General features: G+C 35.8%; 50 protein-coding genes, 1 tRNA gene and 2 pseudogenes (2 of these 53 running past the window's edge). 12 read left to right on the top strand and 41 right to left on the bottom strand.

Translation table 11 applies throughout. From position 1 onward, the window contains the following. The 6 genes from ADM90_RS13555 to ADM90_RS13525 all read right to left on the bottom strand — a co-directional run. A protein-coding gene (locus tag ADM90_RS13555) for a methyl-accepting chemotaxis protein (RefSeq protein ID WP_053995498.1) crosses the window boundary here: on the bottom strand, positions 1-482 show its 5' portion. It extends 1,270 nt beyond the left edge of the window; the window shows 482 of its 1,752 coding nt (coding positions 1-482); the start codon lies at positions 480-482; its stop codon lies beyond the left edge, outside the window. 269 nt (positions 483-751) lie between these two features. After that, positions 752-1,330: a DUF305 domain-containing protein gene (locus tag ADM90_RS13545; RefSeq protein ID WP_053995496.1), complete on the bottom strand. Its 579-nt coding sequence runs from the start codon at positions 1,328-1,330 to the stop codon at positions 752-754. 168 nt (positions 1,331-1,498) lie between these two features. After that, on the bottom strand, positions 1,499-1,675 hold the full coding sequence (locus tag ADM90_RS13540) for a cysteine-rich CWC family protein (RefSeq protein WP_235473537.1): 177 nt from the start codon (positions 1,673-1,675) through the stop codon (positions 1,499-1,501). An 88-nt stretch (positions 1,676-1,763) separates the two neighbouring features. Next, positions 1,764-1,958, bottom strand: coding sequence for a hypothetical protein (locus ADM90_RS13535; protein WP_053995494.1), 195 nt, complete (start codon positions 1,956-1,958; stop codon positions 1,764-1,766). 14 nt (positions 1,959-1,972) lie between these two features. After that, positions 1,973-2,176, bottom strand: a complete 204-nt coding sequence (locus ADM90_RS13530; RefSeq protein ID WP_053995493.1) for a hypothetical protein — start codon at positions 2,174-2,176, stop codon at positions 1,973-1,975. 45 nt (positions 2,177-2,221) lie between these two features. Further along, entirely contained in the window at positions 2,222-2,434 is a 213-nt protein-coding gene (locus ADM90_RS13525; protein WP_053995492.1) for a hypothetical protein, read from the bottom strand. A 134-nt stretch (positions 2,435-2,568) separates the two neighbouring features. Here ADM90_RS13525 and ADM90_RS13520 point away from each other — a divergent pair, with 134 nt between their 5' ends. Both ADM90_RS13520 and ADM90_RS13515 read left to right on the top strand, forming a co-directional pair. Next, on the top strand, positions 2,569-3,063 hold the full coding sequence (locus tag ADM90_RS13520; RefSeq protein ID WP_053995491.1) for a L,D-transpeptidase family protein: 495 nt from the start codon (positions 2,569-2,571) through the stop codon (positions 3,061-3,063). A 99-nt stretch (positions 3,064-3,162) separates the two neighbouring features. Further along, a complete protein-coding gene (locus tag ADM90_RS13515) occupies positions 3,163-4,836 on the top strand; it encodes a ribonuclease J (protein WP_053995490.1) in 1,674 nt (557 codons plus the stop codon). Positions 4,837-5,026: 190 nt separating this feature from the next. On the opposite strand, the gene ADM90_RS13510 is transcribed toward ADM90_RS13515, so the two are convergent. Beyond that, positions 5,027-5,701 carry a restriction endonuclease subunit S gene (locus tag ADM90_RS13510; protein WP_053995489.1) on the bottom strand — a complete coding sequence of 225 codons (675 nt, stop codon included), beginning with the start codon at positions 5,699-5,701 and terminating at the stop codon, positions 5,027-5,029. 194 nt (positions 5,702-5,895) lie between these two features. Here ADM90_RS13510 and ADM90_RS13505 point away from each other — a divergent pair, with 194 nt between their 5' ends. Then, positions 5,896-6,285, top strand: a complete 390-nt coding sequence (locus ADM90_RS13505) for a helix-turn-helix domain-containing protein (protein ID WP_053995488.1) — start codon at positions 5,896-5,898, stop codon at positions 6,283-6,285. A 28-nt stretch (positions 6,286-6,313) separates the two neighbouring features. On the opposite strand, the gene ADM90_RS13500 is transcribed toward ADM90_RS13505, so the two are convergent. The 4 genes from ADM90_RS13500 to ADM90_RS13485 all read right to left on the bottom strand — a co-directional run bounded on the left by ADM90_RS13500 (position 6,314) and on the right by ADM90_RS13485 (position 11,970). Beyond that, entirely contained in the window at positions 6,314-7,189 is an 876-nt protein-coding gene (locus ADM90_RS13500; RefSeq protein ID WP_053995487.1) for a radical SAM/SPASM domain-containing protein, read from the bottom strand. Positions 7,190-7,340: 151 nt separating this feature from the next. Then, positions 7,341-8,744 (bottom strand): SpoVR family protein, encoded by a 1,404-nt coding sequence (locus ADM90_RS13495; protein ID WP_053995486.1) that lies wholly within the window; start codon positions 8,742-8,744, stop codon positions 7,341-7,343. 33 nt (positions 8,745-8,777) lie between these two features. After that, positions 8,778-9,935 carry a sporulation protein YhbH gene (gene yhbH, locus ADM90_RS13490; protein WP_053995485.1) on the bottom strand — a complete coding sequence of 386 codons (1,158 nt, stop codon included), beginning with the start codon at positions 9,933-9,935 and terminating at the stop codon, positions 8,778-8,780. A 139-nt stretch (positions 9,936-10,074) separates the two neighbouring features. After that, positions 10,075-11,970 (bottom strand): PrkA family serine protein kinase, encoded by a 1,896-nt coding sequence (locus tag ADM90_RS13485; RefSeq protein ID WP_053995484.1) that lies wholly within the window; start codon positions 11,968-11,970, stop codon positions 10,075-10,077. 258 nt (positions 11,971-12,228) lie between these two features. On the opposite strand from ADM90_RS13485, the gene ADM90_RS13480 reads away from it, so the two are divergent. Further along, the gene (locus tag ADM90_RS13480; protein ID WP_053995483.1) at positions 12,229-13,224 is read left to right on the top strand and encodes a M23 family metallopeptidase; all 996 of its coding nucleotides are present in this window, start codon (positions 12,229-12,231) and stop codon (positions 13,222-13,224) included. Positions 13,225-13,473: 249 nt separating this feature from the next. Continuing rightward, complete coding sequence (locus ADM90_RS13475) at positions 13,474-15,168, top strand: methyl-accepting chemotaxis protein (RefSeq protein WP_053995482.1); 1,695 nt, start codon at positions 13,474-13,476, stop codon at positions 15,166-15,168. A gap of 99 nt (positions 15,169-15,267) precedes the next feature. Here the strand turns inward: ADM90_RS13475 and ADM90_RS13470 are convergent, their stop codons facing one another. From ADM90_RS13470 to ADM90_RS13460, 3 genes are all read right to left on the bottom strand, one after another. Further along, positions 15,268-15,930, bottom strand: a complete 663-nt coding sequence (locus tag ADM90_RS13470; protein ID WP_053995481.1) for a hypothetical protein — start codon at positions 15,928-15,930, stop codon at positions 15,268-15,270. Between the two features lie 172 nt (positions 15,931-16,102). After that, positions 16,103-16,297, bottom strand: coding sequence for a hypothetical protein (locus tag ADM90_RS13465; protein ID WP_053995480.1), 195 nt, complete (start codon positions 16,295-16,297; stop codon positions 16,103-16,105). A gap of 134 nt (positions 16,298-16,431) precedes the next feature. Next, positions 16,432-16,926 carry a YehS family protein gene (locus ADM90_RS13460; protein ID WP_053995479.1) on the bottom strand — a complete coding sequence of 165 codons (495 nt, stop codon included), beginning with the start codon at positions 16,924-16,926 and terminating at the stop codon, positions 16,432-16,434. A gap of 186 nt (positions 16,927-17,112) precedes the next feature. Between ADM90_RS13460 and ADM90_RS13455 the strand changes: the two genes are divergently transcribed. Then, positions 17,113-17,316 carry an alpha/beta-type small acid-soluble spore protein gene (locus tag ADM90_RS13455; RefSeq protein ID WP_053995478.1) on the top strand — a complete coding sequence of 68 codons (204 nt, stop codon included), beginning with the start codon at positions 17,113-17,115 and terminating at the stop codon, positions 17,314-17,316. Between the two features lie 48 nt (positions 17,317-17,364). Here the strand turns inward: ADM90_RS13455 and ADM90_RS13450 are convergent, their stop codons facing one another. From ADM90_RS13450 to ADM90_RS13440, 3 genes are all read right to left on the bottom strand, one after another. Further along, a complete protein-coding gene (locus ADM90_RS13450) occupies positions 17,365-18,717 on the bottom strand; it encodes a trypsin-like peptidase domain-containing protein (RefSeq protein ID WP_053995477.1) in 1,353 nt (450 codons plus the stop codon). A gap of 65 nt (positions 18,718-18,782) precedes the next feature. After that, entirely contained in the window at positions 18,783-19,643 is an 861-nt protein-coding gene (locus ADM90_RS13445; RefSeq protein ID WP_053995476.1) for a GIY-YIG nuclease family protein, read from the bottom strand. Positions 19,644-19,693: 50 nt separating this feature from the next. Continuing rightward, entirely contained in the window at positions 19,694-20,659 is a 966-nt protein-coding gene (locus ADM90_RS13440; protein WP_053995565.1) for a tRNA dihydrouridine synthase, read from the bottom strand. A gap of 319 nt (positions 20,660-20,978) precedes the next feature. On the opposite strand from ADM90_RS13440, the gene ADM90_RS13435 reads away from it, so the two are divergent. Beyond that, complete coding sequence (locus tag ADM90_RS13435; RefSeq protein ID WP_053995475.1) at positions 20,979-23,780, top strand: toxin Cry1Ac domain D-VI-related protein; 2,802 nt, start codon at positions 20,979-20,981, stop codon at positions 23,778-23,780. Positions 23,781-24,018: 238 nt separating this feature from the next. On the opposite strand, the gene ADM90_RS13430 is transcribed toward ADM90_RS13435, so the two are convergent. The 7 genes from ADM90_RS13430 to ADM90_RS25350 form a co-directional block, all read right to left on the bottom strand. Next, positions 24,019-26,013, bottom strand: coding sequence for a methyl-accepting chemotaxis protein (locus tag ADM90_RS13430; RefSeq protein ID WP_053995474.1), 1,995 nt, complete (start codon positions 26,011-26,013; stop codon positions 24,019-24,021). A gap of 387 nt (positions 26,014-26,400) precedes the next feature. Then, on the bottom strand, positions 26,401-27,249 hold the full coding sequence (locus ADM90_RS13425) for a DegV family protein (protein ID WP_053995473.1): 849 nt from the start codon (positions 27,247-27,249) through the stop codon (positions 26,401-26,403). Between the two features lie 546 nt (positions 27,250-27,795). Continuing rightward, complete coding sequence (locus ADM90_RS13420) at positions 27,796-28,650, bottom strand: hypothetical protein (RefSeq protein ID WP_053995472.1); 855 nt, start codon at positions 28,648-28,650, stop codon at positions 27,796-27,798. A 700-nt stretch (positions 28,651-29,350) separates the two neighbouring features. After that, positions 29,351-29,491 (bottom strand): hypothetical protein, encoded by a 141-nt coding sequence (locus ADM90_RS24515; protein ID WP_161804075.1) that lies wholly within the window; start codon positions 29,489-29,491, stop codon positions 29,351-29,353. A 39-nt stretch (positions 29,492-29,530) separates the two neighbouring features. Next, positions 29,531-29,806: a hypothetical protein gene (locus ADM90_RS13415; RefSeq protein WP_053995471.1), complete on the bottom strand. Its 276-nt coding sequence runs from the start codon at positions 29,804-29,806 to the stop codon at positions 29,531-29,533. Between the two features lie 18 nt (positions 29,807-29,824). Beyond that, positions 29,825-29,947 (bottom strand): hypothetical protein, encoded by a 123-nt coding sequence (locus ADM90_RS25355; RefSeq protein ID WP_268766632.1) that lies wholly within the window; start codon positions 29,945-29,947, stop codon positions 29,825-29,827. 42 nt (positions 29,948-29,989) lie between these two features. Beyond that, complete coding sequence (locus tag ADM90_RS25350; protein WP_161804074.1) at positions 29,990-30,124, bottom strand: IS110 family transposase; 135 nt, start codon at positions 30,122-30,124, stop codon at positions 29,990-29,992. A gap of 543 nt (positions 30,125-30,667) precedes the next feature. Between ADM90_RS25350 and ADM90_RS13410 the strand changes: the two genes are divergently transcribed. Then, positions 30,668-31,564 (top strand): LysR family transcriptional regulator, encoded by an 897-nt coding sequence (locus ADM90_RS13410; protein ID WP_053995470.1) that lies wholly within the window; start codon positions 30,668-30,670, stop codon positions 31,562-31,564. A 29-nt stretch (positions 31,565-31,593) separates the two neighbouring features. On the opposite strand, the gene ADM90_RS13405 is transcribed toward ADM90_RS13410, so the two are convergent. From ADM90_RS13405 to ADM90_RS13360, 10 genes and pseudogenes are all read right to left on the bottom strand, one after another. Further along, positions 31,594-32,745 carry an acetylornithine transaminase gene (locus ADM90_RS13405; protein ID WP_053995564.1) on the bottom strand — a complete coding sequence of 384 codons (1,152 nt, stop codon included), beginning with the start codon at positions 32,743-32,745 and terminating at the stop codon, positions 31,594-31,596. A gap of 201 nt (positions 32,746-32,946) precedes the next feature. After that, entirely contained in the window at positions 32,947-34,032 is a 1,086-nt protein-coding gene (gene serC, locus ADM90_RS13400; protein ID WP_053995469.1) for a 3-phosphoserine/phosphohydroxythreonine transaminase, read from the bottom strand. A 66-nt stretch (positions 34,033-34,098) separates the two neighbouring features. After that, positions 34,099-34,851 (bottom strand): annotated as a pseudogene (thiD, locus tag ADM90_RS13395) (bifunctional hydroxymethylpyrimidine kinase/phosphomethylpyrimidine kinase). A gap of 200 nt (positions 34,852-35,051) precedes the next feature. Next, on the bottom strand, positions 35,052-36,269 hold the full coding sequence (locus ADM90_RS13390; RefSeq protein WP_053995468.1) for a cysteine desulfurase: 1,218 nt from the start codon (positions 36,267-36,269) through the stop codon (positions 35,052-35,054). A gap of 8 nt (positions 36,270-36,277) precedes the next feature. Next, positions 36,278-37,585, bottom strand: a complete 1,308-nt coding sequence (gene hemL / locus ADM90_RS13385; protein WP_053995467.1) for a glutamate-1-semialdehyde 2,1-aminomutase — start codon at positions 37,583-37,585, stop codon at positions 36,278-36,280. Between the two features lie 13 nt (positions 37,586-37,598). After that, positions 37,599-38,846, bottom strand: coding sequence for a serine hydroxymethyltransferase (locus ADM90_RS13380; RefSeq protein WP_053995466.1), 1,248 nt, complete (start codon positions 38,844-38,846; stop codon positions 37,599-37,601). 247 nt (positions 38,847-39,093) lie between these two features. Further along, complete coding sequence (locus ADM90_RS13375; RefSeq protein ID WP_053995465.1) at positions 39,094-39,837, bottom strand: YggS family pyridoxal phosphate-dependent enzyme; 744 nt, start codon at positions 39,835-39,837, stop codon at positions 39,094-39,096. 35 nt (positions 39,838-39,872) lie between these two features. Continuing rightward, a tRNA-Cys gene (locus tag ADM90_RS13370) sits at positions 39,873-39,944 on the bottom strand. Between the two features lie 632 nt (positions 39,945-40,576). Then, complete coding sequence (locus tag ADM90_RS25100; RefSeq protein ID WP_235473532.1) at positions 40,577-40,840, bottom strand: MarR family transcriptional regulator; 264 nt, start codon at positions 40,838-40,840, stop codon at positions 40,577-40,579. Between the two features lie 124 nt (positions 40,841-40,964). Next, positions 40,965-41,201, bottom strand: a complete 237-nt coding sequence (locus tag ADM90_RS13360) for a thioredoxin family protein (RefSeq protein ID WP_053995464.1) — start codon at positions 41,199-41,201, stop codon at positions 40,965-40,967. Between the two features lie 856 nt (positions 41,202-42,057). On the opposite strand from ADM90_RS13360, the pseudogene ADM90_RS23870 reads away from it, so the two are divergent. Further along, positions 42,058-42,829 (top strand): annotated as a pseudogene (locus tag ADM90_RS23870) (IS5 family transposase). A gap of 460 nt (positions 42,830-43,289) precedes the next feature. Here ADM90_RS23870 and ADM90_RS23865 read toward each other — a convergent pair. Next, positions 43,290-44,328, bottom strand: a protein-coding gene (locus ADM90_RS23865; RefSeq protein ID WP_152927960.1) for an IS630 family transposase whose coding sequence is annotated in 2 segments (ribosomal slippage) — positions 43,290-43,829 and positions 43,831-44,328 — 1,038 coding nt in all. Because the reading frame shifts where the segments join, the coding sequence is not laid out codon by codon here. Positions 44,329-44,554: 226 nt separating this feature from the next. Between ADM90_RS23865 and ADM90_RS13335 the strand changes: the two genes are divergently transcribed. Further along, positions 44,555-46,015 (top strand): Abi family protein, encoded by a 1,461-nt coding sequence (locus ADM90_RS13335; RefSeq protein WP_053995462.1) that lies wholly within the window; start codon positions 44,555-44,557, stop codon positions 46,013-46,015. Between the two features lie 432 nt (positions 46,016-46,447). Here the strand turns inward: ADM90_RS13335 and ADM90_RS13330 are convergent, their stop codons facing one another. The 3 genes from ADM90_RS13330 to ADM90_RS13320 form a co-directional block, all read right to left on the bottom strand. Continuing rightward, a complete protein-coding gene (locus ADM90_RS13330) occupies positions 46,448-47,587 on the bottom strand; it encodes a UvrD-helicase domain-containing protein (protein WP_053995461.1) in 1,140 nt (379 codons plus the stop codon). After that, positions 47,571-49,184 (bottom strand): ATP-dependent nuclease, encoded by a 1,614-nt coding sequence (locus ADM90_RS13325; RefSeq protein ID WP_053995460.1) that lies wholly within the window; start codon positions 49,182-49,184, stop codon positions 47,571-47,573. The genes ADM90_RS13330 and ADM90_RS13325 overlap by 17 nt, the downstream gene beginning before the upstream one ends. A 184-nt stretch (positions 49,185-49,368) precedes the next feature. Then, a complete protein-coding gene (locus tag ADM90_RS13320; RefSeq protein WP_053995459.1) occupies positions 49,369-50,796 on the bottom strand; it encodes a reverse transcriptase domain-containing protein in 1,428 nt (475 codons plus the stop codon). A gap of 816 nt (positions 50,797-51,612) precedes the next feature. On the opposite strand from ADM90_RS13320, the gene ADM90_RS13315 reads away from it, so the two are divergent. Further along, the gene (locus tag ADM90_RS13315; RefSeq protein WP_053995458.1) at positions 51,613-52,362 is read left to right on the top strand and encodes a helix-turn-helix domain-containing protein; all 750 of its coding nucleotides are present in this window, start codon (positions 51,613-51,615) and stop codon (positions 52,360-52,362) included. A gap of 205 nt (positions 52,363-52,567) precedes the next feature. Here ADM90_RS13315 and ADM90_RS13310 read toward each other — a convergent pair whose 3' ends face one another. The 3 genes from ADM90_RS13310 to ADM90_RS13300 all read right to left on the bottom strand — a co-directional run bounded on the left by ADM90_RS13310 (position 52,568) and on the right by ADM90_RS13300 (position 55,845). Beyond that, positions 52,568-52,804: a hypothetical protein gene (locus ADM90_RS13310; RefSeq protein WP_053995457.1), complete on the bottom strand. Its 237-nt coding sequence runs from the start codon at positions 52,802-52,804 to the stop codon at positions 52,568-52,570. A 144-nt stretch (positions 52,805-52,948) separates the two neighbouring features. Further along, positions 52,949-53,443, bottom strand: a complete 495-nt coding sequence (locus tag ADM90_RS13305; protein WP_053995456.1) for a DUF2538 family protein — start codon at positions 53,441-53,443, stop codon at positions 52,949-52,951. A gap of 587 nt (positions 53,444-54,030) precedes the next feature. Next, the gene (locus tag ADM90_RS13300; RefSeq protein WP_053995455.1) at positions 54,031-55,845 is read right to left on the bottom strand and encodes a hypothetical protein; all 1,815 of its coding nucleotides are present in this window, start codon (positions 55,843-55,845) and stop codon (positions 54,031-54,033) included. Positions 55,846-56,467: 622 nt separating this feature from the next. Here ADM90_RS13300 and ADM90_RS13295 point away from each other — a divergent pair. After that, positions 56,468-57,671, top strand: partial view of an IS110 family RNA-guided transposase gene (locus tag ADM90_RS13295; protein ID WP_053995080.1) — the 5' portion only. Its footprint extends 35 nt past the window's final position; only the first 1,204 of its 1,239 coding nucleotides appear in the window; its start codon is at positions 56,468-56,470; its stop codon lies beyond the right edge, outside the window.

The following is a 57,671-nucleotide window of genomic DNA, read 5'->3' as shown; positions in this document are numbered from 1 at the left end:
TCATAAGCGAGTAAAACGTCTAGCATTTCTTCTTGGTCACGCGATAGCTCTTTCACAATAAGTGGAATAATTAACTGGTTAATCAATGTGTAAGCGGAAATCATCCAGTTTGGCAGTACACCAATTCGAGCATGCACATAGGCGATTTTACGGCGCTTAAATACATAATCTAAATCTAATTCATCGTCAAACAAACTAATAAAATGCGAATCAAATAACCCTTTTAAACGCTCTACTGTTGAATGGGTATTAATGACATGATTAAACTCTGGTATTTCTAGTAAACGTTTATAAAAATTATCGAGTATATACTGTCGGTTATTCTCATAAATTTTACGTAAAAACCTAACCGATTCCCTTCTAATTCGAGATAACGCTAAGAAGTCCAATTTTTCTTTAAAACGCTCATTGGCTTCAATATCTGAATTTTTTGTAGCTGAGAAATAATCATAGTTGCCATTAATATTCTTCCTCTTGAACATCACACCACTCCCATTTGTTTTAAATTCATGCAAAAATTCCAATATTGTAAATCAAAAGAAAGATCTTCGTCATTGCCTTCAACCAATAAACACTTATATTTTACCAGTAATAGAAAAACAAAAGTAGTTTCACAAAAAACTTTATATTTTTTACATAGCAAAACGCTAAAATCATCTAAGATTTTAGCGTTGATATAGGGGCTTTTATTCGTGAAAGCATGCAATTCTATTGATATAGCCTCTTTACGATCCAGCAGATGCTTTCGCACCTAGCAATCGCAATCCTGTAGGCTATCCAGTAGCTTTTCCATAAGGGCTAGCTGTTCACAAAGTATTTGCATCATACACTTTAAAATAGGAATTAGCTCTTGACAAATACAAAATCTTAGCACATTTTGCGCTAGCCGTATGCCTCCCTGATGATGCACAATCATTTCCCGTAAATAATTGATATTAATACTATTAGATACTGGTGGTGCACACATCGCTTTAAACATTGCTTCGGTAATTTGTTGGTAAGCACACATATATTCATAGAGTTCATATTCTGAATTTTGAACAATACAGCATCGATTTTCTAATGCCTCGAGACTTTCAACCATTTCTTTATGCGTTTTAATAATTTCTAATGCAAGGTTTTGCACAGGAATATTTGTTGTATATCGTAAAACATTTTCTGACATTTTAATTGCTGCAACTTGATGTGGGATAATTTGCTTTATAAAATTTTCTGAAATACTACATGTAATGGTCACATAGGACATACCCTGCATCATTTTATCGAGAATTCGTTGATATTCCTCTAAATATGCCTTTGTAACATTACTCAGCTCAATTGGCTTAGTCATTATTAGACACACTCCTTTCAGAGTAATATATGCCTACTAGGTTGTTGCGTGGTAGACAGTTGTACCAATTGAGACTGTTATTTGGGTTCTACCTCTATTTTAGAAATACTTTTAAATAGTACGCTCATTTTATATAAAACACTGACGGATGCTCGTAGGTCACGATGACTAGTCTTTTTTATATGTATTCAAACAGCCTTGACAAATACAGCTCTTTGGCTCCTGCGCCACCGTAGCTAATAAATGCTGAGGGAATTCCACAGCCATACACCAGCACTGTTGCTCCCCCTTTGTCACACCACAATCATTTTCCTCTCCACATAATGGACAACCTTTTTGTTTCACCAACCCTATCACATCCCCTTCTACATTTTTTAACATTATAAAGGCAAAAGGGAAGAGGACTCAACACCTTCCTCTCCCAAATCGTTTATTACTGGTGCTTTTGTATGTCCTGCCTAACCTCTTCTACAGCTGTATCACTATAAATGGCTGTTCCATGTCCACCACTCTGAGCCAGTAATGCCTTTACTTCATTATAGGATAATCCTGCCTCTGCATTTTTTTGCTTTACTTCCTGAATATTCGTACCTGCCGCAGTAAATTGTCTCTCTTTCTCATTATTCATGGTATGTTCCCCCCCTATAATTCATCTGGCTGCATTTCAATTAGCTCATCGCCTTCTCGTTTTACTCGTTTATTGAGCTCTTCAATTGGAATAGCATCTACCGTTTGCATATCTTCATGCAAATCGAAAAGACTAATGGTATCGGATTCAACCATATCAGGTTTGTCCTTGCTGTTTAAATGCAAAAATTTTTTCTTATCCTCTGGTATTTGTTCCATTATGTCACGCTCCCTTCTCTCTTAATGTGTGCCATGCTTCACAAATCATGTGTCTTTTCGATGGTATTCCGCCAATTGAATAATCCGTACATGCCCTGTATGCAATTCATGATAGATGCCTCTGTTATCTGTAAAGGAGATATATTGATCTCGTTCATCTCTTATAAGCTTCTCTGCCTGTTGCTGTGATGCCATATGGACAAATCGTCTAATATAATGTGTGTCATCAAAAAAATACGTGATTTTAAATTCCTTCATCGATAAGCTCCTTCGCAATACAATGGTACTGCTTATTGTATCCAAAGAGCCAAAAAATCTTACATGCCCAAAGTTATCTAAATCAGGCTTTGCATATAGTAGAACAATCACTTTTTTTACAGGAGGGAATAACGTTGATTCATACAGTCAAAGCTGGAGAAACTTTGTCCCAAATTGCGAGGGACTATCGTACTCCGCTGCAATCCATTATTGTAGCCAATCCAGGAATTCAGCCTGATATTCTTTACATTGGTCAGCAAATTATGATACCGGGCTTTCCTAATCCTGCCACTCTTCCTTATCATATCGAAATTTCGACTACTCATCGTTGGCTGCGTTTGTATAATCATCATGTGCTTCAAAAACAATACCCTATCGCGGTAGGCCGTATGCTACATGAAACACCAGCAGGCAGTTTTATTATTATTAATAAGGCTCCAAATCCAGGTGGTCCATTTGGGACGATGTGGATGAGTTTATCAAAAGAGCATTATGGCATTCACGGAACCAATGACCCTAGTTCTATTGGTCATGCTGTATCACATGGCTGTATTCGTATGCAAAACCGTGACGTTGAAGAGCTTGCTAGCATTGTACCTATTGGGACTGAAGTTATCATTCATCCATAAAAATTCCTTCCCCTCCCACACCTAGTCTTTTTGTATAGGATAAAACATTACAAGCTATACTACATAATGGCGTTAGTTAGATAGTTAGGAGGGAGTACATTGTCCACAAAAAAGCAGCTATTATCCATTTTCGCCCTAGGTGGCATTCATGAAATCGGAAAAAATATGTATGTAGTACAGTATGCAGATAACATAATCATTATTGATTGTGGTGCAAAATTTCCAGATGAAACCTTGCTTGGCATTGATTTAATCATTCCTGATATTAGTTATTTACTTGACAATAAAGAAAAAATTAAAGCCTTAATTGTCACACACGGGCATGAGGACCATATTGGTGGTATTCCATATCTCTTAAAAAAAATCAATGTGCCTGTTTATGCTACTCGCTTCACTTTAGGGCTAATCGAGCTAAAATTAAAGGAGCATAAGCTTTTAAGAGAAACCGATTTAATAGAAATTCATGCAGATGTTACACTACAATTTGATCCAATAGCTATCAATTTCTTCAAAACCAACCATAGCATACCGGATTGTTTGGGGATCGTTTTATCTACGCCAGAAGGAAATGTTGTGCATACAGGTGATTTCAAATTTGATTTAACACCTGTTAATAATCAGTTTGCGGATATTCATAAAATGGCAGAAATCGGATCAAAGGGTGTACTTGTGTTAATCTCGGAAAGCACCAATGCTGAAAGACCAGGCTTAACCCCCTCAGAACAGCTTGTTGGGCAGCATATTGAGGAAGCTTTTTTACATGCAGAACGTAAAATTATTATTTCTACCTTTGCCTCCAATGTTAATCGTATTCAACAAATTGTGAATGCGGCTATACTGACCAATAGGAAACTAGCCTTATTAGGACGTAGTATGGTCAATGTTGTTGAAGTTGCAATTGCGCGGGGTTATTTGAATGTTCCAGAGGATATGCTAGTTGATGCTCGTGAAGTAAAATATCTCCCACCTGAAGAAGTGGTGGTACTCTGCACAGGCAGTCAAGGGGAGCCATTAGCTGCACTTGCTCGTTTGGCAAATGGCAATCATCGAGAGGTGAAAGTTTTACCAGATGATACAGTGATCTTAGCTGCCTCCCCTATTCCAGGCAACGAGAAGAGTGTTTCTAGGATTGTTGACCATTTATTTCAGCTTGGTGCTAAAGTGATCTATGGCTCTTCTAGTTATACAGGAATGCATGTGTCAGGACATGGCTATCAAGAGGATTTAAAGCTCATGCTCACGTTAATGAAGCCTAAGTTTTTCATTCCTATTCATGGTGAATTCCGTATGCTCCACCAACACCGTTTATTAGCAGAAGCTGTTGGTGTTGAAAAAGGGCATACCTTTATATTGAAAAATGGCGATGTCGTTGATATTGAAAATTCAGAGGCTCGACAAACACGTAAAATTCCATCTGGAGACACCTATGTAGATGGTATCGGTATAGGGGAGGTTGAAGGCATTGTGCTACGTGACCGTAAGCAGCTTTCCGAGGATGGCATGCTTGTTATTGTCTTAACGCTGAATAAAGCAGATAGCACGTTTATTTCAGAGCCAGATACCATTTCACGAGGCTTTGTGTATGCCAAGGATTTTGAGGAGCTATTAACGAAGGTTAATATGCTCACAAAAGAAGTGGTCAATGAGCTTCAAACAGACAGTCGACAGCAAATACATGTTTTTCGTAGAGAAATCAAAAAAGCTGTTGGACAATATTTATTTACACAAACCAAGCGAAAGCCTATGATCTTACCCATTATTATTGAAATTTAGCAAAGGAGACCTTTTTAAGACCTTCCCCTACACTGAGTATGGTGACATCTTGACTCGCCCACCATATTATTGCACCGAAAATATAGCGACAGAGAGAGGGTCACCAAATTTTAAAAATATTTAATAAAAAGGCTAGAACTGTCGGAAAAAATCTTTTCTGACAGTTCTACTTTGCACCGACTTTATTTTATTATAGGTTATTTAGCTTTTGAAAGAAATTATGTTCTCGTACATCTCTTAAAAAATGGTCATTAAAAATTTTATGTAGTATTTCCATATATAAATATTGTAGCTGTTCAAACCCCTGATGCAAGCCTTGGGATTGTTGCCTTGCTAGTTTTGAAAAGTTGCTAAAATACAATGGAAGTTCTTCTACTGCTGTTATTAAGGAATCTTTATTCACCAGTAATTGTTGAATAGCATTTAAAAGCTGTACGACTTGATATTGGATAGCAATCGATGGTAAATCAATCATGATACGATTGATATTGCATCTTTTTTTATTGTGTTGATGCCATTTTAAAAAATGAAATAAATAATCACTAACAACCATGGATTCGTCTGGTATGATGGCAATAATACCATGACCAATGCACACCTCTGTTGTACATTGATAGATAGACGTGCCCTTCAAATTTATTTTATTCAACAAGATACTGTTAGCAGGTACCTGTAAAATCGTACAATGCTCATGAACATTCTTATTAATTTTCGGTAATAGATGGACATGATTGTCTGTTAATAATTGTTTAAACGTTTCTTTTGTTATAAAAGGAGTTCCATCCTTAGTAAAATATTTATCATTTCTCATCATTTTACCCATTTTAATTTCTGCTACTTCCCCTAATGAATAGTAGTTCACCATATCTCCATCCTCCAATCTTATATTGTATTTTATTACCATCCTTCTAAAGCTTTCTATTTGTTTCGCTTAGGTCATAAAAAGGTATTACTCTAAAGATTGTACCACTTTAATGTAACATTTTCCGCATTATACTATTATAATAGTATAGTCATTTTAGTTGTTTTTCACTAGCTTTTAACATAGAGGTGAATCATATGTCAGATTTTTTAAAGCTAGTAGGTGAACAACTCCGTATTATTCGATTATCTAAAGGGCTGAGTCAAGAAGAGGTAGCCGAAAGAACAGGGAAATTAGGTTTTAGTAAAGGGCGTATTTCCAATATTGAACATGGACAATCCAATATAACCTTAAGTACATTAGAAACACTTATGAAGGCATTAGATATTTCTCCTGAGGAGCTTTTTAATTTTCACAAATTATCTGGCGCTACTGATATTGAGGAAAAGAACCTCATGCTAGACATTCATCGCTCATTACTGAGAGAACGTAATTTAGACGAGGTAAAATATGTAGTACGCATTACAAAGGATTTTTTAGATACGATTGATCTACAAACAAAGAAAAACAGCTCCGATAGGTCATAGCCTTGGAGCTGTTTCTTTTTAGTAATTGTTACATACCAAATTTTTGACGATAGCCGCATTTTCTGCATAGCTCTTCCACAGCCTCTCTTCGTGAAAAGCCATCTACAATACGGTTAGCGCGTTTCCCCTCTATAATTTCTGCAAAGTTTTTCTCATGGACATTTCCTAAATTAATTACACCTTCTCCATCGAGACAGCACGGCACAACCGTGCCATCCACCAAAATAGCTGCTTGACTACGCAGTGCATGACAAAAACCTTTCCCCTCATCCTCAGGCGCTAATAGGCTTGGCCATCTAAATTCATGATCTTGATTCAAATAAATATGAGGACCAATCTTAATGCCTTTACCAGGCTCTACCTTTTCTTCAATATGGTAATCTAAACCATACTCGTTTTCCAAAATTTCCAATGTTCTCCGATTGCGACGTGCTGCAAGGCCAGAAACATGATCCTTTTGTAAATTCCATAAACGATAAGAAATAATCGTGTTATATTCCCTAGAATCACGTACAAAATCCAAAATATCTCCTAAATATTTCTCACGGTTTTCTGAGCCTTCATGACCGTCAAAGCTATGTAATGAAAAGTTAATTTGACGTAATGCTGGCTTACCTAATAATTTTTTTCGATTCTTTTTAATAAGTGTACCATTTGTTGTAATGTTGACTTTAAAGCCTTTTTCATGAGCAGCGTCTAGCAGTTGGTCAATGCGTGGGTGTAAAAGCGGCTCCCCTTTTACATGCAAATAAATATATTTAGTATATGGGCGAATTTCATCTAATATGTTATTAAATTGCTCTACTTTGATAAGTCCTTTCGTGCGAGCTGTTGGCGGACAGAAGCTACATGCTAAATTACAAACACTTGTTATTTCTATATACACTTTTTTAAATGTTCTCAACGTTTTTTCACCGTTCCAGTTCCGTAGATATTCAAATCTTATTTATTTTAACAAATTCATAGGATGGATAGCAAAAAACATACAGCTCCTCATTTTGTCATTAAAAAACTTCTATCTGTTCAAACATCCTTTCAACAGATAGAAGCTTTTGCTATACATGACGCTTATAATTTTTTGTCCCATCATATGAATACAGCATTGGCTTATTATCCACAGAGGTTTCCAAATGGACAGGGCGCCCCCAGAGTCGATAAATATAAGGCAATACATTTTCTAAATAATGGGGATCTAGCTCCATACCCTCATAGCCATGTACTAAATATAGCTCACCATTGCGTAAATAATCACCATTCTTCACAACAATATATGGGAAACCGCCATTAACACGCATAGATATAAGCTGATCTCGTACCATTTCATGATCTTTATCAGTCACACGGTATTCATTGCCCTTCTTTTGAAATAAATATAAATCTTCGCGTTTTGCCAAGTCTTTTGTTAAATAATTGCGTATAAAGGAAATATCAGATTCGATTTCTCTTACCTCAAATATTTTATCTCGCCCAGAGTTTGGTTTTATCCCTAGCTCCTTCATCTCCTCAGTAGGTTGATTATAGCGATGTTCAATATCCTCAAAAATCTTAATACCCAGATAATAGGGATTAATAGACGTTTTGGATGGCTGCACAACCCCTGCATTCAATTTAGCATATTCGATGGTCTCTGCAGTTGTTAGCTGTAACTCACGCATAATACGCTGATGCCAGAAGGAAGCCCATCCCTCATTCATTATTTTTGTTTCTAGCTGAGGCCAAAAATAAAGCATTTCCTCACGCATCATCGTTAGGATATCTCGTTGCCATTCCTCCAGCTCACGGCTATACTCCTCTAAAAATAACAATAAATCCTTCTCTGGCTTTGGTGGAAAATGCTTTATACGTCGTCTTACTGGCTTATAGACCTTCTCTTTTTCCTCTATACTCCATAAATCATCATAGGGTGATTTGGCTACAGGTTTTTCCTCTTCTAGCTCATCCTCCTCATTCCAAGAGAGCTTTGGCCGCATAAGTGATGGGTCAATATGCTCCTGAATAGCTAATACAGCATCCAAAAACTGCTCGACCTCATCCTTGCCATATTCCCTTTCGTAGCTAGCAATGCGCTCAGCTGTTGCAGTCATACTCTCTACCATATCTCTTCTTGTATTGGAAAAACGAACATTATTTTTAAAAAAGTCACAATGTGCTAACACATGGGCAATAATCAATTTATTTTGAGTTAAGGTATTGGTATCAAGCAAAAATGCATAGCAGGGATTAGAGTTAATGACAAGCTCATAAATCTGACTAAGCCCTAAATCATATTGAAGCTTCATTTTATGAAATTGTTTACCAAAGCTCCAATGCGAAAAACGTGTAGGCATACCATAGGCTCCAAATGTATAAATAATATCTGCTGGACAAATTTCATAACGCATTGGATAGAAATCTAAGCCAAACCCTGAGGCAATTTCAGTAATTTCATCAATGGCTCGTTGAAGCGCTTTTGTATCCATTGTACGCCCCCTCCTTTGAACGTGATACTGATCTTACTCTTCCTCTTTTTTGAAGAAGCTCTTTAACGCATCATACACATCACCTTTTTTACGCAAAATATGATACCTAAACTTGGGATCATCTATTTTTTTATACGTATACATTAATGTTGAAAAACGATTATGCTGATTGACCTCCCCATAGCCAAACATACTGGAGACATCCATTAACTCTCCGACCAGCTTCAGACACTTTTCGTTATCCATTGAAATATTTTCACCATCTGAAAAATGTACAGGATAAATATTGTAACGAGAAGGATGATATTTTTCCTGAATTAACTCTAATGCCTTTTTATAAGCAGAGGAGCAAATGGTTCCTCCGCTTTCACCCTTTGTGAAAAACTCCTCCTCTGTCACAACCTTTGCCTCTGTATGGTGCGCAATAAATTCTATTTCAACTGTTTCATATTTCGATCGTAAAAACTTAGTCATCCAAAAGAAAAAGCTACGGGCACAATATTTCTCAAAAGCACCCATCGAGCCACTTGTATCCATCATCGCAAGCACAACTGCTTTAGACTCTGGCTTTTCGACTTCATCCCATGTTTTAAAACGCAAATCATCATGATGAATTGGCGTTATTTGTGCTTTGCCCTTCATTGCATTACGCTTTAATGCATTTAAAATTGTGCGCTTTTTATCGACATTGCCCATTAACCCTTTTTTACGAATATCATTAAATTCTATTTTTTCTGTTTTAATATCTGCCTTTTCCTTCTGTTGTAAATTAGGTAACTCTAATTCGTGAAATAGAACTTTTTGAATTTCCTCAATGCTTACTTCCGCTTCATAGTAATCTTGGCCAGGCTTGTCACCTGCCTCTTTTCCTTTGCCTTGCGCCTGCTTTCCTTGACTGCCATCACGTGCCACTACATCACCGACATTACTATCGCCTTGTCCCTGCCCTACATGTTTAGAATTATCATAGTTATAACGAATTTTATATTCATCGAGGGAACGTATTGGAATTTTAATGACCTCGCGACCATTGGACATCACAATACTTTCTTCACTTACTAAATCAGGTAAATTGTTTTTAATCGCATCTTTTACTTTTTCCATATGCCGTTGTTGGTCTTGGTGCCCTTTACGATGGAGGGACCAATTTTCCTGAGAGATAACAAATCCTTTATTTTCGTGTTCAGTCATTTTTATCCTCACCCATCTATTAAATTCACTTTTTCTATACTATGCTTGGAAACCACGTTCTTGAACTTTTTTCATAAAATCCTTTTTGATGATAAAAGGAGTGCCCTAAAAATCGGACACTCCTATCTAGCTTAGGCCGTTAGCGGTTAAGCAAGCTTCCTACATATTGCAATAATTCATTAGCGGATGTTGTATTATAGCCATGCTCATCCACAAGTCTTGCTACAACCTCATTAATTTTCTTGAGCTGCGATTCATCAGGCATTTTTGAGGAGGTTGTAATTTTCACAACATCTTTTAAATCGGCAAACAATTTCTTTTGAATCGCTTCTCGTAATCTTTCATGAGAATTATAGTCAAAGCGTTTCCCTTTTCGTGCATAGGCAGAAATACGAATAAGTATTTCCTCACGAAATGCTTTTTTAGCATTTTCTGAGATGCCAATTTGCTCCTCAATCGAACGCATTAATTTTTCATCAGGATTCATTTCCTCCCCAGTCAGTGGATCATGAATTTTATTTTTATTACAAAACGCCTCTACATTATCGAGGTAGTTATTCATCAATGTTTTTGCTGATTCTTCATACGAGTAGACAAATGCCTTTTGCACTTCATTTTTAGCAATTTCATCATACTCTTTACGCGCAACTGCTATATAATTCATATATTTTTCGCGATCCTCTTGAGAAATGGACGCATGCTGATCCAACCCATCCTTTAGTGCCCGTAAGACATCTAATGCATTAATAGATGGTATCTCTTTGCGAATAATTGCAGAAGAAATACGGTTAATAATATAGCGTGGATCAATGCCGTTCATGCCTTCGTTCGGAAACTCTTTTTTCAGCTCCTCCAAGTCAACGGAATTAAATCCCTCCACATTTTCTCCGTCGTACAAGCGCATTTTCTTAATCAGATCCACACCTTGTTTTTTCGGCACTTCTAATCTTGTCAGCACCGAAAAGATCGCTGCGGCCTTTAATGCATGTGGCGCAATATGCACATGGGCCATATCACTCTCTTTAATCATCTTTTCATAAATATGCTCTTCCTGACTAACCTTTAAGTTATACGGAATTGGCATCACAATAATACGAGAATGTAATGCCTCATTCTTTTTATTAGAAATAAAGGAGCGATATTCAGTTTCATTTGTATGGGCAACAATCAACTCATCTGCACTAATTAAGGCGAATCTTCCTGCTTTAAAATTACCCTCTTGTGTTAAGGATAATAAATTCCACAAGAACTTTTCATCAAGCTTCAGCATTTCTTGGAATTCCATCATTCCTCGATTCGCCTTATTAAGTTCTCCATCAAAGCGATATGCACGAGGGTCAGACTCTGAGCCAAATTCACCAATCGTTGAAAAATCAATACTTCCTGTTAAATCTGCAATATCCTGTGATTTCGGGTCTGATGGTGTAAATGTTCCTATACCTACACGTTTATCTTCTGAAAAGGTAATACGTTCAATGATCACATTTTCAATGCGTCCCTCATATTCCTTTTCGAGACGCATCGTATTCAAAGGTGATAAGCTTCCTTCAATGCGTATACCATACTCCTCAAAAAAGTCATTACGCAAATGATGCGGAATTAAATGCAATGGGTCCTCATGCATTGGACATCCCTTAATAGCATAAACTGCGCCCTCATCTGTGCGTGAATATTGCTCTAATCCACGCTTTAGCAGGGTAACGATTGTTGATTTACCACCGCTAACGGGACCCATTAATAATAAAATACGCTTTCTAACATCTAACCTGCGTGCTGCTGGATGGAAGTATTCCTCCACCAGTCTTTCAATTGCTGATTCAAGCCCAAAAATTTCATGTCCGAAAAATTTGTACATTTTTTGCCCATCGCGTTCCTCTACACCAGAACTTTTTATCATATTGTAGACGCGTGAATGGGCTGTTTGAGCAACTTCAGGTCTTTCCCTAATGATGTTTAAATAATCAGCAAATGTCCCTTCCCACTTCAGCCTGTTTTCTTCTTCGCGATAGTTTTTCACTTTATCTAAAATGTTAATAGCCTTCCCTCCATTCAGGGCTTGATTTATAACATACTATGAAGGAAATGACATGATGATACCCATTACTTTTTCTTTCCTAAAGTTTCTTCTTATTTATCTTGGCTTAGCAAATATCTCAAACACCTGTTGAATCAAGGCAAAACCTTGGATTGAAAGGTAGCCGAAACATCATTGATTGGTATTTTTTCTACCAATAATCTTGCTGAATGAAGATAAAAATTTCGGTTATTCTAACGTTAGAAAGGAGGTCCATCATTGCAGCGCCATTTTCAGTTTCTTTTAGGCATTACACTGTTAGGCATTATATTGTACCCAACTAGCTCTTTTGCGAAGGAGGAGCTAACAGAAGCAGAAATTTTACAGCAGCGTATGTCCTATTATGTACAATTTGATGAATTACTCATTCCTTGGCATTTTTTAGCGGCTATTGATCAGTACGAAAGAAATCTACAGTCCGTTCGTAAAGATATTCCAACACGAGAAGGCTATTTGGCCATCCAATTTTCTGATGAATATTGGTCAGGTGCATTAAATCCTGTAAAGGAAGATACGCATCCTGAAACCATTAGCTATTTTGGTGGAATGGGCCTAGATGGTAATAATGATGGTATCGCAAGCCCTCAGGACGATGAAGATGTTATCTTCTCAACGGCTAGCTATTTGGGCAAATTTGGCATCACTGATGAAGATTTCAAATTAGCTTTATGGGAATATTATGGAAGTGAAGAAGCTGTTAATCAAATTTTCACCATTTCAACATTATACAGACATTTCAAAACGATTGAGCTGGATGCACATACCTTCCCCGTCAGCATTCAATATAATTACAGCTATAAGGGCACTTGGGGAGCTAACAGAGGCTGGGGCGGACGCCGTATCCATGAAGGAACGGATATTTTTGCAAACTATGGAACCCCTGTCTTATCTACCTCATATGGCGTTGTTGAAGTAAAAGGCTGGAATCAATTTGGTGGCTGGCGTATTGGTATCCGTGACAATCATAACTCCTATCACTATTATGCCCACCTCGGGAGCTATCATAAGGACATTGAAGTAGGTACAATCGTAGAACCAGGCACTGTGCTTGGCTATGTGGGAAGCTCTGGCTATGGGAAAGAAGGAACATCTGGTAAATTTCCTCCACATCTTCACTATGGGATATACAAATTTAATGGTAGAACCGAATGGGCTTTTGATCCGTACCCTTCTTTACTTCAATGGGAGCGACAAGCAAAAAATCAAAAACAATAGAGTTTTTTGTCAAGGGCACTTCAAGCATTTTGCTGAGAGTGCCTTTTTCAATAAATATATCTCGAAGGGGCATCAAATAATTGTTGGATCACTATATATTTTTGATCATTTATAGAATAGCACAATCGAAACTATTGTACTAAAAAACTATTTTTCAATAAAGTTCTTATGTATTTATACAAATAGGTATAAAATAATAATCATTATTGATTAATATACTCTATGCAGAGTTAGTAATGGGGTGGGAAAATGAAGGGTATTTTTCAGTTTAAAACGCTGAAAGCGCGCATTTTAAGTGCATTTATTCTATTATTATTATTCGTAGTTAGCTTTACAATCTATACGTATAGTTCCAATACAACTATGGAAAGGCAGGCGGAGAGTTTAGTAAAGGAGGATTTACTTGTTTTAAATGCTAGTAAAAACTTAGCTTTATCCATGAGTGTCCGTTTATCAGCAGCCCTTAACTATGTCATGACAGGTGATATAGCTCATAAAGAAACATTTAATGATTATCGTGCAATGGCTGAGGAAAATAATGCTATTCTGGAAAAATACGATGACTCTGATGAACGCCAAAAGCTTGTTGAATTGGCACGTAATTGGAGTAATCTTATAAACACTGAAGTATTTGATGTCTATCAAAAGGGGAATAAGGATTTAGCTCTAGCTAATTTGATGGAGGCCCAGAACCTTGTTACCCAAGTTCGCTATGGCTACGAGGAGCTTGCCAATAATCGTGCGGAAGCCATTACAACGATTGGCAATGAGGTGGTAGCAACTAGCTCAAAAAACCGAACAATTGGCATTATTTTTAGCTCACTCTTAACAGTCGCTGGTATCTTCATTGCAGTTGTTACAGCAAGCGTCATTGCTAAACCAGTAACTATTGTCGCTCATCGTATGCAGGAATTAGCCAGTGGTAATTTACGACTTGAACCCTTACCAGTAAAATCACAGGATGAAATTGGTACGCTTATCGTATCCGCTAATGAACTGAGTGACAAATTAAATCAGATGATTCACTCCATCCGTACGGTTTCAGAAACAGTTGCAGCAAGTAGTGAAGAGCTTGCTCAATCGGCAAATGAAGTACAAGCAGGTACTGAGCAAATTACAGTAACAATGCAAGAGCTTGCTTCTGGCACTGAGACACAAGCATCCACAACAGGTGACCTAGCCGAAACAATGACTACATTTAAGCATAGGATCCATGAAACAACACAGGAAGGTAATGAGCTAAAGGACCACTCCACGCATGTCCAAGATTTAACCGTTACAGGGAAAGGCTTCATGGTACAATCTACAGAGCAAATGGCTACTATTAATGGCATTATGTTAGATTCCGTTAAAAAAATTGAGCATCTGAATGAGCAATCCGCTGAAATTTCAAAGCTTGTCTCGGTTATCGATGATATTTCCAATCAAACAAATTTACTCGCTTTAAATGCAGCCATTGAAGCAGCGCGAGCAGGTGAGCATGGAAAGGGCTTTGCAGTCGTAGCAGATGAGGTTCGCCAACTTGCTGAACAAGTACAATTTTCTGTTACAGATATTTCCACAATTGTCCACCGTATTCAAGGCGAAACAGGGAATGTAACCAATGCCCTGCAAACAAGCTATGAGGAAGTCAAAAAAGGCTCCACACAGCTTACTCAAACAAACGAAACATTTGACCATATTTCACATGCAGTAGAGGATATGATGCATAATATTACTGCCATTTCAGCTAATTTGAATCAGCTTGCCGAAAATTCCGAGGCTATTCATGCCTCCATTAATAATATGGCCTCTATTTCCCAGGAATCAGCGGCAGGTGTTGAACAAACTACGGCTACTGTAGAGGAAACTGCTGCAACAATGGAGGAAATAACAAGAAACTCCGATCAACTAGCAGGCATGGCAGAGGAGCTAAATAACCAGCTACAGCAATTTAAAATTTAATAGTTTATTGTATCGAAAGCAAGGCAACAAGCACAGATACAATATTTACTACAAAAGTTAGGACTGTCGAAAAAATCTTTTATTTTCCGACAGTTCATTTTATTGCCAATGTTGAATTGGAACTCTTTCCAATTCATGACGTTTAATAATCACACTTATTTTTTGAAACCATTGCTCACATAGCTCTAATGCCTCCACGTAGTCATCTTCATCTCTTGCCATAGGATGGTCACTATTTTCCATAAATATATATTCGATAATAGGGTCTGCTAAATGATCAACTACTAGCTTTAATGATAGTTGCGAAACCGTATCTTCCTCATCTGGCTCCTCAGCTTCTCCTAATAATGAGCTACTGATTAAGTAGTTTTTCGCTTTTCGTACCATCGCTTCATCTTCCACAATTGCTACTTCATAGATTTTTTTAAATGGAATCTCTGTTATTTTTAACGCTTCATCCAATGCTTCTCGCTGTGCCAGAATAAGTCGATTTGTGTGCTCATTTAACAACAGAGCATTTAAAAAATCATTTGATATCGTGCACTGTGTATGAGGGATAGCTGTTATCTCTGCCTCAATTGCCTCCCTCCTATCAGCTAAACGCTGTAGGGTGATGGAACGAGCTTTTAGATAACGTACGCTGCCTATTCCGACTAATGCGACACCAATAATGAAAAAAAGCTGCTGAACAATGATAATGTCGATAGCATTTGCTAATAAAAGATAGATAATTCCTAATAAAATGAAAAAAATAGTTTTCATTTATCCCCCACCCTTGGCTAGAAAAATCGTTTCATCTACTAGCAATCATATTCCCAATTCTATCTTTTCATGCTTCTTTCCTATAGGCTGCTCACGAAAAAAGGCATCGAGCTGTTGCTTCTCGATACCTTTTACTCTGTTTATATTACTTACCCCTAAGTGTTTGAGTATATTATATGTTTTGTGTAACAAGTAGCACTGATGGTATAAAGGATAGCGCAAACATTGCAACATACCATAGTGATGTACGGCGTAATGAAAAACGAACCTTTTTGCGTTCTGCATAAAAAATATCTAACATAATTGCAACAATAAAAGGCATTGTAATACATGCAATAGCAACTAATAAGATGTCAAAATAAATCATACAAGCACCCCTCTTTGTGAACACTTTTCATCATTTTTGTGAACATTTTGTGATAAATAAATTGTACATAATTTCGTCACAAAATGTCAACAATTTTTAATGAAGATAACGGGATTTTTAGGTTGACAAATGTATTAGCCTCTATATTTATAAGTTAAGCCTCTTAAAAAATTTCGTACGAATGAATCACCACACTCTTTATAATTACGATGACTTGGATTTCTTAAAATAGCACCTAATTCACCTTTTGTCACCTTAATTCCACCATCGTATAAAATCTCAAGCATCTCCTCAGTTGTTAAAGCTAAGGCAATTTTTACTTTTTTTAATAGCATATTATTTGGGCTTTCTTTGCCAGATACAGGGAGCGGTCCTTTTGGCTGTCCTTCCTTTGGTTTCTGTGGCCCACGTTTAAAAGTAATTAATCCGTTTAAAAATGCTTCTAACGTTTTGTTATTACATTTGATGTATTCTTCTGGTGCTTCTTCCTCATCATTAATCTTAATTAGCATATTTAATACTTCTTCCTTTGTATAATTCATGCCACCTAGTTTAAAAATTTCTACCATATCTACATTTTTTATATCGAACGCATAGCGTAAACGAATTAAGATATCGTTATTTGTCATTATGTTGTTCCTCCTTTAATTAACCTTATATAGTAAAGAGCCAGGCTTAATTATAACAGAGAGTTTGCTGATTATTGCTAGCTTTCCACAAGTTGTTGTTGTTAGCAATTAGCGTGTGCATTTCCTACTTTTTAAATGTATGAAAAGTTTAATCGCAACCATTCTAAGCTCAAGGAGGTGAGAACAATGGCTAACAATAATCGCAATTCAAATAAACTTCTAGTACCTGGTGTACATGAAGCTGTCAATCAAATGAAATATGAAATTGCACAAGAGTTTGGCGTTCAACTAGGGCCAGAAGCATCTTCTCGCGCAAATGGTTCTGTTGGAGGAGAAATTACAAAACGCCTTGTAGAAATCGCGGAAAAACGTTCAAAAGGTTTATTATAGAAAATAAAAAGAACGAATCTCCATTAAATGGATTTCGTTCTTTTATTATTACCCTGATTGTTCAATAAAATTTTGAGCGAATTGATAAATGACATGTGCAGGTACAGCTAAATTAAGATTTTGACCATCATTAAAACCTGCTGTAATTAAACCTACTAATCGCCCTTGCATATCCAATAAAGCACCACCAGAGCTACCGTTTGAAATGGCAGCCGTAAACTGAATCATCGACATTTGACGAATATCTCGAAAGCCTGACACAATACCATCCGAAACAGAATTAAATAACCCTAGAGGACTGCCAATCGCAACAATTTTCTGCCCTCGCACTAATTGACCATCCATTTTAACAGGTAACGCTTTGCTTGTTCTGTTGACCTTCAATATAGCCAAATCATGAATATCATGATATTTCACAAATTGGGCTGTTATATACTCATTCGTATCGTTTTCGTAGAGCACCGAATAATATTCCCCACCACTCACAACGTGCAAGTTCGTTAAAATATAGCCATCTCGATGTAAAACAACACCAGAGCCAAAGCATAAAACTTTTTGGTCCGGTCCAAATGTTTTAATCATCACAACAGATGTAGCAAAGGAGGCTAGTTGCTCATAGCTACATTCCTCTATAGGTATCGTCCTAGAGCTTGGAGTCGGAATCATAGTTGATTGCGGTGATACTATACTTAGCTTTGGAATCGTTAGCTCTTTGTCATAGATAGCCTGACACATATGTAAAGTGGATGAAGCCGCTATTATAGGATACACATTTGCCATATCTTGTTTAGGGTTCATATAGCAAATATCACAGCCGAGTGTTGATAAGAAATATAAGAATAATATTTCATGCTGTGTACTATCACCAATAAAAACAATTTTTTGTGACGCTTGCTGATCAGCAAAAATTTGAGGCATATAATAATCTATCCAATATAAAAATTTTACTGCAAAATTCTTAAGCAAGGTGTCATTAGCATCAGGATGATTTTCTTTATAAATATGAATGATTTGTTTAAAGCTAAGCTTTTTTGTCCATTCAATGCGTTCATCCTTTAATTTACTGCCTAAAGATATCTTATTAAGTAGCTGCGGTTGAGCCATAGCGGTCTGCCAATTTTCCCAAACGTCCGTAAATTTCTGAATAGCTGCTTTATTTGTAAGCACCTCAAGCTTATGCAATCGTAAATAACATACATCTTGCTTGTTGGCATAAAAATACGCGTCCATTTTTTGAATATCTTCTATATAATGCTCTATAGAATCAGAGATGCCGATATATCGTAAAAATAGTACTTCCTTTGTAAGAGCATGTGGATTATCATTGGTTTGCATAAACGCTTGAAAAGGGTTTTTCACCTTTTTATATTTGATTTTTAACGGTTTAGTGGTTACAACCATATTCATCCAACTCCTCTAAGCATGTTATCTATTATTTGTAAAAATACGCTTATCGAATATTGCTTTTAGTTCTCATTTAATCCATTAGCTAATCTTGTACCCAATTTTTCTTTATACAAGTTCTCTAATTCAATGACTTCCTTTTGCAAAATAGTTTTTGGTATGACTTGTAGAATTGAAAATTGAAATTGACGATAATAATCAGGATGCTCTGTTAAGTACTTGATTAACCTTTTATTATTTCCATGTTTTGTTTCCACGTACATTTTCCATCTTTGAAATAAACTATCAGCCCCATATGCAGAGCCAACATATTGTCTGCCTTCTGTTAAATCGGTAATCAAATAAATAGCATGAACAGATTTTAAAGCATCATGCCAATTTTCATAAGTTACTTGATTGTCGATGATTTGCTTTAATTGATCGTACATAAGCACAATTTTTTCATACCCTTTAAATTCAAGGCTTGGCACACTTTTAATTGCGATAATAGGTTTATCATTGATTGCTCGCTGGCTCCAGTTAACCGTCCCTTTCCCCCAATCAATATATAATCGGTTTATTAAATCACTATAGTCATTTGTTTCTATTAGCTCATGGTAAATATTTTGGGGATGCGCTAATAATGCTTGTGGTACTTTGTCAGAAAAAAGATGCGCCTCTATTGGCTGTGAAACGAGTGTCGGCTTATAGCAGCCCACTAATCTCGCTGTTGTTCCTTGATCCCCTACAAAATTTAAAACTAAGTCCACATCATTATAAAAACCTGGTACTTGCATTTTTGTATATTCCAAAACACAGTTTGCATCATAGGCTACTTTAAATCGCTTATGATTCATTGAATGACGTAATAATTTAACGCGTTGTAAATCGAAATTTTCCTTTTTCAATAGATCAGAAAGCATGAATGAATAGCTAGTAGTCATGTAAAAATGTCCCCCAGTGTTTTAAAGGTTATCTGAATACCCCTATCAGCTTACGGGTTGCTTGCTTCAAAGTTATCCAGCAATGCACGCACTTCATCTGTTGATTTCGTCTGCATCAATTGATTTCTTAGCTCACCTGCTCCACGGAATCCTTTAACATAAATTTTGAAAAAGCGATGAAGCCCTGTGATGGGACGTGGTAAAACTTCTGCATATTGCTCTTGAAGATCGAGTTGCAATCTTAAAAGATCCAGGTATTCTTTTCTGCTATGCTCTTTTGGCTCTTTTTCAAAAGCAAACGGATTTTTAAAAATACCTCGCCCGATCATCACGCCATCAATACCATATTGTTCAGCAAGCTGTAGCCCTGTTTGACGGTCAGGAATATCTCCATTAATGGTTAGTAACGTATTCGGGGCGATACGATCACGTAATTTTTTAATTTCAGGAATAAGCTCCCAATGGGCATCGACTTGACTCATTTCCTTTCTTGTTCGTAAATGAATCGAAAGGTTGGCAACATCCTGCTTGAAAATATGTGTTAGCCATTCCTCCCACTCGTCTACATCTGTGTAACCAAGTCGTGTTTTTACGCTAACAGGTAGCCCACCCGCTTTTGCTGCTTGAATAAGCTCTGCCGCAATATCTGGACGTAGAATAAGGCCACTGCCTTTTCCCCTCGATGCCACATTTGGTACAGGGCAGCCCATATTAATATCAATGCCCTTAAACCCTAGCTCTGCCATGCCCATACTCATTTGACGGAAATAGTCGGGGTTATCTCCCCAAATATGTGCCACCATCGGCTGCTCGTCTTCTGTAAAAATCAAACGTCCGCGCACACTTTTCATCCCCTCTGGATGACAATAGCTATCCGAGTTTGTAAACTCTGTAAAAAATACATCTGGTCGCCCAGCCGCACTGACTACGTGACGAAAAACAACATCTGTCACATCTTCCATTGGTGCTAATACAAAAAATGGTCGCGGTAAATCACGCCAAAAATTATCGATCATTTTTAATTTCAATCCTTTCGCGATGAAATACATTAATCTTAATTACCCCTACTTTTAAACTGTCAATAGGTTTAAGCCATTATTATAGTATAACCTAGCTATTGTGATTTTTCTTCATATACATAATGCCTTTTTTGAATCCGCTCAGAAGATTCCTAAGGCAATTCAAAGGCGCAATTCACAAAATCAATAGAATAATGGAAGTGACAGTTGAGAGACTTACATGTTAGATTATAGGTATTCACTGTCGAATGTATCAGGGGGGATTGCTTGAAATTTGAGGAACAAAATAGTTTATCTAAAGGAGGGTGTTTAATCTGTGAACATACAAGAAAGATTGAGGACAAAGGAAACTACATGGACATTTATAATTCTATTAATTTTCTTAGTTTCATTCGCTGGAATCGGTACTAACCAACCTGCCAAAGCAAGCGAAATCAGTACTATTTTCACCGACCTAGAGCTAGGTAGTGAGGTTGAAAAAGCTTTGGTAAACTTGGTACAACAACAAATTATTTTTGGCTATTCAGATGGCACATACCGTCCGTCAGAAAAATTGAATCGTGGACAATCTGCAGCTATTCTCGCCAGAGCTCTACAACTCGACTTGGATGTAGTAGATAACAACATCGCTTTTTCTGATGTGGATGAAAGCTCTTGGTATTATAAGTCGATTGCTGCTGTTGTAAATGCTGGAATATTTCAAGGGTATTCAGATGGAACATTTAAACCTGATCAATCACTTACACGTGCAGAGATGGCGAAAATTCTCATAGTTGCTTACCAATTACCAGAAGAAGAATTAGTGATCAACCCTTTTAAAGATGTATCTTCAATCAGTTGGTATGCTCCTTACTTGACTTCATTGATACAAAATAAAATTACAACTGGAACTTCACCGACAACTTACTCTCCTAATGATACAGTTAATCGTGGAGAAATGGCATTATTTATCTACCGTTGTCAACAATTGGTACAACAACCGATTGAGAGGATAATTGATGCTGAAGTGACGACAATCACTTCAGATTCAGTTCAACTAGGTAATGAAAGCTTTACACTAGCTGATGATCAAAAAAATTGGATTACTCCTGAAAACCTTCCAATCTTAAAAAATTCACGAATAAAAGCTCAAGTTATTGGAGAAAAAATAAGCCATATTGAATCTATTACTCTTCATACAAATAGGCAAATAGATGATGAAAATGAAAAAGCAAATACAATGTTAACAGGTAATGGGTCCGTTATTGATGCGACTGTAATTATAAATGGTGACAATTTATCCATTAAAGACATTACGATAACAAAGGATTTAATTTTAGAGAGCGGTGTTCAAAATAGTTTTTATGCTGAAAATGTCTTAGTAAAAGGTTCAACAATCCTATCAAATTCACGAAAATTAATGGCATCAAAAACAGATGATCCATTTATGTTATCAGATATCCACAATAGTCATAAACCTAAATTGCATTTTCAATATTCAACTTTGCAATCCATTGAAGTCACATCAGCGTTTTTCATCATTGAATTAACAGATGAAACGAAAGTGAATGAAATAAATCTTTTAGCTGATGCTAGTATCGAATCAGAAGAAAATATAGCCATCCCTATCGTCAAAGTTAATAGTTCTATAAATGTACTGCTAAATGCAAGGATAGATTCCTTATTCATTGAAAATAGAAATAGTAGAGTTAGCCTTAGAAATAACGCTAGAATTGAAAATTTATATTTAGAACCAGTAAGTGATGTAAAATTAATTTTCCCTGACTATGAATTAATAAAACACAAAATTATTAGAATTAATGGCGTTCCGAATATAGATTTGCAACCTTCGACTGGTAGCTCACCTAATAGCGGTTCGTCTAACTCAGAAGAAAATTCCTATTTAATTGCAGCTAAAAATGCTGTTGCTTGGTTATTTTCGGACAGTTCAAAAACTGCTTTGAAAGCAAGTGTAGACCAAGCTACTATCGACGAGGCGACTGCTAAAGTAGCTCTTGTTGCTGATGGAACCGCAAAATCTGCATTAGTCGCTGATCTTCAAGTAGCTCAACAACTTTTAAATGGAGCCCTTGCTAATTTACAAGCAGCTACTGATGCTGTAAGTCATTTATTCACGGACAATTCAAAAACTGCTTTGATGGCTGATGTAGATCAAGCTGCTATTGACGAGGCGACTGCTAAAGTAGCTCTTGTTGCTGATGGAACCGCAAAATCCGCATTAGTCGCTGATCTTCAAGTAGCTCAACAACTTTTAAATGGAGCCCTTGCTAATTTACAAGCGGCTACTGATGCTGTAAGTCATTTGTTCACGGACAGTTCAAAAACTGCTTTGATGGCTGATGTAGACCAAGCTGCTATCGACGAGGCGACTGCTAAAGTAGCTCTTGTTGCTGATGGAACCGCAAAATCCGCATTAGTCGCTGATCTTCAAGTAGCTCAACAACTTTTAAATGGAGCCCTTGCTAATTTACAAGCGGCTACTGATGCTGTAAGTCATTTGTTCACGGACAGTTCAAAAACTGCTTTGATGGCTGATGTAGACCAAGCTGCTATCGACGAGGCGACTGCTAAAGTAGCTCTTGTTGCTGATGGAACCGCAAAATCCGCATTAGTCGCTGATCTTCAAGTAGCTCAACAACTTTTAAATGGAGCCCTTGCTAATTTACAAGCGGCTACTGATGCTGTAAGTCATTTGTTCACGGACAGTTCAAAAACTGCTTTGATGGCTGATGTAGACCAAGCTGCTATCGACGAGGCGACTGCTAAAGTAGCTCTTGTTGCTGATGGAACCGCAAAATCCGCATTAGTCGCTGATCTTAAAGTAGCTCAAGATTTACTTGACAAAATCTTAACAGCGCCAATCATAACTGCTACTGCTCCAAATAATAACACCGTGCAATTTACCTTTTCCGATGATGTTACATGGAGAAGCAGCATTACTGGGATTTATCTAAATGGCAACTCAGTTCCTATCCACAGCGCTCGCATCAATACATCTACTTCTGGTCTTATTGTTATTGATCTTTCTGGTGCTTCTCTATCTCCAGGAACACATCGATTTCTTATTAAAGCCCAAGGCTATAAAAATGTTGAGGTAATAATTATTATAAATAGTTAAATATGGAGGATACAAAAAATTTATTAAATTGCATCCTATAAGGTAGGCATTTTGAAAAAGTCTACCCTATAGGGTGTTTTTTTATAGTGAGAACAGAAATACTAGAAGAAAAGTTAACACGATTAGAGATAAAATCGTTTATTATAGTCGGAAAATTCCGTTATATAATCCCATTCATCAAAAAATCATCCATAAAAATAACTCTTTGACCAATTCCTCGATCAAAGAGCTATTTCCTCTATAACACCTTAAATTGATTAACAGCATCACTTAATTTATCACTTAGCTCCACCAGTGTTCCTGCTGCATCTGTGACAGATTGGATGGCACGAAGCTGTTCATCTGTTGAAGCACTCACCTCTTCACAGGCTGCTGCTGTTTCCTGTGAAGTTGCTGCCATTGCTTGAATTGTTTCGGTAACATCATCTTTGTGTACCGCTACTTTTTGAATTTCTTCATATACTACGTCAATAGAATCCTGCATTTCTGACATAAGCATCGAGATTTCACTAAATGTTGTTTCAGTGGCGTTGACAACATTGCTCTGTCGTAGGAAGTTTTCACGAGTTTCACTCATTTGCTGCGTAACAAGCTGAGATTCTACTTGTAGCTCTTGAACCGTCATTTTTACTTCTTCTGTCGAGCGTGCTGATTGCTCAGCAAGCTTACGTACTTCTTCGGCAACAACTGCAAAGCCTTTTCCATGCTCCCCTGCACGTGCTGCTTCAATACTTGCATTTAGGGCAAGCAAATTCGTTTGTGAGGAAATTTCCGTAATGGTTTCCATAACCCCGCCAATTGCCTTCACTTTATTTTCTAATGTGCTGATCACTTCAAACATCGATCGCAAGCTTTGCTCCCAATCATTGAAGGACAATTTCAGCTCTTGCATTCTACCTTGTCCATCCTTGTTCATGTCACCTGTTTTTGTGGCAATATCCGACATAGTTCTAGCCTTCACCGTAATTTCGTTAATTTGCTGACTAAGTAAGTCAACACGTTCCGTAGCAGTTTCAGCGTCTTCTGCCGATTTAGCAGCACCCTGTGCAATTTCACCGACTGCGTGAGAAACTTCGATGCTTGAAGCGCTTGTTTCTTCGGCGACTGCACTTAGACTTTCTGAGTTCGCACGGACATTTTCCGCAGAACCATTTACAACAGCAATAATGGTGTTCATATTATCAATCATTCCATTAAAATTATCGCCAAGTTCACCAATCTCATCTTTCGTTTTGATATCAGAACGAACTGTTAAATCCCCTTGAGATACAGAATTCATCAGTGCTTTTAGTGTTTCAATCGGTTTAATTGTTCGACTAATTACGAAATAAAGCACGATAAATAGGATGACTAAAGTGGCTAAGGATACAAATAATATCGTATTTCGCAGTTCTATTGCCGCTGCATTTATATTTTTACTATCATAAAATGTTGCCACTTTCCAATTAAGCTCCGGCAGAGTTGTAAAGAGCAATAATTTATCGGTACCTTCATCGTTATAATAGAGGTGCCCACTCTCCTTGCCATCTTTATACATGTTCTCGATAAAAGGCTGTTCCATCATATTTTCACCACTTAATGTTGGATGAACAATGGCACTTCCCTCTGGGTCTAATAGGGCGGGATAGCCATCATAGCCAAGTTCAATTTCAAGAATGGTATCCGTAAGCGCAGATAGCTCAATGCTAATTCCAACAACTCCTAAAAGTTGCCCATTGCGTTGTACGGCCTTAGCTGCGGTAATTGCATAATCTCCAGTTGCAGCATCAATGTATGGATTCGTCCAATACACAGCATCAGGATTACTAGCGGCTTCTTTGTACCACTCACGGCTTGTTGGATCAAAATCGGAACCTAAATCTACATGGGGAATATGAATCATTTCCCTAGTTGGAAAAGCAAAATAAATAAAAGCAGCATCATCGTATGTATCCAAAAATTGAGAAAGCTCATTCTCAAGAGTCGGAAAAGTATGACTGCCTGGATTTTCTACTTCCATGAGATTCTCAAAATTACGAGAATTTGATAACTGATCAAGCCCTTTTTCATATTGCTGTAGATAATTGTTGATGGAGTCAGACATTTGATTAACAAAGATAGTGCTCTGCGCAATCACGTTTTCCTCCGTTTTATTTTTCATTTCAGTGATACTGATGATGCTCAGCGTTAAAATACCGACAATGAACAACGTCATCACAATGAAAATAATTTTTGTTTTAATGGACTTATACAAACTGAATCATCTCTCTTTACTTTCATTTTAATCAACAGGATATAATTTTATTTAGTCTAATTTACTAGTTTCCTCCTCAAATTCGATATCAAATGATTCATTTTACACACACTTTTTAGAATACCATATTTTCAAAAAATTCAAATATAAAATATTTCGAGAAGCGATTTATTTTTACAAATTAAAAAAGCACCAAATTCAGTACCTCAATCTGAATTTAGTGCTTTAAAGCTCTATTTTGCTATTAAAATAAAACTGTGCGACGCATTGTATATGTGACAACATATGCAATGCTAGTAGGTTGCCCGTTTCTATTTAGGTACCCTTTGAGCCCCTTACGCAACCATTAATTATATAGCAAGGATGTTTTTTCAAAAGGATTTCTAACTATTCTAGTCCTGCAATCCCAAAGCCTCCAGGTCCAGCATGAGTAGAAATCATTGCACCAGCTTGCATCCATGTTATAGTTTTGAAGCCTGTTTCCTTTGCAATTTCATCCATTCGTCTTTTAATATTTTCATCAAGTCCGATTGAGTAGATCAAATACAGCTGTTTTCTATCAATGTCGTATTGGTTTAAGTAATCTCGCATAAGTTTTTCCGCAACGATGCTCATATTCCCACGATATTTTCTAGTTGAAACAAGTTTTCCTTCTTTTAATTCGATGCAGGGCTTTATTTTTAATAATGCCCCTCCAATATAAGCAATGTTACTTACCCGTCCACCTGCTCTTAGAAAATCTAAACTGCCAGGAATGAAAGCCAGCCTTGCTTTAGGAACTACGGATTCTATTTTTTCTATTAGGTGAACATGATTAATGGAAGGTTCTTCCTCAAGCAGAGTGGCTGCATACATCACGATTGCGGCTAATCCACCTGTCACGTTTAGCGCATCAATAAGAAAAATGTCTTCGAAATCTTCTGCTGCAATTAATGCACTTTGAAAGGAAGCAGATGCTTTTGATGTATAGCCAATATGAATAATAATGCTATTAGGAAAATCTATTCTAATTTTCGTAAATAAATCATGATACTCATGTACATTCGTTGCTGCTGTAGAAGGTATTCTTTTTGTACGACTATGATACTCAAAAACTTCCTCTACAGATAGCTTGCCATCTAAATAATCCTTCCCATCCACGATCACGTGCATCGGTACCACTTGAATTTGATGTTTTTCAACCAGATCTTTCGATAAATCTGCTCCACTCTCTGTCGATAAAATAATCCTTCTCATTTTACCTTCCTTCCAACTAACGCAACTATTCCTGCGTATTTATTATAATTCACTTTAAATATACACTAAACTAGGAGATTATTTACTAAAATATTCAGAGAATTCAATCACAAAGCAGAATGTCAGCTCTCGTGCTGTTCTCACTCCAATCTAATTTCAGAAGAATTTTCATATATTATGCACAATACCAGTTTAATAGTAAACGGGTATAATATCTTTGTTTTCCTAGTATATATCAAGTATTTTTGCAAAAATTCCTTTCAATAAACAAACTTTAATCGTTATAAATCTTCCCATAATTCGTTTATATCACTTTATTCTCCTCTTTTGTAGCCCACTTCATTAGCTCAATAAGTTCAACAAAATATCTTTATTCATTTTTTAATAAAAAAAGAACGAATTTCTTTAATAAGAATTCGTTCCTGATAAATGATTATATTAACTACACACGTTTATTAGTAAACAGAGCCAGGCGTTATTCGGTATTAGTGACAGATGGTAAAATATGTCAATTCCCGGTCATTCTTATTATCTTTAAACTAATGTCTAAATACGCATTAATGCGCCATTAGGCTTTGTTATCTCTTCAACTGTTATCTGGTTCATTTTACAAAAATGTTTAAAAAATTGTTGAGCCAGCTCTTGTTCATTTGGATCACTCTTCAACGAAATGATATCAAGTAAAATTTGAGCCATCCATAAATTTTCAAAATAACGATATTTACCTGTCTTCCATGTCATTTTTTCAGGGAATTTTTCATTTATATAATATTGCCAGAAAAGTAGCTGATCTGATTCTTGTTCTGTCAGTTGAATTCTGTATTTTGAATGAGCAGGTATCTGTCCATCTTCACAAAGCTTACCAACAAAATCTTCTTTCACCATATAGACACCTAAGATACGTCTGTCTTTTTCAGACATGCTGGAATCTATTGCTGTTAATAGAACAGCGCTATTTTGGTGCAAGCGGCTCGGTTTGTTTGGCTTTCCTTTGTTATTACCGCTTTTTAATACACCTGAGAAAACTTGCCACTCTGAAAAAGCATTATTCTGTTCTTCTGTGTCACACCAAAAAACCATTTGTGAGGCGGGATGCAGTTTATGGTTTTTCATAAGTTTTTCGTGTTCCAAGCGAAGCACCAGTTTTTCCCGCTGTCGTTTTTGTTCCTCTTCCTTCTTCCTTTCTTCCTCTTTTCGTTCAATCTCCTTTTTTTGTATAATTTCTTCAAGTACCTTAGCATCACTTTTATCATGTAGTTTTAGGTGCTGTCCAAATACATCAGGGAAAACAAACATTTTATTTTCCGATGCGAAATGTATTTCAATACTAGAATCATTATGTTTAACTATACTACCTATACCAAAACGCTTGTGTGTAACTTTCTTATTAATTAGATTCATTATTTTAAGTCCTCCTTATGGAATAAAAATTCGGTTACTATTAGATAGTAAATTAATCATTTTATTCAACTTACTTCCCTTAAAGCTCACACAACTGTTTTGATTTTTCTTCGGCTTCAAAAAGATATAAAAAAAACGTATCCAAATTCTATCTGCAAAAAAGGACAGCGGAATTCGAAATACGATTTCAAAAAAACAATTGTAATACTATTATAACATTTTTTATTAATTTTACAAATTTATTATTGACAATTTATTTTAATGTAAGGTAAAATGATCATTTATTCTCCGTATTTCCTTGAAATAACTATAAAATAAAAGCCGCGAAACTTCTGAAAATCCCTATAAATTAACCACTTGATTACCCATGATAAGTATAAAAGGGCCTCATAATATAAAATCAAGCCAAGCAATCCCTTTCCTAAAAAAGAAACGGACTGTACTAATCATATATGCTGAATATAAGTCATTTTCCAATTAAATTCCATATAAAAACCCCAATTTCGCAAAGGTTATTTGCAAAAAAAATCAGGGTCGAGATTGAAAATGTTTACTTTTTCAAATTATATAGCATAGCTTTTAAATTTATGGAATCGTTTGCGAATTACATGTGTACCAGATACATCATAAAAATTTTAACCAAGCAACCGCTTCACAATGTGTCGTGGTTATTATTGGGTTACCATTCATTGACCTTGTTTTATAGTATTGGAACACAATTCATTAGAAGTTTTTTTTTATTTTTTTGCATTTCTTCTTGGTGTTTTGAAATAATTTCCATCCATTGCACCTGCATCCATTTGACCTCTGTCAGTAGCGTGGCGTTTTCAAGTTTGGCCATCCCTAAACCTTCCGTCAGTCCTATTGAATGAGCGGCCACTTAGACTAATTGTTTAGCCTTTGGTAGCTGTGGACTTTTCATTCCATCTACTTGTCGGTATAAAAAGAGTAATTCTTCTGGTGTTTTCCCTCGAATATCCATTGGTAGTGGCGTTTTTTCCAACACTGCATACGCCATTTTCCTGAAGCTTTTAAATACTTTTGTAAACTCAGGGAAAAAGCAATCTAGCCAACGAATGAAGCGGCTTTGAAGGGCATTTAAATCTACTTGAAACTTGGCGCGTAATGTTGACCCATTGCGGAGTTCTGCTTCCACAACCTCTAAGATGCGTGGCTAACTAAAGCGTCCATCTCGCATTAGACGGGAGATGACAAGCACGTCCTTTTGGTCATTTTTCATTTGTAGGTTGTCATCCAACTCTTTTGAACGGTTGACGTGCATGAGATCGACCATCACAAATGGAATCCCTTAGTTTGTTAAAAACGCCACTAAGTTCATTCAGTAGTGCCCTGTTGGCTCGAAACCAACGAGGATTTCCTGTTTTTCATGCGCTGCTTTTAAGGCAAGCAGATGCTCATAAAAGGCTTCAAATCCTGCGTATGATTGCAGAATCACATATGACTTTTGAAGCACACGTCCTCAATCATCAATGGTACAAGTGAAATGTTTGTGCTTCACGAAATCGATGCCAATAACAAGTATATTTTCAGAAACTTGATTAATTTTTTGATTCTTATTAGAAATTATAAGATAGTCCTCTTTCATAGATGGTTTGAGTCAATTTTCTGGTTGAGACTCATGCATCATACTGAAGGCACTGAAAAAGCCGATTTGCCACAAAAAATGTGATACAAATCGACTTTTTTAAGTTTTCAAATCTAATAAAAGACAGATTACTAATATAAAAGAATGAATTTTTTTAGTTTTTCAGTGCCCTCCATCATACTAGAGGGCTTTTTTTATTTCAAGTCCCTAAAAATCCTTCTAACAGCAATGCTCCTTTTTAAAATTAATTTTGGTTCATATTTCCGCTTCTCATCATTTTGAGATGGTAATGCACAAACTTAAATATTTAAACCAATTTCCACCATAAATTTTATCTATTAGAAATACATAATAAATTATTATATAATGATAGTTAAAACCTATCATTATAAATACTTGGGAGGAATTTTGATGGAACTAAAACAATTGGAATACTTTATCGTATTATGTCAAGAGCTGCATTTTACACGTGCGGCGGAGAAACTAGGTATTGCCCAACCTTCTCTTAGTCAACAAATTGGCTTGTTAGAACATGAAGTAGGGATGCCTTTATTTGATCGTATTGGCAAAAAAAATATACTTACTGATGCAGGTAAAACATTGCTCCATCACAGCTACAATGTTTTTCATGAAATTTCTCAGGCACGTGCTGCAATTAGCGAGCTTCAGGGATTAGAGAGGGGCACGCTCAAAATAGGCTCCCTACTCACAGTTGTTAATTACTTGCTTCCCCCAACAGTTATCGGGTTTCACAATGCTTATCCCAATGTAGAACTTTCTGTACAAGGGTTACGAACTGGAGATATTTACAAAGGACTATTACAAAATGATTTGGATTTAGGTATCGTTTTTTTACCGTTGGAACATGAAGACCTAGAAGCTATTCCGCTCTATAAAGAAGATCTTGCTTTTGCTGCACCTATAGATCACATCATTGCTAAAGAGGCGTGTGTATCACTTCAAGTTTTAAAAGAGACACCATCTATTTTATTACCTGAAACCTATTTTTTACGACAAGTTATTAACGAACAGTGTCGCTTAATGAATTTCGCACCCAAACCAGTACTTGAAATGACGACGATGGAATCTATCATTCAAATGGTGAGTAAAGGCGTTGGTGTCACGATACTACCAAAAGCTTACTTAGACTATATTGATCATATTCATATTAAAACGATTCCTATTCAAGATCCGGTAATCACCACACAGATTGGCATTGCCTATCGAAAGAACAAACATTTATGTGCTGCTAGTCGTGTTTTTATGGACCAATTGATTAAAACAATTAAAGATGAACGCTTTCACTAGAATTTTATCAGGAATAATCTTTATGCTTTTCAATACTTTTTCAGTACAACTTCAATAAGGTCAACGGCTTGGTCAATTTCTTCTTTAGTAATTAATAAACTTGGTGCCAGACGGATTACATGGGTTCCCGCAGTAAGTACGAGCAGTCCTTGTTGCAGCAGCTCTTGAATTATTGGGGCAATTGGTTCGCGACATTCAATACCAATTAAGAGACCAAGCCCTCTTATATTTTGTATACTAGGATAGTGCTGAAGTTGATCTGTCAAGCGCTGCAATGCGTATATCCCAAGTTTTGTAACATGTTCCATTAAGCATCCATCAAGTAGCGTTTCAAGAGTTGCAAGACCTGCGGTTACTGCAAGAGGACCTCCCCCAAAAGTCGAACCATGACTCCCTGCTGAGAAAGCCTCTCGAAGTTCTTTCTTACCCATCATTGCACCGATTGGAAACCCGCTAGCTAGTCCTTTGGCAAGCGTGATGATATCTGGTTCGATACCATAATGCTCATAAGCGAACAAACTCCCTGTACGCCCCATGCCAGTCTGTACTTCATCGATAATGAGTAGCATCCCCTGATCTTTACATAAAGCAGAGAGTTCATCTACGAATTCTTGCTCTGCTGGATAAACTCCACTCTCTCCTTGCACTAACTCCATCATTATCGCTGCAGTTTGATCGGTTATTTGTTCTTTTACAGATTGAAGATCATTTAAACATGCATATTTAAATCCTTGTGGTAAAGGATGAAAACCGTCCTTAACTTTGTCTTGTCCTGTTGCAGTCAATGTTGCTATGGTACGCCCATGAAATGATTTTTCAAATGTAATAATTTCATATTTCCCATTTTTCAGTACACCTTGATGATACCTTCTCGCACATTTGATGGCTGCTTCGTTAGCTTCAGCACCACTGTTGCAAAAGAAAACGAGATCCATACAACTATGATTGACTAGCATTTGTGCAAGTTTCTCTTGATTCGGTATATGAAAGAAATTAGAAACATGCCATACACGATCTAGTTGTTCCTTAATTTTTTCTTTAACTTTCATAGGTACATGACCTAAATTACATACCGCAACACCAGACATAAAATCCAAATACTCTTTTCCCTGTTCATCCCATAACCGACTCCCTTCTCCTCTGACTAGTGAAATAGGGTATTTAGCATATGTCGGGAACATAACATCATTCTCCAAATGACCCACAATACATCACTCCCTAAAATATTCTTTTATCTTATATAGAAACAAAATGCATTGACCGACTTCTTATTCATGATTATAGAAATAAAAAGATGACTATTATCGTTTTATTAGCCTCAAAATGTATTTTGGTAATTCCTAATTATATTTTTATTACAATATAAGTGTCTAATTCCTCTACTACCCAAAACGTTTTTGAAAATCAATCATAAAATCCGTCAACGCTTGACATTGTTCGTATGTAACTGCGTTATAAATAGAAACGCGAAGGTGTCCTGCATCCCGATGACCCCTCACCCCAACAAAACCATTTTCCTCTGCTTCTTGTATAAAAAGCTTTTCTATTTTATTATTAAGGATACTAAATGTCACATTCATCATTGAGCGGCTCTCTAAATGAACTAATCCATTATAAAATCCAGCACTATTATCAATTGTGCTATATATTAAATCCGCTTTCTGATGATTACGCTTTTCAATAGCTTTTACTCCTCCATTATTTCGGATCCATTTCAACATAAGATTTACTATATAAACAGCGAACACTGGAGGGGTATGGTATAAGGATCGACTATTCGCGTGAATTCGGTAATTCATAATATCGGGAATATTTTTTGGAATATTTTCCATTAGATCACGCTTTACAATCACAGTTGTAACACCTGAAGGTCCTAAGTTTTTTTGTGCACCTGCATATATGAGAGAAAAATTTGAAACATCAATATGTCGAGACAAAATATCACTGGACATATCTACAATAAGTGGTACTTTGCCAGTATCTATAAAACTCTGATATTGGGTACCTAGTATTGTTTCATTAGAAGTAAGATGAATATACGCAGTTTCTGGGTCAATCTTCACCCTAGAAAGGTCAGGAACCTTTTTAAAATGAGCGTGCCCCGAACTTCCTCCAATAGTAACCTTGCCAAATTTCCTCGCTTCTGCTATCGCTTTTTCTGACCATGTTCCGCTTTGCAAGTAACTTGCTTTACGTCCTTCGGTTAAAAAGTTCATAGGTACCATGGCAAACTGCATACTTGCACCGCCTTGAAGAAACAACACCTCATAATCAGAAGGAATGTTAAGAAGATCCTTCAACAATTGTTGTGTTTCCTCGTTAATATTCTCATACTCCTTACTTCTATGGGATATCTCTAAGATAGACAAATTAGTTCCCTGTAAATCGAGGAGTTCATCTTGTATTTGTAGCATTACTTCCAAAGGTAAAGTTGCTAGCCCCGCATTAAAGTTATAAACTTGTTTCATACTTCAATCCTCCTATTTTGTTGGAGATATTTTAAACACCTTCATAGTTCACCTTTTCTAATATTCTTATTTCTGAAATTCTATAAATTTCTCTTGGACTCCTACTTCACAATGCCTATGATAAGCGGCAAAGTCAGGAGAACCTACGCCTCGCTTAAATGTAATGGAATGGCGAATGGCGGCTGTAATAAACTTTTTCGCTTCTTTAACAGCTGCTTGGACAGACTTACCTTTTGCTAACTGAGCTGTAATTGCTGCAGAGTAGTTACATCCTGCTCCGTTTGTATGAATTGTATCAATACGCTACACTTCAAATATTTGTAATTTATCTCCATCATATAGCACATCACTATCTGGACCTTTGAGGCGTCCTCCTTTGACAAGGACATATTTTGAACCTAATTTCTTCAATTCTATTGCTGCTAGTTGTAAATCATCAACAATTGTAAGTTGTTGATACAATTTTAACAATAGTTCCATTTCTATCATATTTTGTGTAATGATTGTCGCTAAAGGTATTAATTTTGTTTTAAGGGTATTGATAGCATCGTCTTTTAACAAAGGCGTGTCCATTTTACCAACCATGACTGGATCCACAACAACATTTGTCATGTCGGCTTCTTCAATCCACTTGGCTACATGGGAAATACTCTCCTTTGTATAGAGCATTCCCGTTTTTATCGCATCTACCCCGATGTCACGAAGCACTGTATATGCCTGTACTTCAATAGCACTCAATTCTATAGAAAATACATTTTGATTGGTATATGAATGGTATGTAACAATACCAGTGACAGAACTTAGACCAAACTCACCCATCTCCTAGAAAGTTTTTAAATTAACTTGAATCCCAGCATCTCCCCTTGCAGCAGAATCCGCTATTGATAAAGCTCTAGGTACCCACATATGATCCAATCCTCTCGTGTTTATAAATCTAAATTTTCTTTGTCTTTCATTTGTGGCCTAGCGTTTACCCATCCACCGAAATAGAATATATTTGAGCGGCTATTCAAATACAATTACTTTTTAAAAAACTCTTTCGTTTTCTCTAGTGCTAAAATGAATCGATCGACATCTTCTTCCGTATTGTATAAGTAAAAGCTGGCACGTGCCGTAGCACTAGCTTCAAAGTGTAGCATTAATGGTTGGCAGCAATGATGCCCAGCGCGTATTGCTATACCATAAGTATCGAGAACCGTAGCTAGATCATGCGGATGCACTTTGCCTAAATTAAACGTAACCAACCCGAAACGTCCATCATCAGGTCCATACATTCTCACATCTTCAATTTGTTTCATTCGTTCCACCGCATAGCTAGTTAATTGTTTATCGTGCTTTTCTATCGTATCTAATCCTATTGCTTTTAGAAAATCAATGGCTGTACCTAAACCAATTGCACCTGCGATAATTGGAGTTCCTCCTTCAAACTTCCACGGTAATTCTTTCCAAGATGCATCATATAAATCAACATGATTGATCATTTCTCCTCCAAATTCAATCGGTTCCATCTGCTCAAGCAATTGCTTTTTTCCGTACAATACTCCAATACCGGTTGGTCCACACATCTTATGACCTGAAAAGGCATAGAAATCGCAGTTCAAATCCTGAACATCTACCTTCATATGAGGGACACTTTGTGCACCATCCACTATGATGATAGCACCATGTTTATGAGCAATTGCAGCTATTTGTTTCACTGGGTTTGCAATTCCCAATACATTAGAAACATGCGAAATGGCTACAATTTTCGTGTGGTCAGTAATTGTTTTCTCGACATCTCCAATAGAAAATGTCCCATCATTTTGGAGTGGGATATATTTTAATTTTGCTTTCGTTGCTTTTGCCACTTGTTGCCAAGGAAGCAGATTACTATGATGTTCCATTGCGGAGATCACAATTTCATCACCTTCATTGCAGACAGCCCGTGCATAGCTACTAGCTACTAGATTTATAGAAGATGTCGTACCACGAGTGAAGGTAACTTCTTTTTCCGTCTTTGCATTAAGGAAATTAGCTACTTTCTTCCGTGCTCCTTCATAAGCATCTGTAGCACGTGAACTTAACGTATGTACTCCTCTGTGTACATTAGCATTATCTTGTTCATAGTATTGTTGCAATGATTCAATGACTTGGAGCGGTTTCTGTGTTGATGCTGCGTTATCCAAGTAAACCAATGGATGCCCATAAATCTCTTGATTCAGTATCGGAAATTGTTTTCGTATATTGATTAATTTCATTACTATTCTCATCCTATATTTTTGACATTACTAAGTGCTTGATAATGGGCCTTGATTGTATCTTCAATATCTTCTTCGGAGTGTGCTGCCGATATAAACATCACCTCATAAGGTGTAGGGGCTGTCAAAATCCCCAAATTCAGCATACTCATATAATATTTTTTAAAAACTTGCATATCCGAACTCTTAGCTGTTTCATAATCAACAACCTCTTGTTCTGTAAAAAAGGTAGAAAGCATGGAGCCTACCCTGTTGATTTTTAGTGGCACACTTGTCAATTCAGCGTTTTGTCTGAAACCTTCTTCTAATCTTGCAGCTTTTCTTTCCAACTCATCATAGATTTCAATCTTCTCCAATAACTGAAGGGTTTTATATCCAGCTGACATGGCAAGTGGATTCCCCGATAATGTGCCTGCTTGGTAAATAGGTCCCGCAGGTGCAATTTGCTCCATGATTTCACGTTTACCTCCATAAGCGCCTACAGGTAATCCTCCTCCGATGATCTTTCCCAAACAAGTAATATCAGGATTAACTCCGTACAGACTCTGTGCTCCATGATAGTCTACGCGAAATCCAGTCATTACTTCGTCAAAGATAAGTAAGCTTCTATACTGTTCGGTAATCTCACGTAACCCTTGGAGAAAGCCAGGATTTGGAGGAACAACTCCCATATTTCCTGCAACTGGCTCAACAATAACGGCTGCAATTCGTTCCCCAAATTGTTCAAAAGTATGACGAATACTCTCCATACCGTTATAAGGTAATGTAATAGTATCACTAGCGACGTTATTGGGTATCCCTGGACTATCAGGCAATCCTAATGTGGCGACACCCGAACCTGCTTTGATTAACAAAGCATCGGCATGTCCATGATAACCACCTTGAAATTTAACAATTTTTTGTCTCTTCGTATATCCCCTTGCCAAACGTAATGCACTCATTACAGCTTCTGTTCCAGAGTTAACCATACGTACCATTTCAATAGATGGAACAATTTCACATATTAATTTAGCCATTTTCACTTCAATTTCAGTAGACAATCCAAAGCTTGATCCATCGCTTACTGCTTTCTGTATCTCTTTCTCCACTGCTGGATGGGCATGACCAAGTATCAAAGGTCCCCATGAACATATATAATCAATATACTCATTTCCATCAACATCAAAGATGTGAGATCCTTGACCTTTTGTAATAAAAACAGGAGGAGAGTCAACCAACGAAAACGCACGTACCGGGCTGTTCACTCCTCCAGGAATCACACTTTTTGCTTGTTCGAATAATGCTTTGGAATAAAAATCCACTCTTTTTGTATTCATTTATTTTCTCCTCTCAGTGAATCTTCCCCTCATATAAGGTGAACCTCGAAGTTATTTTATTGACCTCATCACTAAGCTGTTTAATTAATCTTGAATCTTGTGGGTTTTTCAATGCTTGTGAAATAATATGTGCTATCTCTATCATCTCATCTGGTCCCATTCCTCTTGTAGTTATGGCTGGTGTACCAAGGCGGATTCCGCTTGTTATTTGTGGACTTGTCGGATCAAATGGAATTGCGTTTTTGTTTACCGTGATGCCAATCTCATCAAGGAGAAGTTGTGCATCTATTCCAGTGATCTCAATATTGCGAAGATCTAAGAGGATAAGATGATTGTCAGTACCTCCCGATACAACATTTAACCCCTCTTCCATCAATGCTTCAGCTAATACTTTTGCATTCTGAAGTACATATTTCATATATTGTTTAAATTCAGAGGAGAAATTTTCTTTAAATGCTATCGCTTTGGCAGCAATCATATGCATAAGGGGTCCACCCTGAATAGCTGGAAAGACTGCTTTATCAATTGCTTGTGCCCAGGATTTCTTACATAAAATGACTCCTCCTCTTGGTCCTCGCAGTGTTTTATGGGTTGTCGTTGTTACAAAATCAGCATGTGGCACAGGGTTTGGATGTAAACCAGCTGCAACAATACCAGCAATATGAGCCATATCTACAAGAAATAACGCATCTACCTCTTTAGCAATTTCAGAAAAAGCTTCGAAATCAATGGTACGTGGATAAGCACTTGCTCCCACTACAATCATTCGAGGTTTATGTTCATGGGCAAGTTTCCTCACTTCTTCATAGTCTATTAGGTGGGTTTGTTCGTCGACACCATAAGAAACAAAATGATATAGCTGACCAGAAAAATTAACGGGACTTCCATGTGTTAAATGACCACCATGTGATAAATTCATGCCTAAAATCGTATCTCCTGGATTTACAGCTGCAAAATAAACTGCTGCATTAGCCTGCGATCCTGAGTGTGGCTGTACATTGGCATGTTCTGCATCAAATAGATCTTTAACTCTTTCTCTAGCCAATTCTTCTACTATGTCAACATACTCACAACCTCCATAATATCTTTGTCCTGGATAGCCTTCCGCATATTTATTTGTTAGGACTGTACCCATTGCTTCCATAACAGCTTCACTAACAAAGTTTTCTGAGGCAATCAATTCAATTTTATCGCGCTGTCGATATAGCTCCTGCTGAATTGCTTTTGCTATAGCAGGATCTTCTTTAAATAAATTCTCCATTTACATTTCCCCCCTGATGTACAACTTTATTACATAGTGATTTTTTACTTATCAATTTAGAATTCAATTTTATAAATTATTTCACTAGTTACTCTTTTCATTACAATCTTAATATGCAAGTTTAACATTTATGATCTAATATTTAAGGTGGATTAAAAAACTCATTCTTATTCTTAAACAACAAGAATGACATCTTAAAAGTTCTATTTGTTGGATATTAAATAATGTTACTTAACTACTTATTAAATTAATCTCTCATTCTTAATTGTTCATTCCAATAATAACTGTCAGGGTACTCTCTTTCTCCAAATATTGCAGTTCCTACTCGAACAAGCGTTGCCCCTTCTTCTATGGCTATCTCGAAATCACCGGACATACCCATTGACAGTATATCCATTTCAACTCCAGGATAATTTTGATCAATAACCTGTTGCTGAATTGACTTTAGGAGACGAAAACATTCTCTAGTCTCTTTATCATCAGTAGTCAATTTTCCAATTGTCATTAGACCTTTAATATTTAAGGTATCTAATTCAGAAAGTTGTTCTATCAAATTTAAAGTTTCCTCAGGTGCAACTCCAAATTTGCTTTCTTCATATGATGTGTTAACCTGTACAAGAATATCTAACTTTCTATTTTCCTTTGTAAGTTCCCTATGTAATACCCTCCCCAACTTCAAACGGTCAACTGAATGAATGCAAGTTACATATTTTAATACCTGCTTCACTTTATTTGTTTGCAAATGACCTATGAAGTGCCATTCTATATTTTCATTTGGAAATAAAGAATACTTTTCCTGTAATTCTTGAACTTTATTTTCTCCAATCAAAGTCTCACCAGTATCAAGAGCCTGCTTAATTCTATCTGCTGAGACCGTTTTTGTTGCTAATAGTAACTTTACGTTTTTGGGGTTTCTCCGTGCTGATTGACATGTCAAATTTATTTTTTCTCTCACAAATTTCAAGTTGTCCTCAATCCACAAAAAATTCATTTTACTCCTCATTTCTTTAAAAGGAATTTGTTAGGAGGGAGTATCTGGACTCGAACCAGAATATAAGGTTTTGCAGACCTTCGCCTTTCCACTTTGGCTATACTCCCAAAAATAAGTTTGTTACGTTATATTCGATATTACCCACTCTAAATCATAAGTACAATCTCTATTTTTTACTAATAACGATTGGTTTTACCTATCATTATTAGGAAGTCTTTTATTTTAAATAAAGATTTAGAATTAAAACATAAATATTCGTACCTCAAAAAAATAAATTATTTTAGAATATCATCATAAATTATTTCTATGATTATTTTATTATGATAGTTATTGACCATGTCGATAGAATAGTTACAAAATTTTCTAAGTAAAACTCTCATTACTATTTTTTCCTTTTCACTTTTAAAAAGGGGTATGCTCAGGACACTCTTTAAGTGCAGTTTCATGGATTAAATATTTTTGTATTAACTGACAATAATGAGGCGCATTTTCATCGCCATTATCTAGGCGAAAATAAATACAACCTAAACAAAATTCTGATACAACTAGATGCCCTTTTTTCTGTAAAGTAGAAACAACAGTTCCAAGTCCAAGTTCTAATTGAGACAAAATATTTTCAGGTAAAGACTGTAGTGCATCCTCTAATGATCACTCCCTGTCATCAAGATTAGAAATGACCTTTTGTCCTTTTTCAGTTAAAGAAATTAGAGTCACACGCCTATCATCAACCTTTTGAGTTTTATAAATTAGTTTTTTCTACCAATCTATTTAGTATTTTAACTGCTGTTACATGTGTTGTACCGATTGTACTAGCAAAATTCCCTACTGTAGCCATATCATTTCTAGTGTGAGCAGCAAATAATAGTGCTTGCGTTTGTACAGGTGATAACCCGAGTGCATCGCTTTCCTCTTGTGTCATTTTTTTGATTGCCTGCGATATTCGGAATAAAGCCATGCTCATTCTTGCAGATTGATTATCTTTTCGATATTGAGGAGCAAACATTATGATATTTCATACCTTTCCACATTTAATTTATCATATGTGGTAAAAATATAAATTAAAGTCATATTTTAGACAAAATATTAAAAAAAGGGGAAGGTGCCCATACAACACCTTCTTTTAGAAGTTATCCCTTAACATCATCTAAACTTGCACCATAATTGATATGGTATACATTTTCGCCGATTACCAAGGCTGGGACTGATTTTACTCCAACTTTTTCTGCTTCTTCAATACGATTTTGGTCAGTGCCAAGATGTACCACTTCTGTAGTAGTCTTTGATTTGTCAAGATAATCAAGAATCATTTGCTCTGCATCTACACAAATTGGACAACCGGCATGATAAAAAACTGCTTTTGACATTTCCCCATCATCTCCTTCATTTTTTTGTAGCATTGCTACTTAATTTTTATTATAGGAAATGCCAAAAAAGTAAACAATACCAAATCACCTATAGTTATCATAGGTAAATACAATAGATTCATGAATCGATACAATTTACTTTTATTGTTTCAGCCAAGCTCAAACAGACTGCTTTGACTTTCACTCTGGCTATGTAGAGCAAAATAGAGTACTTCCATGTATTACTTATTGAGCAATCCATATTTTAGTAAAAAATTATCTAGGAGTGAATCAAATGCTAAAAGTTATCCGGGGTGATAAAAGTCCTCTATGGCAGCAGCTTCTCGATCAAGCAATTCATACAAATATTACGGCAAGAAAATGACCACCCGGTGAATTACTGTGAGCTAGCCGTATTAGTCGGTGTCTCACACTCAAACATACAAATTGTTTATGAGGAATCATTCAGTCATGGATATACTGTGACAAATCGGTGAGGTGGATCAAGAGGAAATGAGTGGGGTTATAAAACCAAATCCTCACAAGAAGTTATATCTCAGGGGCCAACTACGCCAGAATTCCCCTTATTAATTTCATCAGTCAACCATTTAAGAAGCAAGTTAAGAGGTAAAGAAAATAAAAACTTAGAAATCGATTTTTCTCCCTATGAACCATATGTGGACGATAATTTTCGGAAAATACACCAACAATCCAATCTTGTCTTTGTTACTCCCTCGTATCCGTGTGCCGTTGGGGTTAGTTTCTCCATCGGGTTCAAAATTTCTTTCTATTTCTTCAACATTTTTAACTAGGGTGTGTCTAAAAATTATATGCTAGTTTTGGTAGAATGGATAAAATAAGAAAATGAGGTGCATAAATGGCACTAAGTCGCTACGAATTATCCGATGAACAATGGGATCAAATTCAACATCTATTTTCAGCTTATACCACAGGTCGCCCTTCTAAACGAAGTAACCGCGAAATGTTCAATGCAATGTTATAGATTGCCAGCAGTGGTGCCCCTTGGCATGATTTACCTGAACACTATGGATTTTGGAAAACAGCTTATGCTCGCTTTTGCAAATGGCGAAATGATGGAACCTTAGTACGCATTTTTCAATCCCTTCAACTGGAAGCTGACTTTGAACACCTCAGTATTGATTCGACAAGTATTCAAGCACATCAACACAGCACTGGTGCAAAAAAAGGCACTAAATCACGAATTTGCCCAACATATTGGTGTGAGTCGTGGCGGAAATACGACGAAAATCCATACGGTTGTCAATGCACTCGGTAATCCATTGTTGTTCCAATTAACAGGTGGCCCCGTCTATGATAGTCAACCTGCCCTTGGGCTATTAGCAAACATTTCATTAGAGGGAAGCCATGTCCTTGGTGATAAAGCTTACGGGTCATAAGAAATTCGTGATTACCTAACAAGCCAAGGGGCAAGCTACGTCATTCCGCCACGTGTGAATGCTAAAAAAACGTGGTCTGTTGACTGGTATCTTTATAAAGAATGCCACTTAGTTGAGTGTTTTTTCAATAAAATAAAGCATTTCCGTCGAGTAGCAACCCGTTATGATAAACTTGCGACTTCTTTTTTAGTATTCATTTATATGGCAGCAATCTTCAAGTTAACTCAATGAATCTGAATTTTTAGACATATCCTAGTATATTCTTTAACTAAAAATAAAAAAATCACTTACTTTTTCAGTTAGAAAAATAAGTGATTTTAAACTTTTCACTGCTTATTAGCATCATTAATATTTCTCACAATATCTCTTTTTTAGTTCTATTCTCTTGTATTTCCACACCCCAGATCAATTACCACTGAAACGGTAATGTGGTTTTTTAGTACTTTATTCCTCATTTTTTCACCTTTCCTACAAATACGAAATGCTTGTGAAAGTGTTTAAAACTAAGGATTTCTATATAGTTTCTCTTTGTAGAAACGAGACACACTCCACATGTGTAGAGTGCTGACGGTAGTATAAATCACAAAAATAAAATGAGATGTAGTGGTGTGGTTACGGTTCACCGTAGGTATTTAAGAGGCAAAAATTGGCCCATATTAAGAAAAATATATCTAGCTATATAGATTGAACTTTAGAACCTAACACAAAGTCGGTCGATTATACCTTGTGTATCTTCACTTTGACAACGGATAAATTCACGAACAGCGAGTTTGATTTGCGATGTACTTGAAAAAAAGACATTATGAATGACGCTGTCTTTCAACCATTTCCATAGCCCCTCAATTAAATTCAATTGCGGGCTGTAAGGTGGTAAAAACACCAGTTGTAATCGATTTTGATGCAGCTTTAAAAAAGGCTGAATGAGCTTCGCATGATGAATGCGAGCGTTATCGAGGATCATGACAATTTTTCCATTTGGGTAATGAGCAATGACTTTTTCTAAGAAACGCAGGAAGACTTCTGCATCGTATTTCTCTTCTTCGACGCAGAAGATTTCACCTGTTTCATAATTTAACGTACCGATTAATTTCACGCCTTGATGCTTACCGTATGTGGGGATTTGACGCTGTTTCCCTTTTGGAAACCATGACTTTTGAATGGCTTGGTAGTCACGAATCATGGACTCATCTTGAAAGAGAAGGTGATCGATTTCCTCATACAATAGCTTTTTTTAAAGCAGGAAATGTTTCTTCTTTAAATGTTTTTTGCTTTTCTGGGTCCGCATTCGCCAACGTATAGGTAGGGCGCGTATGACTAAATTGCATGCGTTCTAATAATTTAGACATGCCACGTAAAGAATAGGACACAGCCCATTCACGTTTCACGAGTGAAACGAGTAACGCGAGCGTCCAATTCGTATACGGTGCAAATCCCACATCAGCAGGCGTTTTCGTTGTGACAATCTCAGCCAACTCAGCACGTTGTTCGATGGTCAAACGATGTGGTTTACCTGTAGAAATCCCCATGCGTAAACCTGTTATGCCTTCTTTTTTATAGGCTTTAATATATTCACCAACAGTTGCTCGATTGCGTTGAATGATCATCGCAATTTCAACGTTATTTTTTCCTTCAAGGTGTAGAAATACAGTCTGATACCGCTCAAATAGTCGCTTATCCTTTGTTTGTCGCATCGCCGTTTGAAGTTCTTCTCGTTGTTCATTGCGTAACATGTGGGATCATCCTTTCGACAATAAGTTTGTATACTTTACCCATTTTGAAGGAGATAGAAGCTTTAGTTCAATTTATATATATAAAAGGTACAAATTGCAGCTCAATTTGCACCTCTTTTTTTTGCGGATACATTAAGTTTATCTTACTCGAGTATTAACAATAAAAAACATAGATGATTCATGTATAATAAAAAGTAAAATATTCGTATGGAGCGGGAGAAATTTTATGCAGAAAACTTTTTCAAAGAAGTTTAAAACTTTTGAAGAGCAAATTAACTTATTAAAAGATAGAGGATTAAGCATTAAAGATGAAAAGAAAGCTGTAGATCTATTATCAAAGAAAAATTATTTCGATGTAATTAACGGTTTCGAAACACTGCTACTAAAAGATCCAAAAGCAGCAAACAAAGAATACAACAGTGAAACACACTTTGATCAATTTATGGAATTATATAATTTCGATAAGATGTTTTCAGCCATCGTATTTAAAGCAATCGATTCATTTGAAAACCGTTTGAAAACTTCAATAGCATATCGTTTTTGCGAATCTGTTTTCAATTCAAATCCTAATGCCAACCCAGCATGTTATATGGACATTCTAATGTATGAAAACCCATTTAGCATTCATAACCGTCTGAATACTCTGCAACCGGGCAGGATTACTCAGAAATTCGTTAATGATATTAATTATGAAATTAACAGATTTATTAACAGAGAAATTGTGAATATTGAAAGCAAAATAACAACTATAAATAGCTCAGCTGTTCAGTATATCACCTCCAAAGCTAGAAAAAGATTACTAAAAGCTATGAATAATGTCAATAATTCAATTTCAAAGACCAATAGTGTTATTACTGCAATAAACAATGATATTAGTTTAACACCATCAGTCAGGGGTTCTGGAGATCGTGTTACTAACATAACATACTTTACCAATCCCTTATCAGTATCCTTGTTAAAAGTTTCTTCCAGTGTGGTGAATCCAAACACAATAGAAAACACAATTCAGAGTTTTATTAAGGACTTACAGGAGTTGAATATAAGACTTGATAAAATATATAGTCAAGTGGCTATGAATAGCAATACAGCTATTCATACTGTACCTCATTTTGAATTAAAAAACTTTGTAGGACATAACTTATTTAAGACCAACCATGATAACAAAGATAATAATTACATAGATTCTTCAAAAGCGAAATACAACTATCTACAAAAGTTTGAAGTACCACCTTTTTGGGTTATTATTAAAACTTTAGAGTTAGGTAGTGTTCTTAAATTAATGTATGGTTTAAAAACGAGCATATTAGATATGGTGGTGCAAGATATGGGATTAAACCCAACAGAAAAGCACATTTTATTTAATTCAACTAAAATTATTACAGATTTGCGTAATCATTGTGCGCATTTCGGATTAGTTAACCGCTTCCGCACAAAACATCATATTAAGATCAATACAGATTTAATAAATAAACTCAACCTAAAAACTAAATCTGATGGGAATTCACATTATGAAATACGACTATATGATACCCTTCATGTTCTTGCACAATTTACGAGTCTCAATGAAATAAGTTCATTATTCAAAGAGTTTTTTATGTCTCCAGATTGCTTAATTGATTCAAAATTACTCATGAAGCTACTTGATAGGATGGGAAATGACAACTTTTTAAATTGGTGCAGTTTTTAATATTGACATCTGAATAGTTTCATGATAAATTGAAGATACTTAAATTACGTTAGCGTGACGGCGAGGGAGCCTATATTGGGTTCAACCTAAATAGTCCAAAGTCCCCTGTTTTACTCTCTGGAGTAACAGGGGATACTTTGTTTTATATTGTATTTGTTTGTACCTAATACATACTTACTCTTACCCAAAAAAAACTTTATAACTATTTTTAAAAATAATTTGATTGTTTCTTGAATATACTTGAAATACGTTAGCGTGACGGCGAGGGAACCTATATTGGGTTCAACCTAAACAGTCCAAAGTCCCCTGTTTCACTCTTAGGAGTAACAGGGGATACTTTGCTATTCATAAAAAATACTGAATTCAATAGTCATTATCAATACACAAAATCCCTTACGATATACTCAATAAGTATTGAAGAGTGGTAAATATTCAATTTGTAGTATTAAGCGATATCTTATCACTACTTTGTTCCCACTGGTTTAAAAAGTCAAAGTAAGGAGTTTTATCCGATAAAATTGCAACATTTTTTTTACTTCTTGTAATTGCTACATAGAACTGTGCTATTACTGAATCCGACATTTTGTGTCTACCTTTTATTATATGGTTTTCCATTTCTTTAGTAGGAAGTATTAAAACATTATCAAAGCTTAATCCTTTTGATTTGCCAAAAGTTATTGATTCAAAGTCGATATCTTCTTCTAGTTTAGACATAAATTTGTTAAGAGAACTTATATTATAATAAAGTACTGTTGGCTTATAACGTTCTATGAACAAAGTTACATTGTCCATACTAACCAAGTATGTACCTACATCTTCATTGTCAACTCTCTTTGCTGATTGCATGTTAAGGTCACTATATAATGTATTTGCTAAATCGCAAACTACCTGTGGACAGCGGTGGCAAACATCTAAGCTCTCAAGATCATCGTGCTTTAGTACCTCAGTAAAGAAATTAAATATATTTATCCCTCTGTATCTGCTGAGAAAAGGACCTGAATTTGTTGAATATGTTGCCTGTCGATGGTCTCCAACAACTACAAGATTAAGGTTAGATCGGTAAATAGCCTCAATTATTTTTAAGTCGTATCCTCCCATGTCTTGTATCTCATCTATAAGAATTGTGGTATAAATTTTTTGGAGTCTATCAATGATTACACCACCAGAAGCTTCTAATATTACATGACAAAATTGAGCCAGCCTTTCATAATAGAGCCTTCCTTGAAAATCGTAATAATATCGCCAATTAGCTGCTGTTATACCCTTTAAGCGCGGGATTTCTCCTAACGAACAAAAATTAACCCCTTCAATTTCGGGTCCTTCCATAACCTTTCTATATGGCCTAGCACATTCATTAAGCAAAAAATCCGTCCATGTCTTACATTTTATGTTCGTAGGTATTATTCCTACTGAATCCATAAGATCAGACTTCATAGAGTTTAAATTTGCATTCGTATATGTGAGGTATAATACCTTACCTTCTAGATAGGTTTTTACTGCTTCTCCTATTAATAATGTAGTCTTTCCTGTTCCTGCTGCAGCCTTAATAATTCTTTTATTGGATGGCATCATTTATATACTCCGGAAAATTTAATTGTGTTTCGCTGTTTAAAAATACTTTTAGCGCCCAATCAGTTTTGTTTTTCAGCATAAATTCTAACAACTCTTCTTCAGACTTATCTTGTTTTCCTAGTATAGTTTTTAATTTATCATAATTACCAGCATCACATTTTAACACCTGTGGTTCTAACGTATTTAGCTCATTATTTGTACTAAAACACAATTTAATTGTACCACCCGTATAGTCTCTATATTTGTTGTTAATATTCTTTTCATAATCATGATCGTTATCTGTAACTACTACAGTATTTATATTTAGTAACTTTGCTATATCCAAAAATCTTTTGAATGATAGCCCATTTACTGATATGACATCTATCCCGTCATCTAACGGAAGTTTATTATATCTTTGATGGTAGGCTTTTTGGATGATTAAGTCATCTGCAGGCCCCTCGACCAATATTACCCTCTTAGATAAAATAAATCTTAAAGTGTCATAGTTCGGTAGTTTTTGAAAATAGTCTCTTGTATCCTTTGGCAATTGATTTAGCTTCCCACTTCTATTTTCACCAAGAAGAATAACATTTTCCATTGCCATTTTATTTAATACATATGAACTATGAGTAGTAATAAGTAATTGTTGATCAGAACACTCTGATATTATTTTTTCTAATAAGATTCTCATGTTTGAAAATGACAGATGACTCTCAGGTTCCTCTATTAGTATTAAATTTCTTTTAGGCTTCCTGTTTCCAATAGATAGTGTAGTCTTTATAACATTTTGCTCCCCTTTACCGATATAATCGAAAGGGATATTGTCTAAGAAGGCAGCTATTGCAGATTCCCAAGTAGCCTTTTGAGTAACATCCAACGATATTGATAAATTCCTAGTGTCGTCTAACATAAGATTTTTCTTCTCGTTTAACACTTCATTTATAGAGGCTATATTAGGATCTTCACCAAACTTTTCCTTATAGCTTCGGTAGAGAACTGCTAAATTAGCTTTTTGTTTTTCATCTAATACATCTGAGATAATCTTCATAATATACTTTTGTGAACTAGTAGCTAGACTTGTAGTAGTGGAGTCAATAAGGTGTGATTTTATAGGAATCGATCTTGTAGTTATTGTTAATCCTGCGAAACTTTTCCATTCAACTGTATAGTACTCAGTAGGAATATGTATAAAATTTTCATTCTCAATATACTGCTGATATTCCCCTCGATAATGCTCATTAAATTTAATAGAGAATACAAATCCCGGCACATTCATATTTTCGCTATTCTCCATACCCAATAATTCATTGAGGTCAGAGTCTTCTGACTCTCCGAAGTATAACTCGATTATTGTTTCAGGTGGAGTTTTTTTATTATCATTTTTTACTTCCTCGATAAACTTGTTAACAATTTTTCTATTAAATATATAGGGAGATAACTCATAAAAGATTGGTTTCCCATTGATTGTCCCTGTCAACGCTAAGTGAATTGCTTCTAAAAATGTTGATTTACCAGCCCCATTATTCCCTATCATTATTGAATAGTTACTATCAAAATCTAAAGAAAAGTCCTCGAACTTCTTATAATTATAAATTTTAACCTTTTTCAATAACATTTACTTTCTTCCCCCAATCCATTTCAATAGATGTATTTGCAATTAAATGATTTATAAAACAGAAGGCACATTTCTTCTCCTGAAATGTGCCTAGATCATTGTGTTTAAGGGATCCTTATAAAAAGAAGTTATTTTAGATAATGTTAATTCACCCAAAGGAGGAGTTTATATCAAAAAAGTCTAACTATGTATAAATATTGAATAACTCATTATAAGGATTTTTAGTGGCATAAAGATTTTTATCTATAGCATTACATTGGCAATACTCATTTTCATAGCTTAACTGTTTTCGATAGTTATAATAAAGTAATTCTAAAGAAGGGAAATCCAATTGCTTTAACGCATTTTTAGGAAGCCTTTCCCCTGTTTTCTTATAATAATAATAGTTTATGGATTTATAGACCCATTTATCTAAATTCTTTAACTGATTTGTATCTGTAATCACTAAAAAAAATCTCATCCAATTTCTCGATTTTTCAAAATTTCCGCAGGTTTTACACTTGAAACTCTTATATTCATTACCGAAGTACTTATAACTCATCCTTAATTTTAAAAGCTCTAGTGACTTCTTCTTTTTAAAGTCTGTAGTTTTTAAAATTTCTTCTATTCTTATTTTAAATTTCTTTATATTACTATCTTTGACACCAATATACTTTTGTGAAATTTTGAATCCAACAAAATCTAAACTTCTACTATTAGTTAGTGTACATATTTTTGTTTTTTGGGGGTCTGGGTGTAGTACTAGCCCAATATTTTCAAGGAATTCCTTACATTCCTCTTGAATATTTGTAATACTGTCATTATTTTTTGCTAATATGATAAAATCATCAGCATACCTTGTATACCTTATATCATATTTAGCTTTTAAAACTGTCATTATCCAGAAATCAAATTGATGAAGATATATATTTGCTAGCATTCCGGAAATTATCCCACCTTGTGGAATACCTTCTTTACGCTTTTCTCTAATTACCTTATTTTTATTCTTACTTTTGTATCCGATATCAATATGAATAAAACGATAAAGAAGCTTGTGAGTTTCAGGCATATCTTTAAAAAAAGTCAGAACTTGTTTAAAAAGCTTATCATGAGGAATAGTATCAAAAAATCCTTTTAAATCAGCATCAAGAGCATAAATATACTGATCATTTAGATCATTGAATACTTTCTGTGCTGCCTTCTGAGCATTTACATTTTTACGATACGCAAAACTAACATATGGTAATTCAGTAAATTTCTCTTCAGTAAATGGACTTAGATAGTCATATAACATTTTTTGAATTATAACATCTCTAATAGTAGCAATTGACAATTTTCTTATTTTCCCTTGCTTTTCAGCATCCTTAATATTCAATAATGGATCTTTTGAAATCTTTACTTCTCTCAGCGGATAAAAGTAGTAATTTCCTCGTTGTATCCTTTTGAAGATTGTATCAACTTGATGAGCAAGAGTTTTTTGAAATAACTTGTAATCTATACCATCAAGACCTTCTGGGACTTTAACTTGGTGTTCATCAGTTAAAGTGTCAGTCTTTTGAGCAACATACAGTTCAAAAGTCTCTTTAATTTTATTTCTAGTTACAAATTTTTTAAAAGAATCATCTGTACTCATTACTGTAATTCCTCCATTATATTGCGGCGGTGGACAAGGAGGAATTGGTTTTCAACCGCCTCCCTAACAAAAATGATAGGTTAAAGTTTAACAGTCCTATATTGCATAAGACTGCTGGATAAACTGATAAGTCAATTAATAGTTGCATTAATAGATTCATTAGCGTTATCCTCCATTCAGTTTCAACGTCTATAATTATATTATAAATCATCGAAACGAATGCCCTATACCGATTATCGGGACGCATGTGTATCTAGATACACACGCTTTAGGCTAATACCTACATATAAAATGTTACCATAACAATAGGATTTAAAAAATGCATTTATCTACTTTTTATTGATAGTTGGTCATTAGTGATAAACCCTTACCTCAAAATTAAGATTAGAACTTTGGGCATTAGATAAGCAAAATTCGATGTTTTCCCTGCTCTTGTCTATGCCAAGAAGCTAAGAACACTTAAATTAATATCGTTATTAAAGTATCTTGAAAACCATCTCCTACCACAACCAATATCTAAAGCATTAACGCCATTAAGTAATGTGGGGAGTTCCTTCTTCAATGATTCTTCCAATTCGTCATAAAAAGGGTCTAGATTCTTCTCATCAGCTCCTTATTAATATTTAAATTTGCTTTATAAATACTTTTATGAACTGGGTTCTGAATCCCAAGTAGAATTTATTTTACCTAGTTAAAATTTACCATATAATCTATTTATATTATACAGCACATATCAAACTAACCACACACCGAGAACTAATGCTCTATAATTTGATTTATAATTTATACATAATATTCTAAATTAAGAGGTGAACTATGGAAAATAAGGAGAATAGCTACTCTTTTGAATCCTTAATAATCAAAATCATTCATGAAGAAATGCTCATGCTTAGAAACCATTTGTCCCAAATGAAAAAAACTACTTCAAAAAGGTTTATAACAATGAAAGAAGCTGTAAGTTCCACTGGAATCGGTTCCTCTGTATTGCGGCAATTAACATACTCAAGGGCAATGCCGCATTTAAAAATAAAAGGAAGAATAGTCTTCGATGAAAATGCGATTAAGGATACAGTTTCTGAATACAAAGAATTGGGCTGGTCGGATCCAGAAGACAAATGGGCTGTTGCGAAAGTACAATCTGAAATTCTAGCTTTTGAAAAGAACAAGGAGGATTCAAAAATGATTGAAGATATACTAAGGGAAATAATAAGAGAGGAACTTGATAAATTTTCTAAGGATTTATATGCGGAAGCAAAAAAAGAAAAAACACGTTACTATGGAAGAACAGTGTTAACAGTAAAAGAAGCTGCCGAGTATTTCAGATCAAGTCCTGCCACGATATACAATTTAATAAAAGAAGAGGGTATGCCCCATTTCAAAATTCAAAGCAGATCATTTATCGTTTTAGAAGAGGCAGAAGCTTTTTTATGGCGGGAGACAGCAAAGTCTTACGCCGATAAAGGGAATATTTATTGGCAACGTATACTTCAAAATCTTGATTGGGAAGAAAAGGAGCGAAATGCAGCCTATGCTAGAGCTTTAAAAAGACTTGAAGAGGACTGCTAAAGCTCTAAGGGCCATCTAGATACATTAAGTAATTTTGAAATAGAATCGCTGGTGACAATTTATACCCAGAAAAAAGAAGCCCATACATATGTGCTTCTCTTTTTGCTAAGGAGCATTATCAATGATTTAAGCGCTTATGAAGATTACATTTCAGCTTTTCGATTATTGATTTCTTCTTCTACCCATAGTAATAAAATCACTCTTCTCATAAATAATAAGAGGATCGTTTCACTATCTCAGCGAAACTCATTTCATTGACCTTTAATGGCTGATACTGTTTTTCAATAAGACCACCTTCATGAAGTTTTTTTGATACAATTTCAATCCTACTTTCATATTTCTCAACTTGTATCTTAGGATTTAAACCACGAAAATACTGTTCTAAGCCATATCGAGCATAAGAAATGGCTTTTACTATGGAAGCTGCCAAATCTGTAGTCATATCCATCACACCTTTTTATCTTATAAAATATTTTTAGGCTACATACTTTATCCTTATACATTATTATAGTTGGTTCCCGTTAAAAGAAAGATCAAAAATTGGGATAATGAACTTATTTACAGATCCAAAATTAGTATTAATTTATTATAGATTTGGGAACAACTCAGCGTCTTTTTCCCTCCGTATTTTTAATGCTTGAATCAATACTTCAAAAAGGCTATCATCAAAGTCTGTAATAGCATCCATGATTCGAAATGCCCTATGTCTATAAGTAACTAGCTCTTCTACGATATTAACTAATAACTTGTACGACGAAGGCAAGGAATAATATGCATCGCTGTAATCAGGGGAACCATCCTTTTCCCGTAATATGTTAAAATAGTACTCTAGATATTCTTCATCAGTTTCTTCATCATACATTTCTATATATTCCCCTTTCACAGCATAAACCCATTCATGAGGTTGTTCACCACCTGCGATCCCTTCAATTCTGCTATAAATTTCCGGTAGAGAAACAATATAAATCGCACAACGATAATCGCTCAATTGTTCTGCTGACCGAAAATCTTTTAACATTTTTTCGTAGTTTCCTTCATGACACTCATCAATAAAATATAAAGAGTATTTTTCACTAAACACCCTGATTTCCACCTTTCAAAATTAATTGTTTAATAGAAAAACCCCATCAAATAAATACGCACATTTTGAAATCGTACATTTATTTGATGGGGCTTTCCCTTTTTTTATTAATATAAAATCAGTTTAGATCAAATAAAACTGTATTTTAATACCATATAAAAAATTATTTACGTTAGTTTCTAATTTCCGAAGGTTCATAAGAGATGACTTGTAAACACATTCACGTTATCCCATTACTTTGAAAAACCGAACGATCATGCATCAACTTCGGCAGATCCAATCGAAACACTAAATGTTCCAATTATGTTCCGAATTTTAATCGTATTTAGAACATAATAAATAACCGTAAACCCACGTGTTATTAGGGTTTTATTACTTTTTATTAATTTTGTTCCAAACTTCCAATAGTTTATTTAATATTAAGCAAAAATTTAACTATTTGCCTTTTAAATAAAGCTAATATATACGGAAGCACTAAACAAAAATTTTGGGAGCAATAGAACAATGCCTTCGGAAACCTTGATATTGCTGAAATTCTTTTGTTCCAATTGTTCTTGAATTTTTGGAACAAGACTAAGCTACACGGATTAATTATAAAAATAAACCATTGTATCCGGTAGATCGGGATGTATTATCCCCTCCTTAATTAACTCTGGGTTATTAGGGTGAGTAAGCTGTATAATCCATGCAGTAGGCTGACTTTGTCCAATACGAAGTTTTCGAGTCCCCCAAAAAAATGATTGATTTTGAAGGTCTTTAATTGCTTTATGGCTCGTTGTATAAAACGGAGTTTTTTCATTACTCTTGTATGCTTCTATGACGTTAGAAGGAGCTAAATACAAATAAACATGGCCATCCTTCTGCTTGATACACTTATAATCAATGTCTTTACTTAAAACACCTTTATTCGCAAGTAATCCAATTTTCATTAAGAATTGCATTGACGGATGATCACTTTCCGTCATTCTTTTTGTTTCCTTCATTTCTTCATATATAAAAAGATATATAGTTTTCAACTCATCTTCCGAAATTAGCTCCATTTCAAAATAATTATTCAAATGTTTAATGGCAGCTAAAGCACCAGCTAAGAATATAGCATAGTTGCAGCGTATACGGACATCGATATTTGTCCACCCCTGTTTAATAAAATAAGCTGTAATTTCATCATATAAGTCTAAAAAATATGATTGCCATACATGAGAAGTTCGCATAAGAAATTGACCTATCCAAAAAGGCATTTGACTGTCCTTAACTTTCTTATATACATCTTCATTCTTAGTAATTTTGGAAGAATCAATAAGAATGGAACGTTGTATGATTGATGCAACACTAGTCAACACCTCTCCACCTAAAAATAACGTACCTCTTATCGGATAATAAACCAATCTTTCTTCATCTTTATGTCCTCTTTTTAATATAGAACGCATGTAAATAACCTTTATAGTATCGGACAAATATTTAAAGAAATCTCTCCCACGCGACCTATCATTTTTATCTTCTGCTTCATCGATAATAAACGGAAGACTTGCTTTTCCACTAATACCTTTTCTTAATCCATCTAAAGATGGAGGATTTGTTAGTGATACCTTCATCCCCGAAAATTTAGAGATAATATTAATAAATGCGCTTTTTCCATGTCCAGCTTTCCCGTGAGTATATAAAAATGGGAAAAAGTCCGTTTTTTCAGTAATAGCGTCAACATGAAATGAACTTGCTATATATCCAAAACCTAGATATGAATAATCCTTATACAGCATTTTCAAATCTCTAAAGTATTCAACAATTTCCTTCTTAGATGGTTCAGTTGAAATATGCGGTTGGATAAAATATTCATCATCCTTATCTACCTCTAGCTTGAAATAACTGTTGTCAATTTCAAAAACCCCATCATTATTAGGAAAGTAAACATTTCCTTGAGAGTATGCATGGGTAGGGAAAATCCAAATTTTCTCTTTTGAATTCCAGCCTATATATGGTATCATAGTGATTTCTTTTGAGGCCCCAACCATAATAAAATCGATTAAATCGTCTAAATGATGCTGCTTACCTTTCCAATTAAATTTGCCTTGATTTATACAAAATTTCTTAAAGGAATGATTAATCGCTAAGGTTTCACCATCTAGCTCAACTACTTTTGAATGATTGTTAGAGATAAACTTTAATATAAACTTAGTTATGCCCTTCTTACTTTTGGTAAAATAAAGCGGTTCGATAATGAAGTTTGATAACGGATCTTCCCTAGAATCACCATTATTCCCTTTACCCTCCAAGTAGTAATAGTTTTCTTTATTATTTATTAGTATATTCGAATCAGTATTAAGGGCCATCAGCAGCTCGCAATACAACCCAATACTATTTTCTATACTTGTCTTTTTTCTTTCTATAGAGTTTGATTTCTCCATTAATATTCCTCCTCGTATATTAGTAGTAAGAGCTCTTTCCGATAGAATTTCCAGTTGATCCGGACAGCTGGAGGATCTGTTGGATTTCCTATAGGAAGTGGTCGCCAATTGGCTCCCTCACTCCTGTTTTATGTTTTACCTGTTTGCCCCTGGTTTGACCGAGGGAGCCAAAAGGAAATCACTATTTTCATTATTTATCATCTTTTCTTAAAGTATTGCTCACAGGTGCTTGCCTGTTTATTTGTCATACACTTTTTTAACCCAATTTTATAGCACAAGGGCGAAGGATGGAGGAGGCTCCATTTCAGTACTTCGTCCTTTTTTATGACAACTTTTATTTCACTCAGACTGTGCCCATGAGACAATGGAACGGACAAGGTATTCGCAGGAAATAGCTTTTCCTCCTTGCGGACACGCATGTGTACTGCTTCATAAGCCTGCTACCCATCGTTCATTATGGAAGGTCTAACCACTGGCTGCGACGCAATGATTGAAGAGAGTGTAGCGCTCAATTATGGTCTTCTCCATGCGATTGCTCATCACGAGGCAGACATCGATGATTCGACTGGGCACCCAGGTCTGCGTGTATCTTGATTAATTCCCCCTTTAGGAGGTGATTGGCATGTCACAAATGCTAGTCGGTATTGACGTGAGTTTGCGCTCCCATCATGTCCATTTCATGCATGGAGAGGGTCACACACTCGCTGATTTTTCTGTTCGAAATGATGTAGAAGGTGCGGACACCTTGATTCAAAAAATTATACGAACAGCGGAAAAAAATCAAACAGATCAATTAAAAATTGGGATGGAAGCCACGGATCAATATAGTTGGCACCTTGCCCATTACTTAAAAGCACAATGTAAGAAAGTAGTACCACATCTTCAAACAGCGATTTATATGCTCAACGCACGTAAAGTTTCCCGTTTTAAGAAGGGCTATGATATGTTACCGAAAAACGACAAAATAGACGCCTGGGTTATTGCGGATCATCTACGCTTTGGACGATTGCCACATGAAATGCAAGAAACCTTAATTTACGATGCACTTCGTCGATTAACACGCACGCGCTTCCATTTAGTCCATGAAATTGCCCGTAATAAAACATACATGTTAAATCAACTGTACTTAAAATTTAGTGGCTTACGCCAAGATAATCCGTTCTCCGATACATTCGGTGCGACAAGTGTCGCGGTGATAGAAGAACTAGATCCAGGTATCATTGCCGATATGCCTTTAGAGGAGCTCGTAGAGTTCCTACAAGAGAAAGGCAAAAATCGTTTTGTGGCGCCAGAGGAGATGGCGAAATATCTCAAGCAGCTCGCTCGCAATTCCTATCGTTTAGATAAAGTGATGGCGGATCCCGTCAATCTTTCTTTATCAGTCATTCTGAGCACGATTCAGCACATGGAAACCCAAGTAAAGCGTTTAGATAAAGAAATCGAACGCATGATGAAAGGTATTCCGCAAACATTAACATCAGTAAAAGGCATCGGTCCCGTGTACGCAGCGGGCTTAATCGCAGAGATTGGCGATATCCATCGTTTTGATGATCACCACGCTTTAGCGAAATACGCAGGTTTCGTATGGACACAGCATCAATCAGGTGAATATGAGTCTGAAAACACCAGTCGGATGCGAACCGGCAATAAGTATTTACGCTATTATCTTGTACAAGCTTCAGACGCCATACGAAAACATGACACCGAATATAAAGCCTTTTATCAAAAGAAATATCAAGAAGTAACCAAGCATCAACACAAACGCGCTCTCGTCTTAACCGCTAGAAAACTTGTACGGCTCGTGCATTCGCTACTACGCACGAAAC

Source organism: Lysinibacillus macroides (assembly GCF_001281525.1).
Taxonomy (GTDB): domain Bacteria; phylum Bacillota; class Bacilli; order Bacillales_A; family Planococcaceae; genus Lysinibacillus; species Lysinibacillus macroides.
Note: the sequence above shows the minus strand (reverse complement) of the source record. Positions and strands in the feature narration are given on the sequence as shown.

Coding starts and splice junctions, on each gene's coding strand:
- ADM90_RS13425 (WP_053995473.1), bottom strand. CDS start 27,249: ATGAGAAGGATTATTTTATCGACAGAGAGTGGAGCAGATTTATCGAAA.
- ADM90_RS13325 (WP_053995460.1), bottom strand. CDS start 49,184: ATGTTATTGAAAAAGGTTAAAATTTATAATTATAAGAAGTTCGAGGAC.
- yhbH (WP_053995485.1), bottom strand. CDS start 9,935: ATGACTGAACACGAAAATAAAGGATTTGTTATCTCTCAGGAAAATTGG.
- ADM90_RS13320 (WP_053995459.1), bottom strand. CDS start 50,796: ATGAGTACAGATGATTCTTTTAAAAAATTTGTAACTAGAAATAAAATT.
- ADM90_RS13375 (WP_053995465.1), bottom strand. CDS start 39,837: ATGAATTTTTTGTGGATTGAGGACAACTTGAAATTTGTGAGAGAAAAA.
- ADM90_RS24515 (WP_161804075.1), bottom strand. CDS start 29,491: ATGGCCAAACTTGAAAACGCCACGCTACTGACAGAGGTCAAATGGATG.
- ADM90_RS13495 (WP_053995486.1), bottom strand. CDS start 8,744: ATGGATACAAAAGCGCTTCAACGAGCCATTGATGAAATTACTGAAATT.
- ADM90_RS25100 (WP_235473532.1), bottom strand. CDS start 40,840: ATGTTTGCTCCTCAATATCGAAAAGATAATCAATCTGCAAGAATGAGC.
- ADM90_RS13310 (WP_053995457.1), bottom strand. CDS start 52,804: ATGACTACAGATTTGGCAGCTTCCATAGTAAAAGCCATTTCTTATGCT.
- ADM90_RS13315 (WP_053995458.1), top strand. CDS start 51,613: ATGGAAAATAAGGAGAATAGCTACTCTTTTGAATCCTTAATAATCAAA.
- ADM90_RS13445 (WP_053995476.1), bottom strand. CDS start 19,643: ATGACTACTAGCTATTCATTCATGCTTTCTGATCTATTGAAAAAGGAA.
- ADM90_RS13535 (WP_053995494.1), bottom strand. CDS start 1,958: ATGAATAATGAGAAAGAGAGACAATTTACTGCGGCAGGTACGAATATT.
- ADM90_RS13505 (WP_053995488.1), top strand. CDS start 5,896: ATGTCAGATTTTTTAAAGCTAGTAGGTGAACAACTCCGTATTATTCGA.
- ADM90_RS13300 (WP_053995455.1), bottom strand. CDS start 55,845: ATGGAGAAATCAAACTCTATAGAAAGAAAAAAGACAAGTATAGAAAAT.
- ADM90_RS13455 (WP_053995478.1), top strand. CDS start 17,113: ATGGCTAACAATAATCGCAATTCAAATAAACTTCTAGTACCTGGTGTA.
- ADM90_RS13545 (WP_053995496.1), bottom strand. CDS start 1,330: ATGACTAAGCCAATTGAGCTGAGTAATGTTACAAAGGCATATTTAGAG.
- ADM90_RS13380 (WP_053995466.1), bottom strand. CDS start 38,846: ATGGAGAATTTATTTAAAGAAGATCCTGCTATAGCAAAAGCAATTCAG.
- ADM90_RS13510 (WP_053995489.1), bottom strand. CDS start 5,701: ATGGTGAACTACTATTCATTAGGGGAAGTAGCAGAAATTAAAATGGGT.
- ADM90_RS13465 (WP_053995480.1), bottom strand. CDS start 16,297: ATGATTTATTTTGACATCTTATTAGTTGCTATTGCATGTATTACAATG.
- ADM90_RS13330 (WP_053995461.1), bottom strand. CDS start 47,587: ATGATGCCATCCAATAAAAGAATTATTAAGGCTGCAGCAGGAACAGGA.
- ADM90_RS13525 (WP_053995492.1), bottom strand. CDS start 2,434: ATGAAGGAATTTAAAATCACGTATTTTTTTGATGACACACATTATATT.
- ADM90_RS13390 (WP_053995468.1), bottom strand. CDS start 36,269: ATGAAATTAATCAATATACGAAAACAATTTCCGATACTGAATCAAGAG.
- ADM90_RS13410 (WP_053995470.1), top strand. CDS start 30,668: ATGGAACTAAAACAATTGGAATACTTTATCGTATTATGTCAAGAGCTG.
- ADM90_RS13470 (WP_053995481.1), bottom strand. CDS start 15,930: ATGAAAACTATTTTTTTCATTTTATTAGGAATTATCTATCTTTTATTA.
- ADM90_RS13360 (WP_053995464.1), bottom strand. CDS start 41,201: ATGTCAAAAGCAGTTTTTTATCATGCCGGTTGTCCAATTTGTGTAGAT.
- hemL (WP_053995467.1), bottom strand. CDS start 37,585: ATGAATACAAAAAGAGTGGATTTTTATTCCAAAGCATTATTCGAACAA.
- ADM90_RS13440 (WP_053995565.1), bottom strand. CDS start 20,659: ATGATCGATAATTTTTGGCGTGATTTACCGCGACCATTTTTTGTATTA.
- ADM90_RS13530 (WP_053995493.1), bottom strand. CDS start 2,176: ATGGAACAAATACCAGAGGATAAGAAAAAATTTTTGCATTTAAACAGC.
- ADM90_RS13475 (WP_053995482.1), top strand. CDS start 13,474: ATGAAGGGTATTTTTCAGTTTAAAACGCTGAAAGCGCGCATTTTAAGT.
- ADM90_RS13335 (WP_053995462.1), top strand. CDS start 44,555: ATGCAGAAAACTTTTTCAAAGAAGTTTAAAACTTTTGAAGAGCAAATT.
- ADM90_RS13420 (WP_053995472.1), bottom strand. CDS start 28,650: ATGAATCTAATTAATAAGAAAGTTACACACAAGCGTTTTGGTATAGGT.
- serC (WP_053995469.1), bottom strand. CDS start 34,032: ATGAAACAAGTTTATAACTTTAATGCGGGGCTAGCAACTTTACCTTTG.
- ADM90_RS13405 (WP_053995564.1), bottom strand. CDS start 32,745: ATGTTCCCGACATATGCTAAATACCCTATTTCACTAGTCAGAGGAGAA.
- ADM90_RS13460 (WP_053995479.1), bottom strand. CDS start 16,926: ATGACAAATAACGATATCTTAATTCGTTTACGCTATGCGTTCGATATA.
- ADM90_RS13450 (WP_053995477.1), bottom strand. CDS start 18,717: ATGGTTGTAACCACTAAACCGTTAAAAATCAAATATAAAAAGGTGAAA.